The organism is Clostridium sulfidigenes, from assembly GCF_000732635.1.
GTDB lineage: Bacteria > Bacillota > Clostridia > Clostridiales > Clostridiaceae > Clostridium_J > Clostridium_J sulfidigenes.
This window is the reverse complement of the sequence record NZ_JPMD01000005.1, coordinates 1-57,671: the sequence shown is the minus strand read 5'-3', so window position 1 is coordinate 57,671 and position 57,671 is coordinate 1. Positions and strand designations below refer to the sequence as shown.

The following is a 57,671-nucleotide window of genomic DNA, read 5'->3' as shown; positions in this document are numbered from 1 at the left end:
AGTAGTAAGGCATTATGATGCTAGTAGAAAGAATTGTCCTTCTCCATGGAGCAAGAATAATTGGAGTAGGTGGAATGATTTTAAAAAGAAACTAACTGATAATAAGCCTAACAAACCTATTTCTAAAGAACTGTATAGGGTTAGAAAGTCGTGGAAAGATGTTTCAAGTCAAAAGGGCGCATATTCAATTAAAGAAAATGCTATAGATGAATGTAAAAAATATAGTGGTTATGATGTATATGATAGCCATGGTAATTCTGTATATTCAAGTGGACGTACACAATCAATACCAGGGCCTACACCTTCACAAAATCCTTCTAAAGAAAAAATTGATTTATTTAGTAGAGTAGCTGTAAAAGGGAGAGGTTTAAATTATTATGATTGGGTTAAGAATTTAGAGGACTATACTGGAGATATGAAAAATCCTTGTTGTATATTTATGGCTTACCCAAGTAAAGGAGAGGTTCGCTTTAGGGTATCTCCTATAAGCGAGGGAAGATATTATTCAGAGATACAAAACTATTATTTTTCAAAAGGAAACTATGATGAAGCAGGACTTCCAAACGTACCATTTGATAAAATTCAAATGAGATTTGATTTACCAGGTTACAAAATCAGATATCGTGCAATGTGCAATGGTCACTGGCTAGATTGGGTTGAGAATGGTAATTCATATATGGAAGGTCATAATGGATACGCAGGATTAGGAGATGGAACACCTATAACTGCAATAGAATGTGAGATTGTGCTAGATAATTAATAGGCTAGAGAGAAATCATTAGCCTTATTTTATATTAAAAACTAATTTAGTCCCATTAATATATCTTTTTGTCCCAGTATATGATATAATTAATTTAGAGAGAAATGGAGGTGTATTTTTGTGAAAAAGCAAAATGTATTGAATTTAATAAAATATCATGTTGAGAAAAATGAAAATTCGTTTAGAAATGAAGCAATAAGTATAGCCAGATACTTTGATAGTATAGGAGACTATCAGTTGGCAGAATACATTATGGGATTAATTGCGGAATCGAATTTATACACACCTCAAGCAAGTGACTTTGAAAGTGAATTTTTGAAACAACTTGATACAAGGGGCATGGATCCACTTAATTTGCCAATCGAAATTTCAGATGATATTAAAGGGATTATAAATGCTGTTAATCATAATATAGGAATAAATAAGTTTTTATTTGAAGGGTTGCCAGGGAGTGGGAAAACGGAGGCAGCTAAACATGTAGCTCGATTACTCAAACGAACACTATATTATGTAGATTTTGATAATATTATTGATAGCAAATTAGGTCAAACAAATAAAAATATCGCAAATGTATTCTCGGAGATAACTATGATTCCACATCAGAATAAAATTGTGATTCTATTTGATGAAATTGATGTTATAGCTATGGATAGAGTTAATAGTAATGATGTGCGTGAAATGGGAAGAGTTACTTCTACTATTTTAAGGGAGTTGGATAGATTAGTAGATTTAAATAAGGAAATAGTTATTATTGCAACTACAAACTTATATTCAAACTTTGATAAGGCATTAATAAGAAGATTTGATGCAGTGATTAATTTTAATCGTTACAGTAAAGATGATTTAATAGAAGTTGCAGAATATTACTTTTCATCTTTTGTAAAAAACTTTAAGGGAATTTCAAAGGATACTAGACTGTTCAAAAAGATATTAAAAACTGCACTTGAATTGCCTTATCCTGGAGAATTGAAAAATATTATCAAAACAGCATTAGCTTTTAGTGATGTAAATGCTGAATATGATTATTTAAGAAGATTATACAATAGTCTGATTGGTAATATTGAGCAAACTAATATAGATAATCTGCATTTGCAGGGGTTTACTGTAAGAGAAATAGAAAAATTAAAAGGTGAATCAAAGAGTGCTGTATCTAGAAAATTGAATAAGGAGGAAAGTGATAATGAATAATATACTAGAATTAAAAGGCAAACGTTTTGTTCAGGCTCCGAAGCAAGGGAATGGCGGTGGTGCTGCAATGAATAGTAAGAAAATAGTCACTGACACTCACTTAGATAAATTGCAATCTCAAATAGATCAAATAAAGCAGTTTTGGAAGACAGAAAAAAAGCCTTTTCCGGGCATTTTGATTAGTGTACATTACAATAAAATAGTTGCAAAAAGCAACAGGATTTCAGGGCTATTTAAAGGTGACAAGTCTAATTTGGCGATTGTAGGTGCAAAATTTAATGCAGATATGAATAAACACATTATCACTTATTTTCTAGATATTTCTGATTTAGATAATAGTATTAATCTTATTTCTAAAGTGAAAAAAGTGTTGAATACTCATTTTAGTGGAAGTATTGATAAAACTGTTTTTGATGATAATAATGTATTGGGGAAAATTCCATTTAATAGTTTTTCAATCAGTAAATCGAGTTTTAAACAAGTGATTGCGGATACTTCATACATTGATGATTTTGAAATAGAACAAGCAAATCAGCAATTAAAGCAAAGCATTATCACTTTATATGATACTCGTATTGATGCAAAAACATTGCTCAAAAATATAGGCATAGATGTTTTGAGTAGTCGAATATTAGACAATCAAACAGTATTTCTAGATGAAAATCAATCAAAATATTTATTTGAAAAAGCCCCATATCTTGTTGCAATGGCAACAGAAGATTTAGCAGAGTTAACACCAGATGACTTTATTAAAGAATATCAACAAAATACAATGGGCATACCATCTCCAACTATTGAGCCAACAATAGGAGTAATAGATACATTGTTTGATAATCGAGTTTATTTCAATGAATGGGTAGAATATCATGATATGGTGGATGAAAACTTACCAAAAGATTCAGATGATTATCGCCATGGTACAGCAGTATCTTCTATTATTGTTGATGGTTCAAAATTAAATCCATGGTTGGATGATGGATGTGGTAGATTCAAGGTGAGACATTTCGGTGTTGCAATTGGTTCACGTTTCTCTTCATTTACCATAGCCAAGCAGATTAAAGAAATTGTGGCATCAAATAGGGACATTAAAGTGTGGAACATTTCTCTTGGTAGCAATCAAGAGATTAATGATAATTTCATATCTGCTGAAGCTTCAATACTGGATCAAATCCAATATGAAAATGATGTGATTTTTGTTGTTGCAGGAACTAATAAACCTAGTATAGATGTTTCAAAAATAGGATCACCAGCAGATTCGATAAATAGTATGGTAGTAAATGCTGTTACCCAAAGTGGATTATCACCTAAATATGCAAGAAAGGGATTGGCTCTATCATTTTTTGCTAAGCCAGATATAAGTTATTATGGTGGAAGTGAAGAACAGTATATTAGAGTCTGTGAACCATTAGGTGTAGCATATGTTGCAGGAACTTCTTTTGCAGCACCATGGATTGCTCGAAAACTATCCTATTTAATAGATGTCTTAGGATTAAATAGAGAAATAGCAAAAGCACTGATTATAGATGCAGCTAGAGATTGGAATGAAAAGCCTGATCCAGAAGAGGTGGCATTATATGGTCATGGTATTGTTCCTATTAAAATAACTGATATTATACAAACGAGAGAGGATGAAATCAAGTTTTTAGTATCTGATGTAAGTGAAAAATGGAATACTTATAATTATAATTTTCCTATTCCATTAAAAGATGATAAATACCCTTATATCGCAAAGGCTACAATGTGTTATTTCCCAATATGTGATAGAACACAGGGTGTTGACTATACCAATACAGAACTTAATCTTCATTTTGGCAGAATAAAAGATGATGGAAAAATGAATGAAATAAACAATGATAAACAAAATCAAGAAGAAATCATGAATACTGAGAAAAACTACTTGTTAGAAGGTGAAGCAAGAGATAGGTTTAGAAAGTGGGATAACGTAAAATATGTTGCAGAGAAACCTAAAGATAGAATGAAACCCAAAAAATCATATACTAACAAAAATTGGGGGATGGAGATAAAAACAAATAACCGACTAGATCCTAAGGACGGTGTTGGAATTCGCTTTGGTGTTATAGTTACAATAAGAGAAATTAATGGCATCAATCGAATTGATGAATTTATTAAAAATTGTACTTTAAATGGATGGCTAGTGAATACTGTAGATATTAAAACTAGAATTGATATTAATCAGAAAATCAACGAAGATATTGAATTTGAGTAATATCATTTTTAAATTTGGATAAAGTAGATTTTTGAAAATATCAAATTTTTATAGATGATATATAATAAAATTGCAAGTATTTCAAAATTGCAACTGAGAGAATAACGATTTAGACTGGTACCATTGCTTAGGTAGCATTAATGCTACCTTTTTTCTTTTCATAAGCACATATTTAGGATGAACCACAATAAATTATAAATCTTTAAAGTAAGTTGTATATGCATAATATAATAAAGGTAGAAATATAATATATACTTTACATACGAAAATATGTTCGCTATAATAAGAGTATATTTAATGTAAAGGTAGTGATAATATGTTAAAACCACCAATATGTAGGGTTGGAGGAAAGTCTAGATTGCGAAAAACAATAATAGAAATGATGCCAGATCATAAATGTTATATAGAGTTATTCTTTGGAGCCGGATGGGTTTATTTTGGAAAACAACCTAGTAAAACAGAAATAATAAATGATATAGATAAGGAGCTTATAAATCTATATAAGATGATTAAATATCATGCACCTGAAATAGAAAGACAGCTCGAATTTGAGTTTTCAGGAAGAGATATATTTGAAGAGTACAAGCATTTAAATTTAGAATATCTTACAGAAATAAATAGAGCAGTCAGATTTTTATATACTATAACTCAAAGTTTTGCAGGAAAAGGTTGTGTTTATGGATATTCTACAGTTGGAAAGCCATCTCAACACATATTTTATAAAAATGTATTAGATGAGCTATCAGAAAGATTAAAAAATACATATGCGGAAAACTTGGACTTTACAAGGATAATAGATAAATATGATAGAGAGTATAGTTTTTTCTTTTGTGATCCTCCTTACTTTGAGACTTGTGGATATGGAAATAAGTTTGAGGAAGAGGAACATATAATATTAAGAGATAAACTAAAAAATATTAAAGGCAAATTTTTATTAACCATTAATGATCATGTAAAGGTACGTGAATGGTATAATGGATTTAATATAAAAGAAGTACAGGTAAATTACTCTGTGGGTAAAGAGAAAAAATCTAGAGGTAAATATAAAGAATTAATAATAACAAACTATGATTAGAGGAGAGAGGATTATTTTATATAAGCACTAGTCATAGCTTTTATAATGTTTGTTTATGTAGAATAACAGACTAAGGAAGTTAAAACTTAGTCTGTTTGTTGGCTACATTGTTGCCAATTTGTTGCCCATACACAAATTACATTAAATAATTATAAAATATTATAAGTTTCAATAAAGGATTGAATTTCCTTAAATAGTACTGTTTATAATGTATGATAAGTGATTTAGGATTATTCTAAATTATAATATGAGATATTATTTTAAGATACTCCGCATGTGGAGTGCTGTGCGTTGATAAAAAAAGCTGAAAAATAAATGGATGACTCCGAGAATCTATAAAAGATTTTCGGAGTTCCATCTGCTTTAACTTCTATACGTTCCACAAATCTATTTAAGATTTCTGGAGTAAGTTCTTTTAAGTCAATAATTTTTTCTTTTAGTCCATCTAATTCATTTAAAAGGTTTGTGTCAAATTTTTCAGCAATAAGTGTTTTATATTCTTGTTCTTTTTTTGTAAGTTCCTTAATTTTAAAATCTATTGAAGATTTGAAGGTATCATAATCTTCTTTTGATATTTCATCATTTATGAACTTACTTAATGCTTTATTCTTTTTAATCGTTAAGCTCTCTATTTCTTTAGTATAATTTTTAAGCTCTTTTTCTAACTTCTTCTTTTGAGAAGTAACCTTCTTTTCTATTTCAGCAATAACTTTCTCATTCTTAATATTAGATAGCATGAATTTAATATCAGCTAATATTGCATTAGCAAGTTCAGTTTCTCTAATAATATGGTCGGTACAAGCCTTTTTACCATGTTTGTTGAAGCTCCCACATACATATCCCTTTCTATTTTTCTTAAAGTGCATACCATGTCCACAATCTGCACAAAATAGAATGTTAGTAAACAGGTGAATATTTTGCTTTGGTCTAATTTTTTTTCGAGAGTCGATTAGTTGTTGAACAGCTTTAAAATCGGTTCTTGTTATTATAGCTTCATGTGTATCTCTAACTATAATATACTCTTCTTTATCCTTTTGATTACGTCTGTTAGTAGTAACGCTTACTGTTTCACTTCTACCTTGAATTAAATCACCTGTATAGTGAGGGTTCTCTAAGATGGACCTCACAGATGAACCATGCCATTTACCAGTAGCGTCTGATTTCCCTGCTACTTGTCCAGGAGTTGGAATATCTTCCTCGTAAAGCTCTCTTGCTATTCTGTCAAAGCCTTTTCCAGATAAATAATCTTTAAATATTCTTTTTACTATACTTGGCGTGTTATCTTCACTGACATAGAGCTTTTTATCCTTTATATAGTAGCCATAAGGAGCAAAAGAGCCTTTGAAGCACCCATTTTGAGCTTTGGTTTTAAATGCAGACTTCATTCTAATGCTAATTCGTTGAGATTCTTGTTCATATAACCACGCATACATACCAAACATATTTGTATTACCATCAAGGGTATTTATTGCATTATCCAAGGTGATTATATGAACTTTATTGTTCTCTGCAATATTTTTAATTTGATATGAAAGTTCACCGTTACGGGCTAAACGTGAAAGTTCCTTTGCAAGAATAACATCAAATTTTTTAGACTTAGCGTCTTCAATTAATCTTTGAAGGTTTTCTCTTTTAGCTTTAGTTCCAGATTCTACGTCTACATAGAAGTCGTATATATCCCAACCTTTTTCTTGGACATACTTTTCAAATAAGTCTCTTTGATTAGTTAAGGAAGTTTTCTGTTCCTCTCTGTTAGTGGATACTCTTATATATATTGCACATCTCATAATTAAATATCTCCTTTTTCATTATGAGATGTAGTGAAGTTTACCTGTTTAGAATTGTAGTATTCTTCTATACAATTGTCAATATTTTCAGCAATTAAAGAATTAATTATATCTATAAGATTTACATTACTATTTTCATTAAATACTCTTTCTATGGTCATTAAATTATTTCCTTTCAACTTCTGTTTATTCAAATTGCAATTTGTGATTTTATATTATAAGTTTTAGGGATTTAAGTAAACAGATTAACTGTCGAACAGTGCTTTACCCCAGTAGAAGCATTGAAAATACTGGGTTTTATAATAAACGTTAGATATTGACATTAAGAATTGATATAGCTCTAAGATATATATTGATAATATAAAATAAGTAATTATAGAAATGGTTTTATATTGTTCGAGTATTTGAGGAATTGTTTAATGCTATTTAATTAAAGAGGCTTTTACAGTAAATTACGGTATTAGACTTAATAAGACTATTTAAAGTGAATATGTAAGATATTAACCATCTATCATGTAAGGTTAACTCGAAATGTGGAATTAAAAAACACATTTAATAATGAGAAACAGAAAGAAGATAGATTTGGTTAAATGTCCATATTGTAATGAAGAACAAAAGAAAATTACTGCAAATCATTTAAAGAAGCATAATGTTGCTTACATTGATTATTTGAAGGAATATAAAAAGGATAAATACTATGTGCAGGTTGTTACGGAGTTTATTTGGAACTTCTATAGACCATGTAGTAATAAATATATTGAACAGGTGCTACTAACTAATAGCAGGGAATACGGATGGATTACTAAATATGCTATGGGTAAGAATTGTTTAGATACTGAAATAGAAAAAGCTGAGAAACAAGCTATGCAGTGGAATAAGCTTATAAAACTTAACAATACAAGACCATTTCCTTTTTGTAAATCTGATATAATGAAACATTTAAGTCAGGAAACAACGGTAGGAATATATAGCCCAAGTGAAAAATCTTCTTTTCTAACATTTGATATTGATGAAGATAATTTGGATTATGTAGAGAGCATATATAATAATCTTAGGTGCCATGAAATTGAAGATAATGAAATATTGTTAAGTTACAGTGGTAATAAAGGCTACCATATAACTATATTTTTTAATTATCCAATATCAAAACAGAGATTAAAGAAATTATTTAACATAATACTTAGAGAATCTAATTTATTGAATATAAAAAGAGAAAATGGAGCAGATGTTATTGAAGCAAGAGGAATATCAGACCAAGGAGTTAAACTTCCTTTTTCTATAAATAGAAAGAATACAGTTGAATATAAAAAAATAAATACCTGGGAAGACTGGGAGAATAGACAAGAGAAAGGTAAAGGCAATTATTGTTTCTTAATAAACCAGTACGGGTGTGAAATTGACACCTTGGAAAAAATTCTAAGTATGCAGAAGATTGATAATAAAAAGGTATTAGAAATAATAAACGACTTTGAAGAAGATATAACTTTTAAACATGATATAGACAATAATACCTTTGAAGAATTTAAGGAATTAACACAAGAAATTAATGTACAGGCTTTTGCAAATAATATAGATGAAATAAATGCTTCTATTAAGACAAAGTTAGATAAACCTATTGAAGCTAAACAGAGGAATAAAACTTTGCTTCAAATAGCTGTACTGAATAAATCCGAGGGAATGACAGCAGAAGAAAATGAAAGGTTTTTAATAAATTTTTCATCCGACAAAAAACATAAATTTACCACAAGTATTGATGAAAATATAAAAGAAATAAAATCATTGATAAAAACAATTTATTATTCTGATACAGCCAATAAGTATAGAATTGCAACAGGACTCAAAGATTTAACATTTACAAAGGATGAAATTCTTGAAATCCTCACCGTAAAAGAAAAACCTCTTAGAAAGTTATATTTTGTTATGTTTGCTCATTTTAAGTTGTATGGGGACAAGAACACTAATCAATTCTTCATGAAATATGAAAGGATAAGAGGGCTATTAAATATTGATGGGAAGACGATAAATAAGGGATTACAAGAATTAGAAAAGTTAAATAAGATTATTTTTGTTAGAAAAGGTGAAAGAGATGAAGAGTCAATGGAATGTAGAAATTTACCTAATATTTACACCTTAGTTTATAAACTAAAGGTTAGTAAAGGTGATAAAAGTTATAAACTCTTATGTGGAAAAGATGAAAATAAAAATTGTAAAGTAACTTATGTCAATTTTGAAATGATGTGTGCCAAAGTTCTCAGTAAAGAAGAAATAAAGAAGTATTTTGTTAATCACAGCCAGGTATTAAAGTTCAAATACCAAAAATTACAAGAAATATCTTAGAAAAATCAAGGTTTTATGTATCGTAAAGCCTTGATTTTTCTACGTTATACGGTCTTTAGATTTGTAAATTATGCCTGAAGAAAATAATATATATTGTTACAGCCATTAGACGATTAGAATTTCTACAATTCAATATAGTGTTAAGCTTTTGCTTTATATAGAAACCAACGTGTCATAAATAATCATACTTGTCTTAATTTTAAATAATAGAACATTAAATATAGACCTTCCTATATAATAAGCACCTGAGTTAATTGTATAAGGACTTTTATTCAATAAAATCATTGTGATGTACCAATTTTGTAAGAAATAATAACATAAATTTATTGATGGCTAAGGTGATTTATTTAAAATCATTATACAGTCTATGGATGTTATATATTTTTTACTTTAATCTATAATATATTATTCTCTATAAACAATTAGGATTCTGTAATGAAGTATTAATCCTATATCAGCAATATTACAAAAGCCAGTTTATGTATTGCAGAACAATCGTAAATAGTACAGCTAAAACCTAAATGTTTATAGGGGGGAAGACCTTTAATCAATTGCACGAAAAATAAGATTGAAAATTCACAAGTTCATTTTCAACTATTTTTCTAAACATTGTTTTACAACAATGTTAGTAATTGAACGCTAAAAACTTAATTAAAAATTGCCCATTAGGGCAACCACAGAACATTTTCTCTAAGGAGAAAATAACCTGTTTTTTTAATTTAGTTTTCTTAACGCTATAAAGCTCTTCCCCCTGCTGATACCTACTGCAAAATAAAAACAAAGGAGAAAGTTAAATGAGAGGAAGAAAATCTGGAAACCCTATAAAAGCTATAACAAATAATGATAAGGAATTGTTAAAAGCTCTAAGTAGAACAGGATATGTTTCAAAGGAACAAGCTCAAAACCTTATTAATCTAAATGAAAGAAGATTAAAGAACTTAGAAAAAGACGGTTATATTAAAAGTACATCTGCAATAATAAAGGACAAGCAAATTAATGTTTATCAACTTAATGGTAAGGGAAAGCAGTATGTAGAAAATAATATTACATCTATTAACAACTTCTATAAGGCTACTTCACCACAGCATGATTTAGTATTAGCAGACAGGTATTTGAAATTGGATACTGAAAGCAGAGATTGTTGGAAAACGGAAGGAGATATAAGAGAAATATTTTCTTCACAAATAACTGAAAGTATGAGTATGCCAGACGCAATTATATTAAAACATTCCATTGAAATAGACACTGAAATTAATATTAGAGCTATAGAAGTTATAGAAGTAGTTACTAACAATTATGGAGCTGAGGAAATAGAAGCTAAAATAGAATTTATAACAGAAGTATTACAAATACCAAAGGAGGAAATAAGTTTTGAAAGAGCAAACTAATATTATAAAAAAATATGTACCTGAAAAACTAAAAAATAGTTCAATAGTTGTTCCATTAAGCCCACTTGACCCTGTTATTTTTGTATATGCAGACCTATACTATAAAGATTATTTAAATTTAATGTACTACTTGGGTAGAGGATATATGTTCGTGCAACATATAATTTACTATTCAAATAAGGAAAAGACTGCTGTAATGAAAGATTTAAGGGAAATGGAGAAACTTGACTTAATTATTATTACTAAAATAAATAAAAACTTATATGTTAGGTTAACTCGTAATGGGGTAATGTATATAACGCAAAATGAGAACGCACAAGCATATAAACCTGCTACTGATACAGTTCTAAGGAAATCAGCTTTCATATGTGAAGTACAAAAGGATATAATAGCTGACGAACTAATACTAAAGAAGGAATTAAATTATAAATACTTTTTATGGTTTTTATACGGAACTATAAAGAAGAGTGAAATTAAAAATAATATCTTTAATGAATTAAATAGAGTTGAAGACGGGGAATTTTATAATGGTCCTAAAGACTATAAAGATTTAATAGACCTTGAACAACACCTTAATACTTATTTAATATGCTATAAAGTTGAGAAAAAGAAGATAGTTCTTGATTTTGTTATACTTGATATATATTCCTCACTGAATGAAAAAGGCATATTAAGAGTAATTAAAGAAATAAATGATTTCTTAGGTGTAATAACAGGTATGGGAATACTCGCTAATAGAGCATTTGAAATTAATATACAAGTCTGTGTACCGAATAAGGATAGGGAAGGTGTGCTAAACAAGATATTAGAGTCATTAGAAAATATCGTTGTTAATATTGATAATTTAGGCTATCGCATATCAGACTTTCTCAATATAGGACAGTTAAAAGTGAAAAATCTAAATATTGATAGATTTTTTAGTTAATGGTTTGACATAGGTTATATTGCCTATAATATCAGAAAAGATAGGAGCTTACTGACGTGTAAGCTCTTGTTTTATAGTTAAATCGTATTATGATATGAATTAAGAATACAAGATTAACTATTTTTCAACATTTTGAGAATTGTTTTGAATTGCATATAACTAAGCAGTATAATTTATTTTAGGTGATAAGTCACGATTGTAAATAAATGCGTCAGAAACACTGTATTTCTTCTTATTGCATTTAGAATTAAGTTGTGATAATATAAACATATCAATAAATGTTGAAATGTTTATATGAAATAGGAGAATAGAGTATGAATGAAAAAATATTAGGTGTAGGTTCAATTATCGTATCTTTTCTTGCGTCCATATGTTGTGTAGGTATTCCACTACTTTCAGTTTTAGGCTTGAGTGGTTTAGGTCTTGCTTTTGTACCAATTATTTCTCGATATAAAAACATTTTTATGATACTAACAGCATTAATGCTTGGAATGGCTCACTACTTAATGGCAAAAAATAAGAATACATCAAAAAGTACAAGAATTATTCTATGGACTTCAACGATAATATCTGTTGGATTTATTACATATTCATACTTGTTAGAGAGGTAATTATGCAAATTAAAAACGAACAAATTGAAGCATATACAAAGTTTTTTCATGGATTGTCTAATCCTACAAGATACCAAATTATTATTTCATTATTAAACGGTAAAAAAAATGTAGGTGAACTGGCGGAAGATTTAGGGTACTCTCAAAGTTTAATATCAATGCAGTTAAAATGTTTGAAATGGTGTAATTTTGTAAACTTCATTAAGGATGGAAAGAATATCTACTATTATATTTCTGACGAAAGAATAAGAGAACTTATTCAACTTGGTCAATCAATAGCCGAAGGAAGTATAAATAATATTTGTACTTGCGAGGTTTTAGAGAATGAAAAAAATGAATTAAGGGAGGAAAAATAGATTATGGAAAAAGAAACTTTGAATAAATGTTGCTGTGGAAATTCAGAAAAATCTTCGTGTGACGCAGGAAAAAACAATTTGTGTCCTGTGTGTGAAAAACGAGGTGTTCTTGTGAAAAACATTACAGTAAAGCATATGGTACTTGACGAACTAACAGAACAGGTTGGCGACAACGATTATTTTTTATGTATGAGTGAGGAATGTGATATTACATATTACAATTCAGAATCAACCGTCAAATTTAATAAGCAACAAGTAAAAGAACCAATATGGTTTAAGAAAGACGCTAATCCTAAATATGCCTGTTATTGTAGTAAAGTAACAGAAGAACAAATTATAAATGCAGTAGTAAAAGATGGTGCTACTAATATGAAAGAAGTTTTAAAGATTACTGGAGCAATGAGTAACTCACAATGTCAGAAGAATAACCCATTAGGTAAGTGTTGTCATCAAATAATTCAGGACGCAATAGATAAGGGACTATCCATGAAATAACCAGAATTATATTATGTCACATTTTTCATATTTAGTGTTATAATTATTTAATGGAAAAATGGCTTACTTTTAATGGTAAGCCTAATTTTATGAATAACATTATTTTCTAAGGTAAATTTCACTACATCTTTTATATTTTAGATTGTCTACAGTCAGCACTCTACACATGTGGAGACGGTAGTTAAACTAAGTAGATAAATGTATAAGCACCCGCTAAATCACACCGATTCACACTAAACCTTGACGGAATCCCCGTAGGGAGCGGAATCATAGCTATTGTATTTTATCCGTTCTTTGGTTGTGTTGTTGTCTGCCATAGGAGTAATCCTTTCAAAAATTACATTTGGTTATTTTATTATTTTTGGTGACATGGTAAAATTATAAAAAATAATTTCATTCATTTGTTAGAGGGGAGGATGTTGAATGATAGAATATGCACTTCGTCAAAGTTACGAGGAAATGAAAACTACGCTGACCGATGCAAAATATGATCTCAATAATGATGAACTCAAAAAAGCGGTCAATTATAGAGTAGGTACATTTCTACATTGGCTTATTGATAGTTACGAGAGAGTGGAAAAATTTGCAGTTGTCAGCCAGGATGATAAGTCCTTTTTTAGCGGCTTGCGTTATGCTAACAATAAATTGAAACACGATACAAATACGATAAAAATTTATCAGCGGACTGGTGGTTTTAGTTTCCCCATAAGTTTTCCTCTGTCCATTCCTGCTATTGAGTTTAAATGGTGTGGGTATGAGAATGAAGCTAATGCAAAGTATAAAAATCAATTTGATAACTATGTTAGTTTTATCCAAGACACCGATATTATGGAAACATCTGAAAAAGCGCTTTTGATAATAGATGCACTTAGTACTAATGGAATGTAAACATTTTTATTAGCACAGCCACATCATAAAATGTTTATTTATTAGAAGAAGAATCAAAAAAATGTGTGAAAATACTATTTTGCAATATAAACTATCTGGGTTTGAGAATTTACGTTTGACTAAAAACCATCCTCAAGAAATTAACTCTGTCTTGATAAAGACAATCTTAATAAATGATGATTTGACAGCATTAACTGTAGTTCTTAATGATGGAGTTCATTACTCATCAAATAAAACAGATATTGAATTATATTTAGACCATATATGTTTTAATTTTATTGCAAGAAGTGATGCGGATTTGTTTTTTCCCATACGCGTATTAGAAGTGGTAAAAGAAAATAATACTATTAATGCTAGTGAACATGTAGAAATTAGAGAGTCTGTAACAATAACTCGAAGTATTCCAGCATCAACGATATATGATACAGTACTTAATTCGCAAACACTTATGAAAAAGAACGCAGTGCTTTATGAGCGCATTTTCAAGACCTTGCATAATCCTAATTTAATTGTGCAATTTATGAGCTTATATCAGTTGTTAATGGAATTGCTTTCAAAAGGCAGAGCTAAAATTGAACAAAAGAACGTTATGGAGTATTTAAGAAGCCATAAAACACAATACCCGTTTGTATCTTTTAAACCTACTCGACGAAAAAATGCAAATTTTGAAGAAGACAGCTTTACGTTTTTTCGCAATGAAATAGGACATAGTGAAGAAACAAATGATATGAATTTGTACAAAACTCTCGGTTCACAAATATCCTCGCAATATATTAAATCGTTAAATCAATAGTTACGAATTATGAGTGTGAAGATTGCAATGCCTGTCTACATAAGCCCAAATGTACAAAAGCTAAGGGAAATAAGAGGGTGTAGATTTCTAAAAACTTTAACACTAACAGGGAAATTTCCTATAAAAATATCCTATCGGATGAAGGTACCCTTTTAGAATGAATAGATCAATTCAAGTTGAAGGTGCCTTTGGAGTGTTAAAAAGTGATTATAATTTCACTCGTTTTTTTACACGAGATAAAAATAACATTATAACTGAATTTATCATGCTATGTTTTGGATATAACATAAATAAATTACACACAAAATACAATCTGAAAAATGCACTAGAAGACGTGAAAGGTGTAGCGGATGAAATATGCGCAAGTAATGAAGAAGATGGAACTGATAGGTGGCTAGACCAGAACTTTTTTAGATCAACATCATTAAAATTATATAAATTTATAAACAAAAGCCTGATACAGGTGATGATCATCACCACCTGTATCAGGCTTGCGCTAACCCCATTATATAAAATAATATAAGCACCACAAAATATAGACACACCCACAATTAATTATTAACTATAAACTCCACTGCCTTCAAAGTTTTTTCATCTAAATCTTCTGGGTACCAGTGACCAATTCCTTTATTAATATGGTATTTATGGGCAAGTCCAACTTCCTTAAATATCTTTAAGAGATACTGAACAACTGGGTCAGTGTCCTGGTCCCCTTCAAGAATAACTATTTTTGTTTTTCTTTCTGATAATTTCTTTGTATCTTCAAGTCCGATGATATCTAAGTAATCACCAGGGCATAATGCAATAACTCCTTTTATTGGAATAGTATTATGAAAAGCCATATCAATAGACGTAGTTGCACCACCAGAGAAACCTCCAAATAATACACAAGTTTCATCAATGGAATAGTCTAATAATAATTGTTCATAGCAATCTTTCAGTTCTTTTCTTGACATAGTGGGATCAGTAAGCCAGCCAAAGCTGTTATGGAAATACATTTGTGATGATTGAGGATATACAACTATGTATCCTTTTTCTAAAAGTGCATCAGGCTTCCAATACCAGCTAGTATTTTTTATATTGCAATGAAATCCATCACCATGTAAACAAAAGAATAATGGATATTTTTTTGTTGGATCATAAGATTTTGGAAGGTGAACTTCATATTCTAGTTTAGAATTTTCTTTAGCTTGGTGAAGTAGCTTTGTATTTAAATTATTAAGAGACTCATATTCAGGGTGGTTTCTTAATAAATCAAAGTTTGGCCAGTGTAAGGGAAGTGGATAACCTTTTTCAAGTGATTTTTTTATAAGATTAATACAACTCTCACTATTATTGGTTTCAGTATATATCCTAGATTCATCAATCATAAGTTCAAATAGATTATCTTCATATTCATCCTTTGGTAAAAGTTCATTTGCATGAAGGAGTATATTTAAAACTTCATCATACTTTTTTTCAGAGAAGAGTATTGAAAAGTATTCTTCAAATTCATAAAAATTTCTATATTTCATAGAGATCTCCTTTAATTAATATATATTTAAATTATTACCAATAGGTTAATTATAACAGATAAGGGATTACAGGTATATGGAAAGGTTGGTTATAAGTGTATCTTATTCATAAGTTATGCAGTTTGTGTAGATAAATAGAAATAACCTTAACATAAAAAACTAATGTAAGTAGCTTTATCCATGCCTGGATGGTAAAATAATAGAGAACTGAAGATGATTAGGGGGAATTTTTAAGAAATGAAGAAATTTTTGTCAAGCTTAATTGGAATACTATTTGCTGTTTTAATTTTTGGCATGACCATGATGCCAAAAGATACAAAAAATCAACAAAATATTGCAAGTAATAAAATTGAAGCTAAAGAAGAGAAGAAAATTGAAGAGACTTCAATAGATGAATCAACTGAAGCAGATAAGGAAACCGCAAGTAATTCAAAGAAAGAAACTTCAGCTGTTATCACGGAAGATATATTTTCAGGATATAAGCTGATAGTAGTGGATGGTGGAAATCTATCTGGACACAGAGAACCTAATGTTGTAGTTGACATAGGGTTTGGAGATAGAGAATATTATGCTTTTACCAATGAATACGGTCAGCTTGTTAAGGTAGTAGCAAAGGAGATAATCTTGCAAGATGATTCAACAGAGCCTGTTAATTCAAGTGGAAGATATTATCAAGATGAAGCGAAAGTGCCAGGAGTTGAAAGTAGGACCTTGGATGAGGGACATGTTATAGCAGATTCACTTGGTGGAGTTTCTAATGCATACAATATAACTCCTCAGAATAGTATCCTTAATAGGCATGGTGACCAAGCTTATATGGAAAAGGTTATTCGAGATGCTGGAGGTTGTACAGAGTTTGTTGCAATAATAACTTATCCAGATACAATTACGCAGATACCAAGTCACTATAGCTACACTTATACAATTAATGGCAATGTAATTAATGATGAATTTGATAATGTGAATCCTGATGAATATAATGCAAGTTTAGAAACGAATACTTCAACTAACAACTCAAATTCTAGTAATAATACAAATACTACTATCAATAATTCAGGTAGTACAAGCAGTCCAGGGAAAGTATATTGGACACCTAATGGAAATAGCTATCATACTACAAAGGGTTGTTCTACTTTATCTAGAAGTAAAACTATTTTAGAGGGAACAATACAAGAAAGTGGAAAGAATGACCCATGTGATAGATGTCATTAGTTTTATGTTATCAACTTATGTTATCAATTTATGTAAGCAGAGTTTGAAAATTTAAATAATAACCAAATAACAAACAAACCATAACTAGTCCGTATGTTCTACGGGGTAGCTATGGTTCTTTTTATGGAAGTAAATCTATTTATTTGGTACAATAACTATAGTAAATAGGAATTTGTAAGTAAGATGATTTATATTTTTCATTGGAGGTGTTAGAATGCCAGAACTTTGGGATATATTAGATGAAAGTGGTAATAATACAGGAAGGGTATGTCAGCGTGGTACTCCTATGTGTAAGGGTGAATACCATCTTGTTATTCAAGTTTGGATAAAAAATAGCAAAAATGAGTTTCTTATTTCACGCCGAACAAACAATGGAGGCTGGTGGAGTGGATTATGGCAAACAACAGGAGGAGCTGCCGTTACCGGTGACAATAGCCTTGAAACTGCACTAAAGGAAACAAGAGAAGAAATTGGAATAATCCTTGAACCGAAGAATGGACAACTCTTTAAGCATTACAGTGAACCACACAAAAATGATGACGGAAGTGTATTTATAGATGTTTGGATGTTTCAACAGGACTTTGATATTGAAGCGGTTGTCCTTCAGCCAGAGGAGACTTGTGATGCTATGTGGGCAAGTAAAGAAAAAATCAAGCAAATGATTGATGATGGACATTTTATTCCACCTCAAGAAGCATATCCCTACATAGACGAACTTTTTGAAATTTATAAATCTATTTTTTAGGGTATATTATAAGTATTAGCAACATTAAAGGATGGGGTTAAATATCAAATTACAGTAAATGCTATTAATGACTTTATTCATATATGTCCTAATTGTTATTTAGTAATACATATTAAAGAACCTGAATAATGGTATTAATTAAATTTATTATGTCTTGGTTAATACGTGGAAATAATTATAATTAAATGATAAACTATATATGATAAATAGTAGAGAATAATAGCAATATACCAGAATATCAGGAGGTGCTATATGAATTATGAAAGAATCCTAGATAAAAAGAATAGATATGAGGCGGGAAAAAATAAGATCGATGAAGTAACATTAACTTCTTATGATAAGGATTTTGAGCTAACTTTTACACATAACTCTACTGCAATTGAGGGCAATACTTTAACCCTTATGGAAACAAAGGTGTTATTAGAAGATGGAATCTCAATTGGTGGCAAGGAGCTTAGAGAAATTTATGAAGTTGTTAATCATAAAAAGGCATATGGCTATGTGAAAAAGTGTATTGAGGAGATAAAGCTATTAGATGAAACTATTGTGAAAGATATTCATGAAATATTAACTGCTGGTATAATTCAAGGTGGAATTTATCGAAATCAAGAGGTCAGAATTAGTGGAGCAGGTCATGTTCCTCCAGCAGGAAATGATATGTATTTTCAAATTAAGAATTTCTTTACAGATCTTCAATATAAACAAGATATGAATCCAATTGAGCTAGCAGCATGGACACATGCAGAATTTGTAAGAATTCACCCTTTTATTGATGGTAATGGAAGAACATCACGTCTAATAATGAATTATCAGCTAATGATACATGGATTTTTACCTATTTCAATTGCAAAGGAAGATCGTCTTAATTACTATAATGCTCTTGAGGAATATGCAGTAAATGGAAACTTAGATTTGTTTGTAGATTTAATTGCAGATTTAGAAGAAAACCAGCTCGATACGTACATTAAATTAATAAGAGAGTAAGTGTTTAAAAGAGGATCTAATGTAAGTTTGATTGAGTGGACTGAGATAGAAGTTGTAATTGAATAGATATTAAGGTTTGACCGCTAACTGAGTAATTTAATATTCTTAGTTAGCGGTCTTTTTAGCTTTTTAAGATCCAGTGGTTTCACAGCTTACTCTATAATGTCTATAGAATCATCTATTCTTACATATAATTCTTTAGGCATTCTTATATAAAAATCAGATGGCAGGTTATTCTCGTTTTGAGTATTGAGTGCATCATAAGGTCTAATTAATGGAGATGATCTAAGGTTTTCGAAAGAGCCTTGAAGATTTAATATGCCATAGCCCCATTGTGGATTAGGATATATATCACCAGACCTTTTACTAGTACCCCTTGTGAAATAAGAAATAGCTGTAGGGCCATATATGTTAGGGTCATTTCCAAGGATTATTCCCCATTCTAGCAGAAGAAGTGTGGCACCACATAGTACGGCACCAGCTACAGAGCCACCAGAAAGTAAGGTATTTTCATTATTCAGTCCTGTAGTTAAAGCCATAACTCCACCTGTAGTTAAGTTAGGTTTCACTCTATTATCAGCAGTAAATCCACGACCGGATTCTACAGCTATAGTATTATTATTTTGATTGTAAAAAGAGGTAGTTATAGACTTTTGGGCATTAGCTGGTGCTTGAAGTGTGATGTATGGGTTAGGATTTATTACTCTGGTAGTTAATTGTATAAGTGGCCTTTGAGGCAGCCACAGATTATATACTCCATTAACTATATAATCTCCTTTAAGTCTTAATTGCCAAAGTCCAGCTTTGGGATTTTTAATAGTTATATATATAGATTCATTTCCACTAGCAAATTCAGGGCTTAAAAAAGCGATGTTAATTATACTATTTTCAAGAATTAAATTAACTTGCTCAAACTTACTAGATACAAGGCCAGATTGTATAGGCTTTGCAATCTCACCACTAGGAGAAATTATTTCAATAGATATTACATCAGGTCTTTGAACCCAGAGCATGAGAACTAAATTATTTTCATTAGAACCTACAATAATTTCTAAATTTTGAATTGTATTACTTTTTAGAAATCTACCATAACCATGTGTTAAGCTAGCTCCTTGATTACCAGTATTAGTTACGAAGATAAGTCCCTTTCTTGTTGAAAAGAAGTTAATATCTTCTTCTATGGAGGTAATACCTTCATGTCCACCCCAATTTGTTCCTGCAGAGATCAGAATACTCATAGGTTTTGTCGAAGGTGATGGATTGTAATTTATTACAAACCTCATTGCAATATAAATATCAATACCTTCAAAAATCGGTGTGCTTCTTCTATCATTGATTCCCGCTAATTTAAGATTACTAGTTTTAAATTCCTTAAGTTTTACAATTAAAAATTCACATTCAGGAGCACTGCCTATAACATTATTTAATCCTCTTGCACCAACTAAACCAGCTATATTTGTACCATGTCCTAACTCATCTCTTGAAGGAACTATATCATAAGGATTCCCACCTTGATTTGATACTTGAATAGCTCTATTAATTTCATCCCGGCTATAAACAGTGCCAAAAAATGCTACAGGATCATCATTGTTATTACTTTCAATAGTTTGATCCCATATACCTATAATTCTTGTAGTTCCATCAGGGTTTTGAAATTGAGGATTTAAATAATCTATACCTGTATCTATAATTGCAGCTACTGTACCTTTCCCTGTAAGATTTAAAAAGGTTTCTCCGTGAAATTGGGTTATATTAGCAGCTTCTACTGGTTCTATAGCTGACAAGGTGTAAGGAAAACTAATATCTATGTTAAATATATTGTTAAATCTATTTATAAAGTCAGTATAATTAGCAGTTCTCACAGAAGCAATGTAGGCACCCTCAGATACTTTAACAGCACATACATAGTCTATTTCTTTAATCAGGCTATTAAAATCTCCTGTATATTTAATGAATACAGTTACATATTCTTCGCTAATGTAGGCCTCTCTACACAGATCAATTTCTCTGGATGTACTTAGAGTATTCATTTATAAAATTACAACTCCCCCAAATATCTATCTATTTATATTATTCAATGAGACTTAAAGTAGTTACAAATTAAATAGATATAGAGTTAATCACGTCAAACAGGTAATCTTTAATTCAGTTCGCCAATTATTCACCTTCTCTCATTGAAATAGGCATAATAAAAGAGTCGATTACCCGACTCTTTTATTATGAATATCACTTTAAATAAATTGCAGATGCTCTAATATTAGATTTAACCTTCAATAATATAAGCATTAACTATCTCACCACAATAGGCCATATGGGAATCGTTGCTTTACTCTTCAGCAGCGTCTGAATCAGCTTTAGTTATATGAACTGTATCACGAGGATGCTGAGGAGGAGCATAAATAGAGTACAATTTAATTGGTGTATTACCTGTATTGATTAGATTATGCCATTTACCAGCTGGTATGATGAAGGCAAAATCATCATAGACCTCTTTTTGAAAATCTAAGTTATCTCTTCTGTCGCCCATTTTAACAAGTCCTTCACCGTCTTCAATACGTATGAATTGATCAAGGTTAGGGTGACTCTCTAAACCTATTTCTCCTCCAACAGGGATACTCATCAAGGTAAGTTGCAAATGAGTTCCAGTCCATAAAGCAGTACGAAAAGTATCATTTTGCTTAGTAGCCTCATCAATATTTACTACAAAGGGTTCTGGTCCATAATCCTTCAATTCAATAAAACTATTAGCATATTCAGATCTTAAATAATTAAATCTTGATTCATAATCAATCTCATCAGTATAAGGGATATATTCATTAGGATACATATTTCTCTTCCTTTCATAGAACTATAACATTATAGTATTCTTTAAGTTTGGAAAATGTGCTTGATTCACAGGAATACTATATAATGAGGTCATATGTAGAATTTATTGATGAAGATCTGAACCTGTTTAAAGTAGATAGATTTGAACATTAAAATTTGTGCAACCCTATTGATGCAGAACTTGTAATAGATGTTGCACAAATTATTTGTATGAAAGAGAAGAATGTGTTATTGCTTGTTTGTATTATCCCAACTGTTGTAATAAATATGTTGTGAGATATCCTTTGGTGGATAATGTTCATCATCTTCATTGGTTTCACCAATTGGAGTCATTGCAACTACTTTGAACTTTTCAGGAATATTTAAAATCTTACGCACTGATTCTTCCTCAAAAGAACCTATCCAGCAAGTTCCATAACCTTCATTTGTTGCTGCCAATACCAGATGTTCCATAGCAATACCGCAATCCAACATAAAATATGATTTATTATCAACATCACCACTTTCCGATGGGTCTGCCACTATAACAGCAATGATTGGCGCTTGTTTAAGTGCATTTGATGTTTTGTCAGTTTTGTTTATAATTGTATTGGAGATTTGCTCTCTTAAATTTTGTTCATTGATAAAAATAAATCGATAACAAGTTTTATTTTTCCATGAAGGTGCCATTAAAGCAGCATTGATAATTTTATCTAATTTTTCTGTGGGTATAGGAGTTGACTTGTAGGTCTTATTACTTGTTCTGTTTTCAATTACCTTATAAAAGTCCATTATTATCCACCTTCCTTATCACAATAATTCTTAAATTTATAAAATGATAATTTAAAGCTCAAATTTATGAAAAGAGCCGTCCTTATGTATTTTAGTATGTGTGAATATGTGCTTTTTATACTTTCCGGCTATGGAATAAGTTTTTATGTCGTTTTTATTAATGAAAAAATTAAGTTAAAGTAACTTTATACCCAATTAGCACCTTGTCATGGGCATAAATCACAGCTTACTGTTAGTTTAAAATATTTACTAAATATTACCTTTATATAAAAATTGTATTGACATTGGAAAAATAATGAATTAATATTTTACTATAGCTTAATTTAATATGAAGTCGAAGGGAGTGTTATTATGACAGCAGTATTTGAGGTGGTTTTGAACTAATTAAATATAGAGCAAAAGGTTTTTAAAAATGGATGAAGATGCCATTTATTTGTGTTGCCTTTTGCTAATGTTATGAGTATAACCGTTCGGCCTAAATAATTTTGGTTGTTAACACGATGCAGGTTATCGTGTTTTTTTATGCCTATAAATTTATTATCCCGCAGGAGGTCTATTCTCTTTGCGGGATTTTTGTATCCTTTTTTAGAAGACGGATTAAACTAATTTGTTCTAACCCTTATAATAATGTTTTATATTATGGAATTAAAATAAATGAAGGTTCAATAAAGCCGTGATATTGCAATAATTTACGAATTAGGCTTAGTGATATAAGTTATTGTGATGAAAGGAAGGTTTTATGAATTTAGAAAAATTAGGTTGGAATAATTATTTTGAAGAAGAATTTAGAGTGTATTTTAATAAAGGTCTTATTGCTGGAAGAATAGTTTCACAGCAGAAAAATAACTATTTACTACATTATGAAAAAGGTGTAATAGCTGCAAAGCTTGCAGGTAAATTTAGATATAATGTAGCATACAGTAAAGACTTGCCAGCAATTGGTGATTGGGTAGCTGTTCAGTTAATAGAAGGTAGCACACAAGGAATAATTCAAGGTGTTTTGCCTAGAAAGAATTGTTTTGCAAGAAAACAGCCTATATCTGGTGGAAGAAAGATTAGAAATGGAATAATAGTAGGAGGGCACATTGAGGAGCAGGTTGTAGCTTCAAATATAGATACAGCTTTCATTGTAAGTGGGCTTGATGGAAACTTTAATATCACAAGAATAGAAAGATATATTACATTAGCATATAACAGTGGAGTAAATCCAGTAATCATTCTAAATAAAGCAGATGCATGTAATAACATTGATGAATATAAAACAAAAGTAAATGATATTGCAATAGGAATACCTATTTTCTGCATTAGTGCTATAAGTAATATAGGCATGGAGGTTTTTAAGGAGTACCTATCATATGGTAAAACAGTAGTATTCTTTGGTTCTTCAGGAGTAGGAAAATCAACTATTATTAATTATTTGCTTGGAGAAGAAATGCAGAAAACAGGCTCTGTTAGTTCAGCTAATGGAAAAGGTAGACATACAACAACTAGTAAGGAACTATTTTATCATGATTCTGGTGCAATGATAATTGATACTCCGGGGCTTAGAGAGCTTCAGCTTTGGGGTGATGAAAATGGAGTTGAAGAAAGTTTTAAGGATGTAGCTAGTTTAGCAGAAAATTGCAAGTTTAAGGATTGCAACCATGATAAAGAGCCAGGCTGTGCAATAAAACAAGCTATAGAAGATGGTATCATAGGTCAAGAAAGATTTGAAAGTTATATGAAGCAGTTAGGTGAGATAAAAAGGTTAAGTAAAGAAAAAAGGCAATATGAAATATTTAAAAGTAGGAAAAGTAAGAGGGGATGTATGTAGTATGGTAGTAGAACTTAATAGAGCTGATTTTAATAAGGTTACGGATTTATTTATAGATTTAGAATATAATTTATCAATTTTCAGTGTTATAAATAAAATCAATCCAGGAAGGATTTTTGTTAACAATGTGGACAATCCAACAACAGCATTAATAATAAGTCCCGAAGGTATGTATTTCGCAGGAAATGCAAAAGATGATGACTTTAATTGTGAGTTAAATAATATATTAAAAGATGATGTTTTTAAAAAAGCATTAGAAAAAAGTAAGGTAGATTATATAGTTTTTTATTCTTCAAAGGAGTGGGAAAAATCATTTAAAGATATATTTAATTCATTATATCCAATGGAAGATGATAGAAGATATCTAGAACTAGAAATAGATAAATTTAATAATGTGGAAGTATCGGAAAAGGTAAAAAAAATAGATAGAGAAATGTTGCTAGATAGTAATTTGAAAGAAATTGATGATGTAAGAGAAAGTATAATTGAAAACTGGTCTTCCATTGATAATTTTTTAGAAAAGGGATTTGGGTATGTATATATAATTGATGGTGGTGTTGTAAGCAGATGTATAGCTGACTGTGTAGTTGAAGATAGATGTGAACTAGGAGTAGAAACAGAAGAGGATTATAGAAAAAAAGGATATTGCACACAAGTGGTTATTGCTGCTTTAAATCATTGTAAAAATAACAATATAAAAAATGTAGGTTGGCACTGTTGGGATAATAATATTCCATCCTATAAATTAGCTGAAAAAGTTGGATTTGAGCAAAAAAAGAATATTAAAGTGTATTTTGGGTGGTATGATTTGTACGATAATTATTTAATAAATGGTAATTATTATCTCAAGAAAAATGTAAATTACAAGCTTTCAGCTGAATTTTATACTAGAGCCTTTGAAAATAACCATGGGTTTGTATGGCAATTTTATAACGCAGCATGTGCTTACTTTAAAATCAATAAGAGGGAAGAAGCTAAAAGATATTATCAAATTGCCTTGGAAAATGGATGGAAAGGTATTGAGCCATTAAAAGCAAGTCCACTATGTGAATATCTCTATGATTTAGAGGATAGCACAAGGATTGAAGCTGAATTAAAAATGTAGGAGGCTATTTTGAGTATTGCATTTGCTCTTTATATGATTTAGAATGATGTGGAAAATTAAGAAGTTAATTGAGCAATAAAGTTTGTTGTATGTCCCTTCACTCTCATAGTTTAATGTGAGCTTTGTTAAGAATATTAACATATTTTATAAATATTTCAGGTATAATTTTATTAAAAGGAAATTAAGTGGGGGTATGATTTATGAAATCGCTGATAATATATTGTTCTGATTATAAAAAAAACACTGAAGTAATTGCACAGATATTGGCTGACAAAATGGATTCGGAGTTAATTAATATAAGAGATGTTAGTGATTTAGACATAGAAAGTTATGATCTGATTGGATTTGGTTCTGGAGTATACAAGGAGAGTTTCTCACCAAAGCTTTTTAAGTTGGTTGATAAGTTGAATTTAGCAGGTAAAAATGTTTTTGTATTTTCAACCAGTGGAGTTGGGATGAAGTTCTATAATAGTAGGTTAATTAAAATTTTAGAGTCAAAAGGAGCAATAAACAAGGGTAGCTTTGCCTGTAAGGGTAGCTTTATAGCAAAGGATTTTACCAACAAAAAGCTTTTTAATATTATGGGCAGATTATCACAAGGGCATCCCAATCAAAGAGATTTTAAAGAAGCAGAAGGATTTATTATAAGGGTACTGGATTCACTTTAAACTTAGGTTATTAACTCAGGGTATTAATCTTCTTACTTAAGAACAAAAAAATATTTATTTATATTATAGTTGAGTAAAATCAGAAGATATTTATTATAGAAGGGAGAAACATCAATGAATATTAATTTTTCAATAGAAGAATCAGTAAAAAAACGATACAGCGTAAGAAATTATAAAGAACAAGAGGTTGAACTAGATAAAAGAAAGGCAATTGAATCCTTTGTTAATTCCTTGGATAATCCTTTTGGGAATAAAGTTAACTTTCACTATCTTGACAATAGGGAAATGATGAATGAAGAAAAGCTTGGAACTTATGGTGTTATTAAGGGGGCAATGCAATATATTGGAACAACTATTAAATTAGAACCAATGGCATTAGAAGCGCTAGGATATGAACTAGAAGCAGTTATTCTTTATTTAGCTCATCTTGAACTTGGGACCTGTTGGTTAGGGGGAACCTTTAATCGTAAAGGATTTGCAAAGGCTATGAAGATAGAAGAAGATGAAATATTTCCAATCATAACTCCCTATGGTTATGCTGCTACAAAGAAGCATATGAAAGAAATTGTAATGAGAAAAATGATAAAAGCAGATCAGCGTAAAGAATGGAATCAATTGTTTTATATAAATGATTTTCAGACAACTCTTACAAAAGAAAAAGCAGGAGATTTAGAGGTTCCTTTGGAAATGGTTCGCTTAGGCCCATCAGCATCAAATAAGCAGCCTTGGAGAATTCTAATAAAGGATAATGCATGCCACTTTTATGAGTATAAACAGCCGGGATATAGTGACAGTTTTCCATATGATATTCAAAGGGTGGATATGGGAATTGCTGCAGCTCACTTTGATTTTTCAGTTAAAGAAAAGGGGCTCAAAGGCTATTTTGATACAGAATGTGAACCAGAATTAGAATTGCCAGACCATATGGAATATGTGTTTTCTTGGATTAGAGAATAGGATAAGATATTATGTAATTTATTTATGCTTAAACTCCCCTTGGACTAAGGTCTGAGGGGAGTTTTTTATAGGGTATACCAAAATGCAAACTTAGTAAGTAGTGCTAAGAAACCTATAAATAACAATCCCAAAATGAACATTGAACTTCATTGTAAGATACTAACTTATATTATATAATATAGTAATAGTTGATAAATTTTGGTCTAAATATATAATACTAGGGGGGATTAAATGTCAAAATATAATTTGTTCTCGAAAAAGAAACTTGGGATCCTTGATATCATTGGAATTCCAGTTCATTACTGCCCCTTTTATACTATTTCAATTGCGGTTGTTAGTTTTTTTAGTGGTATAGTTCCAACACTTTCACTTTTAGCCACTTCACATTTCATCAATTCTTCAATATTATTTTTCACAGAAGGCTTGGGTGGAACTCATATCAAAATGTCAGTATTGGCAATTATTTTATGTACAGTGTATTTGAGTTTTTCACCTTTATTGATGGAGTATCTTAATAGGAAGCTTGAAAATAGTTTAATGGAGAATTTTTCTGTTTCTTTAATAGGTAGGATTGCATCACTAAAATATGAATATCTTGAGGATGACTCAAGCTTAGATTTAATATCTAGAGTTTCTAGACAACCTGAGACCCAATGTGTTAAGTCTTATGGACAAGCATTGGGAGCATTTAGTTTAATACTAAAAATCATAGGGATTATGAGCGTTCTTCTCTTTAACGTTGCCTGGGCTGCATTAGCAATTGCATTAATAGCAATACCAACATTTCGTATTGCTATAAGGGGTGGTAAAGAAAATTATGAAGCAAATAGAGAGTGTGAAAAACATATAAGAAAAGCGGGGTACCTATCAGAAATTCTAACTGGAAGAAATGCTGCTAAAGAAAGAACTCTTTTTAACTTCTCAAAGAAGGTTAATGATTGGTGGCATAAGCAATACGAAATTGCAAGAAATATTAAGTTTAAAGCCAGTTTAAAATGGTTAAAGGAGTCTGAAATTGGTGGAACTTTAACCTCCTTACTGATAGCAGTTATTATTTTAATTCTTGTATTTCCATTAAAAACAGATTTATTGTCTATAGGACTCTTTATTTCAATTGTTAATAGTATTCTGTCATTAATTCCAGATTTGGCTTGGCAATTACCAGAGTATACTGAAGCTATAGCTGAATCAAAAGAGTATTTGGAAGATTTTACGAAGCTATTGTCATTAAAGTATAAGAATGAGTACTTGTGTGTTCCATCAGAGAATCCAACTACATTGTATCGAATAGAATTTAGGAATGTAACATTTAGATATCCAGGAACTCAACGGGATGTATTGAAAAACCTTAACCTTATCATTGAAAGAGGTATGCACTATGCTCTTGTTGGTGCTAATGGTTCCGGAAAGACAACAATCACTAAACTACTAACGGGATTGTATGAGGAGTTTGAAGGAGATATTCTTATCAATGGCATTTCAATTAAGACGTACAGCCAACAAGAATTAAAATCCATGTTTGCTATAGTATATCAGGACTTTGCTAAATATGAGATTTCATTGAAGGATAATATAGCATTAGGAGATGTAAACAGTTATAGCACTCAACGCCTTGAAGAAGCAATTGAAGAAAGTGGATTAAAGGAGTTAGTACAAGAATTACCTAGAGGTATAGAGAGCTCTATTGGTAGAATTGTTAAAGAAAGTATTGATTTATCAGGTGGACAATGGCAGCGAGTTGCCATTGCAAGAACACTAGTAAGTAATGCTTCCTTAAGAATTTTAGATGAACCAACGGCAGCACTAGATCCAGTGAAAGAGAGTCAACTTTATGAGAACTTTGAAAAAATTAATCATGGGAAGACCACACTTCTCATTAGCCATCGCTTAGCTTCAACGAAACTTGCAGATGTTATATATGTAATTGAAGAGGGAACTGTAAGTGAACAAGGTAATTTTGATGAACTAATGAAAATCAATGGTTCTTATGCTGAAATGTTCCATAGTCAGAGGAGGTGGTATGAGAATGAAAACTAATAGAAAATCTGACTGCAGTATAATTGTTCAAGCATTTCAAAAGGTAATTGGTGCCTGTCCAATGTATTTTCTATTTATTTGTATCATTGACTTACTATTGGGTTTAACACTTGCTCTTAATACCTTGGCCCTTGACAACTTTTTTAGCCTTGTTGGTCAATATGTTGCTGGAAAAACAGTATTAAGTGGAGTATTGAGTTCTCTTATATTACTTATCCTTTGTATTTTGGCAAACCCAGTATTAAATGGGTTAAGTACAGTTTTTTGTTTAGACTATGAACGTAAGGTGATAGGAAAACTTGAAAAGATGTTCAATGATAAATGTGCCATGCAGCAAACAGCTAGTTTTGAGGAAACTTCTTTTTTAGATGGTATTAATAAGGCACAGAAAGGTGTAAAAAATAGTGTATCACTTATAACAGGAATTGTGGATGCTACACTAATCTATATCCCTTATTTTTTAATTATCGGTGTATACCTTTATAGCTTAAAACCAAACTTAATTATAATCATTTTTTTATTTTCCATTCCTATTATGTTCTCTCAAATGTTTAAAAGTAAATTATATGCTTCACTGGAAGATAAGGCTGCACCCTTGCGTAGAGAATGTGAGCATTATGGGGAATGCATCATTGGCAAAGAAAAATTTAAGGAAACAAGATTACTTGGAGCATACAATTTCTTTATTAAAAGATATAAGAACAGATTACAAACTCTAAATAATGTTACAATGAAGACTCAAGTTAAATCAATAAGGATTGAGTTGTTATTTAAAATTCCCGTGGTATTGGGACATGTAATTACCCTGCTATTGCTTGGTAGGTATCTTCTTGACGGTTCCATTTCAGTAGGAAACTTTGGTGCTGTTTTAGCTTCAACAGCAATGATTATGAATATGTTAGAACAGATGATTTGCTATATAATAGGAAACTCAATGAAGCAGATTGGGACTGTGGATAACTATCTTAAATTTATGAATATAAAAGAATCAGTAGGAAAGCAAACTAACTATGAAAAAGCTCCAGCCATTGAGCTTAAGGATGTTTCCTTTAGTTATCCAGAGAGTAAGAAAGATGTTATTTCAAAGGTATCTATAAAATTTCATAGTGAGGAAGTCATAGCTATTGTAGGAGAAAATGGTGCTGGGAAAAGTACATTAGTAAAGCTGATTTCTGGGATTTATTTACCTAATAAAGGTAGTGTATATTTTAACGGTGAAGATACTAGAGGATTAGATCCTAAAACCTTGATGAGTAATATTTCTAGTGTCTTTCAGGACTTCCAACGCTACAAGATGACACTGCAGGATAATATCATTATAAGTGATACATCAACAACTTTGATAAACCAATGTGCTCAGAACTCATTAAAAGAAGCTGATTTAAATGTGAATTCCAAGGTATTTCCACAGGGTATGAATACAATGCTTTCACGAGATTTTGATGGGGTGGATCTTTCAGGAGGACTTTGGCAAAGAGTAGCCATTGCAAGAGGATTTTATAAAAAACATAATATGATTCTTCTTGATGAGCCTACAGCTGCCATTGATCCAGTAGAAGAATCTAAATTATATATGAAATTTATTGAGTTATCAAAAGGAAAAACATCTTTTATTGTTACCCATCGCTTATCTCTAACTAAAATGGCAGATAGGGTAGTTGTAATGGATCAAGGTAAAGTTGTTCAAATAGGAACTCACAAAGAATTAATTAGTGTAAAAGGAAAGTATCAAGAACTGTATAGTTCTCAAAGTAAGTGGTATGTAGAAAACTAATATGATGAAAATAAAGATATTCAAAAGAGTTTGTTTAAAAGGAAACACATTTAGAACCTTGAGAAATCAGGGTTCTTTTTAAGTGCAAAAAGTTATATGTTTCCAAAGACATAGTAAGGAAACAATGAAAGTGATATAATAAAGCGAATGAGTATGACTTTTGAAGAAGAATACGTGAAAAAGCATAACAAGAAGAATTTAGATTGAATCTTTAAGAAGATAAATTAGAGGAGGATACATAATGAAAATTTCAAAAGAAGATGCGTTGATGTGGTTTGAGTTTTTTGCCATGCTGCCAGAGGATGAGGAGCTTATGACAAAACAGCAGGAAATCATATACGCTACCTTTGCACAAATAGAGGAGTCAATTGATCATAGAAATAATGCCTTAATGTCGGAAATTAAAGACTTAAAAACTCTAGGGAATAGAACTTATTTTGTGGGAAATGAAAGAAAGTTTGCAATGGGATGCCGTTCTTGTCTTATGGGAACTGGCTTAAGTGCAATTAGAAAAACCAACAAATGTAACATAGAGTGTAAGTTCTGCTATAACTATGGAGAATTAGAGGATCAGCCTCCTATAGGTGAAGGTATGTGGGAAATTGGAGGTACAAAGTTTTATGAGAAGGATATAGATTTACTTCTTTCAATCCATAAGAAGCCTACTGGGGTATGCTATGTTTATTTAGAGCCTTTTATGGAAATTGAAAAGTACTATCCTGTTATAAAGAAGTTTAGTGAGGCAGGTGTTCATCAACATTTATACACCAATGGTACTTTAGCTACGGAAGAAACTTTGAAGGCATTAGCAGAAGCTGGCCTTGACGAGATAAGATTCAACCTAGGGGCAACTAATTGTGCAGATAAAGTTATAAAAAATATTGGACTTGCTAAAAAATATATTAAAAATGTAGGTATTGAAACTCCAATGACTCCTGAGTTTTTTGAAGGATTTTTTGAGAAAAAAGAAGCAATTTTAGACACAAATCTGGATTTTATAAATTGTGCAGAGCTACATTTAAATGAGAATAACATACACAATTATGAAGGCGAAAATATGTATATTTCCAGACATGGCTATATTTCTCCAACTTGGAGCAGAGAATTAACTCTTAAATTCATGAAAATAGCTGAGGAGGAAAACTGGGATTTAGCAGTTCATGATTGCTCAAATCATACAAAATTTGCGAGAAATTTAAACTTGAGTAGCAAAGAAGGTAAGTGGTTCGGAGCTAGCAGCTATGGCTGTGAGTTTTCAAGGATACCATACGAAGTATTTTTACCAATACTGAAGGATGATAACTTCAAATTTTTATGTGAAGAAGAACTGCCTGAGGGCTATAAAGTAGGAGAGCTGTTTTTTTAATTAGATAAATGGAGTTTCTTTATATCTTCATCTGAAGTGACAATTATCATATCAGTATTCCTAGGAGCGATAAATATAAAAACTACAATTTCTTCTACATCTATAGAGAGGTAAAAACTAATGGAACTATTAATAAAAAATGTATTAAAACACTGGGGATTAGAAAATGCAACTATTGATAGTCGTTTCCATGAGGATTCGTCTAGACAAATATATTTGATTATAGCAAATGATAAACCTATGTTATTGAAAGGAATTCCTGATGCAAAATCAGAAGAAGTAATAAAAGGAAATGTTTTTGCCCATGAATATCTAGGAAATAAGAAGCATATAGCACCAGAACTTATATATACACAAGATGGAGAGAGATATGTTCATAAAGAAGGATATTTCTTCTATTTAATGGAGTTTATCCAGTGGCGAGGTTTAGAAGAAACTCCAGAAGATGAATATGCCCTTGGTAAGCTGGTGAAGACATTACATTCATATGATAACTATAAATATCCTTCTGGTTTAAATGAAGATAAAAATAGGTTTTATGAATGGTTTAAAGAGAAGCCTTTCAAGAAAGAGTTTGATAACATTTTGGATGAAATACCCAAATTCAGTAACTATAATCAGTGCTTTATTCATACTGATATAGGTCCACATAATGCTATGATGAAAACTACAGGAGAAGTTGTGCTTATTGATTTGGATGATGCTGGTATTGGTTGCAGATATCTAGATATGGGATGGCCGTTTATTATGCAGTTTGTAGATTATAATCACACAACTGAGGAAATGAAATATCGCTTTGACTTAGCTGAAGCTTTTCTGAAAGGTTATTACGGAGATGAAGATATATTAAGAGAAGAGTACGACTTGATATGGCAAGGAGCTATCTATATGCATATATCATATATGAAAACTTGGGGACCATATGCAGTAGACTCTCTTTGGGATATTTTAAAATTTGGAATGGATCATAAAGAAATTCTTTGGAATCATATAATACAAGCTTAGAAAAGTGAGAATCTAAATCTTTGATTTAGGCTTTTGAACTTACTGGTTAGAAGTATGTGAGAATGAGTTATATTAAAAAACTGATATCAATGGGTTTCGTGATTTAAAAGTGAATAATTGGATGTGTTTTTTCTCCTCTTGGACTACAGTCTGAGGGGATTTTTTTATGGTGGTATATAAATATACAAAAGTAGTAAGTATTTTCGATGGAAAATAATACAACCTTCGGAGCTTGTAGAGATTGTTAGGGGCAAGCTCTTGTTTTATAGTTAAGTTGCATAATTTATTTTAGGTAATAAGTACTAATTGTAAGATGTTGTTACTTGCTAAATTCATATTTTAAAGAGGCAATTTATATTATCTTAAAAACTTCACGTAGTCAATAGATATTTGGGAAAAGTGTGAAATTTAACCGATATTGAAGTTAATATATTCATGCGGTAGTTCAACGTACTTTTATCATTTGAAATTAAAATCCTTAATCTATATACTCGTTCTTATAATGAATTAAGTAAAATACAGGGGGTATAAAACAATTATGAAAAATGATTTTACAAGAGTGTTATTAGAAAATTGTTTAGATGTAGAGGATTTAGATATTAATCTTAATAAACTAAACTTTCAGTTTTCATCAAAGCCTTTATTGATAGGTGGAAAAGCTAAGGAATATTATCAGATAAGAGAATCAGGTAAAGATATTGATTTTGTCATAACACAAGAAGATTATGAATTACTATCATATAAGTATCCTAATAATGTAAAGGAAATATACGATGACTTCGGAGTATGTAAGTATGAATTTGAAATGTGGAAAAGCATTTGCTTGTTTGATTATAAGTTTCTTTCAGAGGAAGCAATTGAAAAAGATGAGTTCTTAATAATATCATTTGAAAAACTAATGTTTTTGAAAGTTTTAGGAATGAGACAACCTAAATACTTAAAGGATTTGGAACTAATGAGAGATAGGATGGCTGAAATGAATACTTTATTGCATGACTTCTATTGATATTAAAAACATATTTTATTAGGACATATTTTTCATAATTAACGTCCATAGTTATTTAATAGTAAAAAGGCTTACTTTTAATGGTGTACTTTGATGGTAAGGTAATAGTGATAGGGTAGGAAATTCGTAAGAGAAATGTGCCGGCTAGAAAATACTGGTCGGCTTTTTTGTCATTGTGTGGTATAATTTTTTTTTTGAAGTCAGAAATAAACGGGGAAAGATACTTTTTAAAGATATGATGTATATGGGGGATGATCATTTGAAAATTGAAGAACCAATAATGGGATTTGCAGAATATAAATCAATATATTATCCATTTATATATGAAAATGGAATTTTGCAATTAATGCCACCTTCATTAGAAGCCTGGTCTATAGAAAAAAGAAATTTGCTTATTAGTATGACAGATTTGAGAAAAGCAATCCATTCAAATGAGTGGATAGGATATTCCAACATTAGTGCAAAAGCACACAATGGAAATAATGTAATTTTTTACATTTCTAATGATTCTTCAAATAATAATGGGTTTTTGAGTTTTTCTGTTTTATATTTCTACGAGTATAGGCAGGATGAAATAAATGAAAAGAACATTGATGGTTTTAGTGTTACTGGAAGGGAAATAAACTATTTTTACAATCCAGCTAATGTATTTGAAACAGAAATACTTTTTGAGGATGAAAAAATATCTTCAACAAATGTTAAAATAGAACGAGAAAAAGAAATTGTACTAGGAAGTTATAAATATCAAGGAGTAGAAGTTACATTAATTATCAGTGCTGTTCCAACACTTCATTCTAATTCTGATATTCCATTATCAGCACAGAGTATAATAAAATTTATATTTTCCGAATCACGAGACATAGAGTTTACGGTTAATATTTTTGAACAGTGCAGAAAATTTTTCTTTTATATTTGTGGACGAACCAACATTCAATTTGATGATATTCAGGTATATAATATGAAAGATTCTATGCGTAGTAATGATGGAGTCATTAGGATGGTTTCGGAGCATGATGAAGAAGAGTTGGACTTAAAACGCACGAAAAAAGTGATTAAATATGAGTATATAAAAGAAAAAGCATGTTTACTATTTTCTGCAATAGCAGATGATAAAATATATTTTGAAAATTTATGTTCATCTATTAAAGCTACTCATTCATTTGGCATAGATAGAATAATTTTAAATTTTGTTGCCTTTGAAAGAGAGTTTAGAAATTTATACAGTGATGATATTGTTCGATCAGATGAGTATAATGAGATAAAAAATGAAATATTACATTATTTAGAAACGATGAAACAGGCTACTACTGGGAAAAAGAAAAAATATGTAAAATCATTTATGACTTCATTTGGAAAAACGGAAAATAAATATGCAGATAGAATGAGTAAGGCATTATCAGACTGTGAAGAAATACTGTTGCCGTTTTTACACTATAATTATGAAGGCTATAAAAATGAGATGATTGAAGAAATAAGTGACCGGATGAATAAGCTGAGGAATGATTCTGCACATGGGAATATTGATTTGCAAATTGAACCTATTAACATATCAGATTTTGCCACATTAGAAAATTTATTATATGCGATGCGCCTAAAAAATATCGGGGTTAACTTAATGGATATTAGAAAATCAATTAAAGATTTAAAGCATTATAATGTGATGATTAGTAAAACAGAATAACTTCTGCGAATTAGTATAAAATACTTCACAGTGTGGTAAATTCCGCTATATAGTATAAGTGGACATGTCAACCAGATGAATATACTTAGACTAAAATAGATGAGTAAGCAATATGAGATTACGTTATAAAGAGTAAGCAATTTATAGTGCAATCTCATATTTCATATAGCTATATAAAATAAATGATCTTAAAATTAAGAAAGTAATATTTGAGTAAGCACAATATAGGAAAGATTCGCTTATAGAAATGTTTTATACGTGAAGAGCGTAAATGACTTAATAAATAATAATTTAGAAAGTAAGTATTTTATATGCCAACATCTTCACTTATGCAAATTCCTAAAAGTAGATCAGCAGAAGAATTTGAGAGTGTATGTACAGATATTCTTACAAATATATATACTACTACATTTACACTTTATGGCAGAAGTGGTCAAAAGCAAAAGGGAATAAATATTTATGCTGAAATTGAAAAAGGTAAGTATATTGTAGAACAATGTAAAAATTACTTTTTATCAAATTCAGCTGATAACCTTTTTAAGCAAATAGAAAAAGATGTTAAAGCTGCAGAACAATCAAAGTTTAGAATATTCAAATTTATAGCAATGACATCAATGGATAGAGATAAAAATGTTCAAGATGCTATAATTAATATTGACAGTATCTTTGATATTGAAGTTTGGTTTTGCAAGGATATTCAAAAAAATATTTGCAATGACACTTCATTACTGTATAAATATTATCCTCAATTTTCTACTAATTCACAACTGACTATTAGCACATTAAACGATATTATTTTAAATCTAAATGCCTTGAAAAGTATAGCCCCAAAATTTAATTATGATTATAAGGATTATAGAGTGGCTTGTAATCAAAACAATGATACTGAAGTATATAATCAATGTGTATCAATGTTCAATGCTGCTTTTCAGATAAGTACTTTGAAAAATCAGTGGTACTTGCAAATTCAAAAACTTGGTATCCTTGACATTATAGAAGATGTTTTAAAGTCTATACCTAATTTTTATGATGCAAGTATAGACTGGACAGGGCAACTATGTGCTACACTTTAACTAATTATATTAATTATTTTTATTCTGATGGGGAGACTACAAAATTTATAAACAACTGTGAGTCGGTAGTTAAGCAACTCAAAGAATACAAATTTTAAGTAAAAATACAGATTGTTTACAAAACCCTTGATTTAAGTTTTTATATTTTTATAACTTAAGATTAGAGTTAGAAGGTTTATGTAGATAATTTAGGAACTACTTAAAGGAAAGGTATACTCAATGATATATATGTATAATCTTCCAGACAAAACATAACAAAAAAAGTCGGGAATAACTGCTTGAAAAGCAATATGATATAAATGTAGACAGGAGTGATGAATATGGGATGGATTGAATGTATTGGTGAAGCTATTAGTTACATTGAGGAAAATATTACCGAAGAACTTACAATAGAGGAAATTGCAACACAGGCTTTGGTGTCACCTTTTTATTTCCAAAAAGGATTTGCAATGCTTTGTGGTTTTACGGTTGGAGAGTATATTAGACAACGTAGGCTTACTCTTGCCGGCAGTGAGCTTGTATCTACTGATGAGAAAATTATTGATATTGCAGTGAAATATGGCTATAACTCACCAGATAGTTTCACAAAAGCCTTCACTCGTTTCCATGGTGTCACACCTACTGCAGTTCGAAAAGACGGAGCAATGATTAAATCTTTTGGGACCTTAAAAATCAAATTTTCATTGGAAGGCGGTTATATTATGGATTACAAAATTGTTGAAAAAGATTCATTTACGGTTATGGGAGTATCAAAGGTATTTAAATATGATAGTGCAACTAGAGAAATTCCACAGTTTTGGACAGAGCATTATCAAACAGGAAAGGGTAAAGTTGTGTGTGGAATGTACGGGGTATGCATTGATGAGAGTATGGGTTCAGATGAATTTGAATATTTGATTGCCGATAATTATATTCCATCCACAGTAACTCCAGATGGTTTTATTACAAAGATTATTCCTAAACACACTTGGGCTGTTTTTGCCTGCAAGGGTGCAATGCCAAAATCATTGCAAGATGTAAACCAAAAAATCTTCTCAGAATGGCTACCTAACTGTAAGGATTATGAAATTGCAGCTGGTTATAACATTGAAATGTATACAAATATAGCTGATTATCCAAAGGGTAATCAGGATGAAAATTATTACAGTGAAATTTGGATTCCTGTTAAGAAAAAATAATTAAAAGGTAAAAACCAATGCTTAGTGTTATTAAGTATTGGTTTTTTTATGTAATTAGCAAATATTCATGTGATATACTAAAAGAACACATATAATATAAATATTAAGCATATCTTTAAAGAAATATTTTTTCAAGAATATTGACAAACTTATGGCCAAATTAAAAGATGATATAATATAAAGGAGAAGATAAGAAATGTTTAGTTATAAAATATTAGGTAAAACAAGTATTGAAACACTTCATAAAACGTTTTTAGATGCATTTTCTGATTATCAGGTTAAGATGGATTTACCTATCTGGAAGTTTAAGCAAATGCTTCAAAGAAGGGGTTATGTCTCCGAAATGTCCATAGGTGCATTTAAAAGTGAAATGTTAGTAGGATTCGTTTTAAATGGATTTAGAAATTGGAATGGAAAATCAACAGTATATGATCTTGGGACAGGCGTTACAGTTGAATATAGAAGACAAGGTATCACAAGCAATATGCTTTTAAATATCAAAAAAGAGCTTAAAGAAAAGCAAGTAGAGCAATATTTGCTTGAAGTAATTAAATCTAATACATCTGCGGTTGAACTATATAAAAAACAAGGCTTCGAGATTCAAAGAGAGTTCCAATGTTTTCATCTAGATAAAAATAAATATAATCCAATAACAACCTATATGGTTGAACATGTTGACAAAATTAACTTAAGACAATTAACAGGATTTTGGGATTTTGAGCCATCTTGGCAGAATTCTATTGATTCTATAAGTGCTATACCAGAAGCATTTCAATATTCTATTGTGCGTTTTGATAACAACATTGTTGGCTATGGCATTATTGATAAAAAAACAGGAGATATTCCACAAATAGCAGTTAATAAGGATTATAGGGGTAAAGGAATTGCAAGAAGTATAATTACAGATATGATAAAAAATACAGAATCACATAAAATCAGCGTTCTTAACGTAGATGAACAATCTGAATCTACTAAAAACTTTTTACTCCAATTAGGGTTTGAATATAGTGTTAGTCAGTATGAAATGCTTTTGAAGATATGATTTAAATGATTAAGAAACAATTTTATAGATGAAGGGATAATAAGATAGGGATATTTTTGGAAGGATAGAGGGATTGTAGATTTGGTGTTATATTCTATTTTAAAAGCTGAATATATGGATGGATAGTATATCATGAGTATGATTTCCAAAACTAACATATAATGTTTACAAATATTTCAATTAGGTGTATAATTTTCATATGTAACAGTGTAATTTTGAAAGGTGGAGTGCCATTCGGTCAAATTAGTACTATGTAATCAAAAAGTATAATTTGGCACGGAGAAGTAAGATAGAATCATTTATTAAAATAGAGTGGTAAAACTGTTTGATGTGACAGTTTATTTGGTGAACCATTTTATTAGTATATGATTTTATTTTACTCTCTAGGCAATTGAACTATCTTTTTATGATAGAAGTCGTAGAGTAAAATCTACGGCTTTTTATTTTATTTAAATTATACTGTTACATCTATATTTTATATGAAAAAATTAATTTAAGAAGGAGATATTATTATGAAAAGACCATATGTGAACTTAAAAAGTGAAAATAAAATTAATGATTTTATGTTAGAATTAAAAAATAGTATAAAAAAGCTTAAATCTTTAGAAGGAGTAATTGGAATAACCCTAAATGGAGGGATGTCGCGAGGTTATGTAGATTATCTATCTGAAATTGACATAGTTATTTATTTAGATAAAGAAAATTATGAACTATGGAATAATGGAAAATCACCTATACCAATTGGGATTACAATGGCTCAAAAATATCTTTACGATATAAAGATATTAAATTTGGAGGAAGAAAAACAGAAATCGTGGGATAGTATTGCTTTATGGGATTTATCTTATGCAAAAATTTTATATGATCCCAATGGAGAAATAAAAAAATTTGTAAGAGATAAACTTATAAATAAACCAGAACCATTACAAGCTGAAGGATTACTTTTTGATTGTTGGTGGTATTTTAGATTAGCAGGTGATATATGGATTCATAGGGGGGATACAGTGCAAGGTCATTATATGATGAATAATGCTGTCACTAAGTTAATAGAAGCTCTATTTATAGTAAATGGTGAATACATTCCACATGAAAAATGGATTATTCATTTTAGTAGAACTCTTTCTTGGACACCAACACAATGGGAAACAAGAATTCTTGAAGTAATGAGTACAGGAGATTTGTCATTAGAAAGTTTAATTAATAGGCAAAGTGTTATTGAAAAGTTATGGGAAGAAATAGATTTATATATTGTTGAAAAAGAGTGTCCACATTTTAAGCTTAGAGTTATGCAAAAAAGCTTTTATGACTTACTTAAATTACTATTTGAAAATGATTTTGTAACAGTTGAAGAATGGAGTGAAAATGCCAGTTTATCCTTTTTATCAGGAGATCCTTTTTTTAGTTTTGTAACTATTGATGATGGAAAAATAATTGTTGATAAAGAAAAAGCTTTTTCAATAAAACCCAAGGATTTATATTATTGGCATTATGAAATTTTAGAAAAAGTATTATTAGAAATATAAGGTTTATTAATAAGTGGTATATTAGTAGAGTGATTAAGAGAAGAAAAATGCTCTTTTTTATTCGCAATGCAGGTCAAGAAATAGAGTTCTTTATGATATATACTTTAGATATTGGAGGTGGAAGAATGAGTGAGGCTGAAACTATTATGGCGGTACAACGTATGCAAGAGTACATTGATGTTAATATTTTAAGAAAGATTACGTTAAAAGAACTAGCTGTTGTGGCAGGATATTCACCATGGCATGCTGCAAAACTATTCAAAGAAGTTACTGGTAAGGCACCATTTGACTATATTCGTGCATTAAGGCTTACTAAAGCTGCGTTAATACTACGTGACAGTAATGAAAAGATTATAGATGTAGCGATGGATTTTGTCTTTGACTCACACGAGGGATTTACAAGAGCATTTTCAAAGGAATTTGGGATGCCGCCAAGAAAATATAGTCAATGTACACCACCAATAAAACTATTTATGCCTCAGAAAGTTTTCGATACCTACCGAGCATTTCATAAAGGAGGAAAAAAGATGAGTGATAACTTTAATACCAAATCTGTATTTGTACAGGTTATTCAGCGTCCTTCACGAAAAGTTTTGTTAAGGCGAGGGAAAAAAGCAACGGGTTATTTTGAATATTGTGAAGAGGTAGGGTGTGATGTATGGTCAGTACTTACAAGTGTAAAAGAAGCCATATATGAGCCAATTGGAATGTGGCTTCCAAAACATCTTATTAAAGAAGGAACATCACAATATGTGCAAGGTGTAGAAGTTCCCATTGACTACACAAATGATATTCCTAATGGGTATGAACTTATAGAATTGCCACCTTGCAAATTAATGATTTTTCAAGGTGAATCCTATAATGATGATGATTTTATGGATGCAATCTATGAAGTGTGGAATCATATTGAAAAATTTGACCCTACTGTTTACGGATATCAGTGGGCACCAGAAACTGCCCCAAGATTTCAGCTTGCACCAATGGGATACAGAGGATATATTGAAGCACGCCCTATTAAATCAATAAATTAAATACTGGATACAAAAACTTTTTTAAAGGCACTAAGGTAATAAAATCTTAGTGCTTTCTTTGTATGCATATTTGTTTATGGATATGGAAAAACAATCTACAGACATTCAGAAAATATGTGATGTGATATAATAGAATAAAGTTTAAAAGTTACTATATATGGAATATATAGTATGAGAAATATTATACTGCGAAAAATATTTAGATATTGATCAAAGGAGAATTAAGTATGAAATATAACAAGTATTGGGAATTCGAAGGTGAAATTACAACTCTTTATAACCAGAAAAAATACAGAGAAGCCTTAAATTTATTAGAATATGCATCAGAATATCTTCCTAAACAGGAATTTGATAAGTATTTATTTGAAATAATGATTTTAAAAGCTGAATTTTATTCTCATGAGGAAATGTATGAAGAGTCTATTAATGTGATATCATATCTTCTTAATGAAGGATGGGCATGTGATAAGGATATTTTTGATGAAGTTCATTTAAAAGCAGATATCAGGTATGTTGATCTTAAGAATAAAAATGATTCATTATTAACAAAGGCTAGAGAAAAGGCTAGATTTAAATATGCTGTCCATCTACCGATTAATTACATTGAAGGAAAGAGGTATCCATTATTTATTGCATTACATGGTGATCCTGGAAACATAGGTGAATTTAGTGAATACTGGAAGCCTGATGAATTTTTAAAGAAAGGTTTTATTGTTGTATATGTTCAATCTTCACAATTATATCGTCATAATGGTTTCAGTTGGACAATGAATCCACTTATTTCAAGGAATGATATCAAAGAATGTTATAATTTAATATTACAAGAATATTCCATTGATGAGGAGTGGGTAATAATTGGAGGATTCTCAGGGGGAGCAATAACAGCCTTAGACATTACATTTGCTAATGTGATTCCTATAAAAGGGTTTATTGCAATAGGTCCAGATTTTACAAAATCATTTACCAAGGTGAATGTTAAGCTTGCAGCTGAAAGAGGGGTTAGGGGCATATTTATGGAAGGAGAAATTATAATGCCATTGGAAGAGCAAGAAGAAATGATTAAAGTATTTGAAGAAGTTGATCTTCCCTATGAATTCTATGTAAATAAAGGTATAGGACATGCTATTCCACAAGATTTATCCGATAAATTAAATAAGGCATTAAGTTTTATATGTAATTGTTAATATTAAGTGTGCTACTTATTGTACTATAATCCTTTTGGTATTAGCACTATATACAAGCAATATTGTTAACCTTATAAAAATTATTTTAACTATACCACTTCTGTAATAAAAAACAATTTAAAAATCTAACTTTCATTAGGATGAAATCATAGTGATAGTAGTGCATAGCTGATAATAAAATATTATAATAAAGTAAAAGATAAATATGACTATTTCTCTATATAAATATTTACATAGGGAAATAGGTTTATAGAAAACTATTTTTATAGTTAACTAGGGATATATTTAACTATAAAACTATATAACTAGTTAACTAGTTGTTCTGTTCATGCGGGTTTGAGGGCTTTTGTTAATTTTATGGATATAATAAATAGGCAGGGGTATAGTGTAAAATTAAATGGTTATAAAGGTTATGATAGACAAAATAAAAAATACAAATATTATAGTGTTATGATAAGGGTGATTATGATGGTTTATTTAAGTGTTTTTACATTTCCAAATGATGATATAGAATTTGATTTTTTACTAGAGGAAAAAAGAACGTGCTACGACTCCTTTTATCCATTTAAGATATTATCAAAACATAGTTTTGAAAGAATTGATTTTGAACCAGTTACGATTTTATATGGTGGAAATGGTTCGGGAAAATCAACGGCATTAAATGTGATAGCAGAAAAAACAGGGATCAATCGAGATTCTATCTATAATAAATCTAATTTCTATCCTGACTATGTCAATATGTGTGAGATGCAACTTGAAGATGACATCCCTAAAAATAGCAGAATTATAACAAGTGATGATGTATTTGATTATATGTTGAATATCCGAAACCTTAACGAAGGAATTGATCAAAAACGGGAAAAACTTTTTGAAGAATACTTAGATGCAAAATATTCTCATTTCCAAATGAAGTCTATAGAAGAATATGAGCAACTAAAAAAAGTAAATACTGCTAGAAGTAAAACCCAGTCAAAGTTTGTGAGAAATGAAGTTATGGATAATGTAAGGGAGTATTCAAATGGGGAAAGTGCATTTCGATATTTTATTGAAAAAATTGGAGAAAATGGATTATACATATTGGATGAGCCTGAAAACAGCCTTTCTCCAAAACGTCAGATGGAATTAATGAAATTTATCGAGGACTCTGCACGGTTTTTAGGATGTCAATTTATCATATCAACACATTCCCCTTTTCTGCTTGCTATGGGTGGAGCAAAAATATATGATCTTGATGAAAATCCAGTTGATGTGAAAAAGTGGACAGAATTAGAGAATGTGCGTACATATTATGAATTTTTTAAGAGATATGAAAATGAGTTTAGATGATGTTGAGTATTCTATTTGCTCTATTTATGATATTTTCCTGTACACTCTACTATATCAAGCTCAATCACAGCTGTACCCTTAATCATTTTATCAGGAAACTCTTTTCCAGCAAACTGCGGAGTGTACTTTTCAACTAGCTTATTTAACACTTCATGTTTATAATCCAAGTCCTCAAGTAGCGAAGCGTTTCCAACAATTACGACGCTATTGTACTCTGCTTCGGTGTCACAGGCATTCTCGATATTGTCAGTCAAGAGACCAAACAATTCATCAACCTCAAAGCATACTTTGGGGTTTCTATTTATATTATCGATTTTTTGTCCCTTTGGTAGACCATGCATATAAATTTTGTTATTGTAATAAACAAAGTGCATGGCAACCACATATGGATAACCATCCTCATTGATAGTAGCGAATCGTCCGGTATCCGCACGGTGAAGGAGCTCATCAATCTGCTCCAACGTTAATTGAAACTTCTTCATTCTATATTGCATAACTTAATTATCCTCCTAATCATATAAATTTGATTTCTATTCAAGATATATATGTACTTGATATAGAATTAAACATATTGTAGCATAGAAGTGAACCTATTAAAAGTTACACTTATATGATATAATATAGGATACACTTTGGTATAAGGATGGTTATAATTATATGATTTATATTCAAGAGAATTCAAATGATCCAATGTATCTTCAAATTTATAATCAGGTGAAAAAAGATATTGAACAAGGAAATATTGCACATGGAGAACGGCTTCCAGGTATTCGTACACTAGCCCAAACATTAGGTATTGCACGCAATACTGTCAGTCAGGCTTATACCCAGCTTGCAGTGGAGGGATATATTCAAGCAAGACATGGGTCAGGATTTTTTGTTATGGATACTTCAAGTGAATTTACGGAGAAAAATTATGTTCCGCAGGATATAAAAGCCTTATCTACCCAAAAATCAGAGCTGAAGAAACCTGTGATTCTATATGATTTTCAGTACGGTACACTTCCTTATGAGCAATTTCCTTTCAAGTTATGGCGAAAATACACATCTCAAATTCTCCTATCATCGCAAAAGGAAGTAGTTAATCATTATCCAGATAAACAGGGTGATCTGTTTTTAAGAGAAGAAATCGTAAGACACCTGTACAAATCAAGAGGTATGGTTTGTAGTAAGGAACAAATTATCATCGGTTGTGGGCTACAATATTCCTTAAATATTTTGTGCACTCTTCTGCGTAAAGAAAATAACATCATTGCAATGGAGGAACCAGGATATAATGGAGCAAGGGATGTATTTATAAACAACAATTATAATGTGCATGCAATCCCAGCTAGTAAAGATGGACTTATCCTTTCATCAATTCACTGCTCTAACGCATGTGCTGCTTATGTAACACCTTCCCATCAATTCCCTTATGGAACTGTAATGTCAATTGTGCAGCGTAAGGAGCTCCTTAATTGGGCAAATGTTAACGATGCTTACATCATTGAGGATGATTATGACAGTGAACTCAGATATGATGCCAATCCAGTGCCAGCACTCCACTCTTTAGATGCCGAAGATCGTACTATTTATATCGGAACTTTTTCAAAGTCTCTTTCACCTTCTCTGAGGGTGAACTATATGGTGTTGCCAGTACGCTTACTAAAGAGGTATCATAGTTTATTCTGTTCTCATAGTTCTCCTGTATCATGGTTAACGCAACGTGTTTTAGCTGCATATATGAGAGAGGGAAATTATGAGCGTCATATTCGAAAAATGTGCATTACCTACAAAAGGTGTCACGATATATTTATACAGGAAGCGACGAAAATGTTTGACAAAAAAGTAATATTACATGGTCGCGGAGCAGGGGTGCATTTCGTTTTGGAGTTTCCGGGTGGTGAAGAACAAGATTGGCTTATTAAACAGGCAGAAAAAGTCGGAGTCAAAGTATATTCTATGATTCCATTTTGGAATGACAGGAATGAATGTCCCCGAAACATTATATTTATAGGATACAGTTTACTGAATGAACAACAGGTACGAGAAGGTATCGCATTGCTACACTCTGCATGGTTCAATGCATTAACATAATGAAAATTCAATGGTGAAACTTCGGAAGACATGGTAGGTAAAATAAAGGTACACTAAATATATAATATGGCAAGGCTGTTATTCATAAATAAATAGAAAAAGAAACTGAGGATTTATTTGATAAAAGATGGATAAAAATGCTTTTGATAAATTATATTGAATTATATTGACATAATAATAAACCAATGCTATTCTTATAAAGAATTTAAAAATATAATATAGTATCTTATCAAGAGAGGCAGAGGGACTGGCCCTATGAAGCCCGGCAACCAAAGGTAGTTATTTTAAACTTTATGGTGCTAAATCCAGCAGGATTAACCTGGAAGATAAGAATTGGAAGAACATAACTTCTTGCATTATCTTTTAGGTAAGGCAAGAAGTTTTTTATTTTCAGATGCCTAAGATCACTAAATCTTATACAAAAAATTAAAACATTAATTAACTAAGGAGGAAAAAATGAAAGATAACTTGAAAAAGGGCAGTGCTATTGCTTTGTTACCATTATTTATTTTTATAGCAGTTTTTATGGGGATATCATTAGTTACAAAGGACTTTTATGCTATGCCTGTAACTGTACCATTTTTATTAGCAGCATTAGTAGCATTATTTATGAATAGAAAAGTATCACTAGATAAAAAGTTAGATGTATTTTGCAAGGGAGCAGGAGAACCAAACATCATTTTAATGTGTCTGATATTTATATTGGCAGGGGCTTTTGCAGAGGTTGCTAAAACTATGGGAGCTGTAGAATCTACTGTTAATTTAGGGCTAACATTTTTACCAAGTAACATACTAGTAGCTGGAGTTTTTATAATTGCATGTTTTATAGCAATATCTATAGGTACATCCATGGGAACAATAGTAGCCTTAGTTCCTATAGCTACTGGAATTGCGGCTAAGACAGGTATACCTATAGCTTTAGTGGTTGGAGCTGTTGTTGGTGGAGCAATGTTTGGGGACAACCTTTCTATGATTTCTGATACAACTATAGCAGCTACCAGGACTCAAGGCTGTGAGATGAGAGATAAATTTAGAATGAATTTTACAGTTGTATTGCCAGCAGCAATAATAACAACTTTAATATTTACTTTTATAACATTGGGGCAAGATTCTAAGGTAGTAGGGGATTATTCATATAGTTTAGTTAAAGTTTTACCTTATGTAGGAGTATTACTTGCGGCACTTTTAGGGGTTAATGTGCTATTGGTACTAGTTGGTGGAATCTTATTTGCAGGGAGTATAGGAATATTTACGGGAGCCTTTGATATAATAGGTCTATTGCAGGCCATAGGCAAAGGAATTGGTGGAATGTCTGAGCTTGTAATAATTTCAATGATAATTGGTGGAATGGTTGAAATTATAAAATTCAATGGAGGAATTGAGTTTATACTAGGATTTATTACAAAAAGAGTTAACAGTAAAATAGGAGCTGAATTTGGAATTGCCACATTAGTTAGTTTAGTTGATATATGTACAGCTAACAACACTATAGCTATAGTTACTGTAGGACCTATAGCTAAAGATATATCCAATCAATATGATATTGAACCTAAAAGAGTAGCGGGTATATTAGATATGTTTTCTTGTGTGTCTCAAGGAATTATTCCTTATGGTGCACAACTTTTATCAGCATCAGCATTAGCTAAATTGTCACCATTTATCATAATGAAATATCTCTATTATCCATATTTAATGGGGATAAGTGCCCTTATAGCAATTGTACTTGTACCTTATTTAAAACTAAAAATCAAAGAGAAACTATAAAAATATTCACTTAAAATCATATTTTATTATAAATACTTAGCAAAACAGGAACAGTTTTCTTTTAAGGTTGTTGTTATAATAAAATTAACTTGTTAGAACGGGGCAGTTAGAGGTGACATTGAATTATAGGAAAGAATCGAAAATATTATTAGTACAATGGCATTGTATAGTATGTCCCGAAATAAGTAATTATGATAAATCAAGGAAGAAAGGTGATAAATGATGTTAAGTTATTATGGTAGATTATCTTCAGAAGTATATGATATGGATAAGCCTATAGGGCATTCTTTTGGAGATGTAGAATTTTACATGAATAGATTAGAGTCTTGCAAAGGACCTATTCTTGAACCTGCAACAGGAACGGGGCGTATATTAATTCCGCTTTTAGAAAAAGGATTGAATGTGGATGCATTTGATATTTCAAAAGATATGTTAAATATATGTGAGCATAATTGTAAAGAAAGAGGTTTGAATCCTAAACTTTTTGAAGGTAAGATGGAGTCTTTTTCACAAGATACAAAATATGATGCTATTATAGTGCCAACGGGAACCTTCCTTCTACTACATAATAGAGAAGATTCAATAAAAGCATTACAAAACTTTTATAGGCATTTGTCTGATGGTGGTAGATTAATTGTTGATATATTTTTGCAAACAGATATTTCAACAGGTACAGTTTCCACAAAAACTTGGGACTGCTCTAATGGAGATATAATCACATTAGAAAATAAAATTGTAGAGGTTGACTATATAAATCAATATACCATTTCACATGGGAGATATGAAAAGTGGCGTGAAGGGGTACTTTTACAAACTGAATTGGAACGGTTCCCATTGAGATGGTATGGTGTAGAAGAGTTCAGACTAATACTTGAAAGTATAGGATTTAAAAATATTGTGATTTCTTCAGATTATAAATTTGGTCAGTATCCATCAAATTCTGAGCAAGTTGTTACCTTTGAAGCTGTTGCTATTAAATAGAAATATATTAATAATCCCTCAGACTACGGTTTGAGGGATTTTTCCTTTAGGGAGTGATCAAATACGAAAAAGTAATAGCTTTGTGTAGTAGATATAAAAAATTATATTTAAATTTTTGATTAATTATAAATGTTAACGTAGATAAAAAATTACAAATAATATAATATTAATATATAATATTCTCGTATGAAGGTGAAATTTATGAAATGGTTACTAGAAAAATATAATGTGAAAACTATAAAACCATATTTATGGATATTTTCCATAGGAATAAGTAGTATATGCTATTTTTTTATAAATAATTATCAAAATCCCAAATTACATTCCTTATATACAGATATAGATGATTTAATTCCTTTTGTAAGTGTATTCATTCTTCCATATATGATGTATATGCCAAATTTAATAATCTCACTTATAATAATGTGTTATTGTGATGAGGAAAGATATTTCATTTCACTTTTGACTTTAAATATAGTTAATTGTATTTGTCTTATAATTTATCTAAATTTTCAAACCTATGTTCCAAGGCCAATAATAATCCATGATGATTTTCTATGCAATTTTGTAAAGTTTATTTATGGTAGGGACAACCCCTATAATTGTTTTCCTAGTATTCATGTAGCAGCAACTTTTTCAGCTTTAAAGGGAATAAATAAGCTTAAAAATATGCCAACAAAATATAAGATTGGATTTAATATAGTTGGATGGTTAATTATAATCTCAACTCAATTTGTAAAACAACATGTAATTATAGATATGTTAGCTGGGTTAGTTTTAGTGGAGGCAGTTTATAAGTTTATAGAATACTTATTTTACAATAAAAATTACTTAAAGGGATTTATTAAAAATAAAAAGAAAGATGATGAAAAGGGTATGGCGCAATAACTATGAAGTTGTGATATTGTCCCCTCTCAGGCTTATGTTTGAGAGGGGGCTTTTTATGGTGTAATTTTTCTTGTTCTTTTGTAAACATATTTTTAATTTTGTACTGGGTAACTACAAAATATCAAAGAAATCCATGTAATTAATTATCATGTTAAAGTTGCAACTGAAGATATAATGAAATTTAATGTATAGGTAAATTCAATTAAATGGCAACTTTCTATTTAATATTCAAATTAGACTGCCTTAAGTGTAAAAGCTATAATTAAGAGTATTGATGTATGGAGGGGAATTATGGGTACTAACATAAATATTGTTTCGGGATTTTTAGGGTGTGGAAAGACAACATTTTTAAATAAAGTAATTCCAAATATACAAGGAAGCAATGCTTTAATTGAAAATGAATTTGGCAATATTGGCATTGATGGGGATTTAATACAGCATAGCCTTCCAATTAAAGAGATTTATTCTGGGTGTATTTGTTGTACAGTTAAAGAAAATTTTAATAAAGCCTTAGAGGAGTTAGTCTTAGAGTATAAACCAGATAATATATTTATTGAGCCTTCTGGTGTAGGTAGTTTATCAGATATACTAAAGGTTTGTAATAGGGTTTCATCAAATTCAACCCTAAATATAAAGATTAAGGATGTTATCACCATTGTAGATGTAGATTCCTTCAATGATTACAGTGAGAACTTTGGAAGTTTTTATTTAGATCAAATAGAAAATGCTCAGATGATTTTTTTAAGCCATTTTGAGAATCTAGTGGATAGTGAAATTGAAGAGATTATTGGAAAAATAAATTTAATTAATCCTAAGGCTACAATTTTTAAAGAGCCATGGATTTCTTTATCAGGGGAAGAAATTGTTGAAACAATAAACAGTATGGAATCCTATGAGATTGAGTTAAAGGATAGACCTGCCTTTCTGGCAGCTAATAAGATGTTCCAAACTTTTTCTATAGATAAGCTAAGGGCTTTTTCAGAGGAAGAAATAGATAAAATATTATTTTCTTTAAATCAACAGGAGTATGGTTTTATTGTAAGAGCTAAGGGAATTGTTCAGCTTTCTACAAAGAAACTGGTTTACTTTGATTATACCCCACACCATTATCATTGGGAGTATTTAGAAACGGTAAAAACTACAAAGGTAACTGTAATTGGCAGTAACTTAGATAAGAAAAAAATAGTAGGAATTTTTTATTAATAAATTAGGGGGGTACCATGGGAAAAATAATTGATTATAAATGTACATATGGTAATGAACAGGGAATCAGTAAAGAAATTATTGAAAAAACCAATTTGAAATTTCCTGATGCTTATAAAAATTGGGATAGTATGGTGACACTTGCCAAGGAGCTTAAGAAATACTATAAGGACAATGTTTGTACACTACCCTTCTGTCATACTGTGGAAGGGGAGGCACTAGGGGGAAAAGTTAATCTTGGGGATGAGAATATAGGACCAAGAGCCAAGGAGTATATTTGCACAACTACGGAAGAACTGTTGGATTTACCTAAAATTGATTTTTCAAAGGGAAGAATTTCTGAAGTTTTAAAAGCTTGTAAGTCTTTGAGAGAACAAGGAGAAAATGTGGTTTTAAATGTTTCGGGACCATTTACAATAATGAATGTTTTAATTGAACCAAGGGTTGTTTTCAAAACCTTTAGAAAGAATCCAGAGTTAATTAGGGAAATTTTTAATAAACTTCAATATGAAATAATTGAATTTATAGAAGAAGCACAAAAAGTAGGGGTAAACATCATTAGCTATGCAGACTCTTCTGGGGGAGTTAATATTCTTGGACCTAAGTTTGCAGAACAAGTAGTGGAAATGTTTACTTATCCTTTATTAAAAAAAATGGATAAAATCATAAATGAAGAAATTATAATAGTACTTTGTCCGAAAACTACTTTTTCATTACTAGGAACAGATAAAGCAGTGTGGAAGGATGTTTCCTTAGGAGGACCTTTAAACTATGAAGAAGGCTTCATAAAGGCAATTGGACTAGCAAAGTTTGTTGGACAAACATGCATGAAAAATAAAGATTTTCAGTTAAAAGATGGGGTTATTAAAACCCTTGAATTACTATAAATAAATAACACCTTAAAAAAGGAGATGGTTGTATATGCACAAGGATGATAAAATGACCCCAATTGAAAGGTTAAATGCCTTCATGACAGGAAAACCTATGGACAGAATACTTGCAATGCCTGTAGCTTGTTCTATGTCTGGACTAGCATTAGGAATGACCCACAAAGAGAAAAGAAGTAGTGCGTTAAATGAAGCTAAAGCACAGATAGCTTGTTATGAAAGGTTTGGAAACGATTTATTAGTGGTTGAATATGGGTTACATGGGATAGGTATTGCATTAGGGAGTAAGATGAATGATCCAGAGGAATCTGTACCAGCAATTATGAGTTATGTTTTAGAGGATTTAAATGATATAGATAAACTTGATATGTCAAAGTTAGAACTAAAAAATGATAAACTTTTCCAATTACATATTGAGGCTGCAGAAATATTAATTGATAAGTTAGGAAAAGAGGTTCCAACAGGAGTTTTAATATCTGGACCTTTTACTGCAGCAGCAAGTATTTATAAAACAGAAAATTTTTTAAGAGCAACTAGAAAAAATCCGGAAAAAGTACATGAGTTAGTTAAGTTTTGCACAGAAGCATTAAAGATGATATGTAGAGAATTTATAAAACGAGGTGTTCTTATATTGCTATGTGACCCAATTGCATCAGGAACAATTCTTAATAGAAAACAATATTTAGAATTTGTATTACCTTATACTATAGACTTAATGCAGGATATTCATGAGGGAAAGGGCTTAGTTTGTTACCATATTTGTGGAGACACAACATCAATAGTAGGGGACATGGTAAAGTCGGGTTGCGATATGTTAAGTATAGATAATAGAGTTGATTTAGCTTACACAAAACAAGTAGCAGGGGATAAAGTTCCAATTCTAGGTAATGTAGACCCAGTAGAAGTTCTAATATTAGGAAGTACACAGGAGGTAGATTCTGCAGTAAAAACTTGCATGCAAAAGGCTTATGATAGTCCTTGTGGCTATATTTTAGCATCAGGTTGTGACCTTTCAGGAAATGTTCCTTTAGAGAATATTGATCAATTTATGGCCTCTGCAAGAAAATATGGAAAGTGGCCAATAGATCCGAAAAATTTCATGTAAAAATATATGTTTAGAAAATTTTGTAATTAAAATGGAGGAATAATAATGACAGCATCTAAAGAACAATTATTAAAAAGATTATCCGATGGCGTATTAGAGATGGAAGAAGAAGAGGTAATAGAAGCCTGTGAGGAATATGTAGAGGCAAAGTATAAAGCCTTTGATGGTATTATGGAAGGGCTTGTAGATGGTATGAATCGTGCAAGTCAATTATATGAAGAGGAAGAATATTTCGTAACAGATGTATTACTATGCTCAGATGCAATGTATGAAGGGCTATCAATATTAAGACCTCATCTTCCTATAGAAGAAGAAGGAAACAGCAAACCAAAGGGAGTTATTGGAGTTGTGGAGGGAGATACCCATGACATAGGAAAGAATCTAGTAAAAATTATGATGGAAACTGCTGGTTTTGAAATGATTGATTTAGGAAGGGATGTTTCACTTAAAAGTTTTGTAGACAAAGCTAAAGAAGTTAACGCTTCTTTTGTATGCATGTCAACCTTAATGACGACAACTATGTCAGGAATGGGAAAAGTTATTGAATTATTAAAAGAAGCAGGAATTAGAGATCAAGTTAAAGTTCTTATAGGTGGAGGACCAATTTCTCAAAAATTTGCAGATACCATTGGTGCAGATGGGTACAGTTCCAATGCTGTGGAGGCAGTAAAATTAGCAAAAAAAATGCTTAATATAGCTTAGAAAGAAGGATGTAATATGATATCTCCAAGAGAACGATTAAATATGGTTTTCAACAGAGAACAGGTTGATAGAGTTCCATGTATTTGTCCTGGTGGCATGATGAACATGGTTACAACAGAAGTAATTGAAGACCTTGGAATAGATTTTTCAAAGGCTCATAGTAATGCGCAAACTATGGCTGATTTAGCTACTTCAGTATATGAAAAGGGCTGTTTTGAAAATTATGGAGTTCCTTTTTGTATGACCATTGAATCTGAGGAGTTTGGAGCAACGGTGAATATGGGGTCAAACATATATGAACCTCATGTTGTGGAGTATGCAATAGATTCAGTAAAGGAATGGACGAAACTCCATGAAATTAACTTTAATCAGGGAAGAGCTAAAGTAGTTATTGATGCAATTAAGTTATTAAAAGCAAAGGGAAGTAATGTTCCTATAATAGGGAATTTAACAGGGCCAATAAGCACTGCTAGTTCTGTTATGGAACCTGTAGTATTTTATAAACAGCTGAGAAAAAACAATGAAGAAGCTCACAAATATGTTGATTATGTTACTAATCAATTAATTTTATTTGCAAAGAAGCAAATAGAAGCAGGGGCAGATATAATTGCTATTTCTGACCCTAGTGGAACTGGTGAAATTTTAGGACCAAAGTTATTTGAAGAATTTGCTGTGAAATATATTAATAAGCTAGTGGATGCTATTCAAGAAGTACAGGGAAAAACTATTGTGCACATATGTGGCCAAATGAAAAATGTATATAAAGAGGTAAATAAAATAAAAAGTGATGTTCTAAGCTTTGACTCTATTGTTAGTATGAGTGAGGCACGAAAGAATTTAGGAGATAGATTACTTATGGGTAATGTGAGTACCTATACAATTGAATTTGGAGAGCCTAAGAAAGTTTCAGATTTGACTAAGAAATGTGTTAAAGATGGAGTGAACATAATTTCACCTGCCTGTGGACTTGGAATGAAATCTCCTCTTACAAATGTTAAAGCAATCCTTGAGACTTTAAAAAAGGAGATGCTATAAGAAATGCCTAAGATTTTTATTAAACAGTTAGGTAAGGACTTTGAGTATGTTCCAAAGAAAAACTTACTACAGCTATTATTAGAAAATGATATTTTTGTAGATAATCCTTGTAATGGAAATGGTTCTTGTGGGAAATGTAAGGTCAGGGTGTTGGAAGGAAATCTTCCGCCACTTTCGCCAACGGAAAGAAAGCTATTGAAAGAAGATGAAATAAACGCAGACATAAGACTTTCCTGCTTGGTAGTACCAAAAGAAGATATTACAATTGAAATTCTGCAAAAGGAAAGAAAGCATAAAATACTTACTACTGGGTATGTACCTGAATTTGAGTTTAATCCTACAATTTCTAAAAAAATCTTTGAAATAAAAATGCCTACTTTAGAAACCCAAAGTCCTTTTGAAGATTCTTTATGTGAGGCCCTTGGATCTAAAAAGGTCAACTGGAAGCTACTAAGGGACTATGAAAGCAGCTATGGAACTGTAACTGGAGTATTTAATGACAGCGAGTTAATTGCCCTTGAAGCAGGGGATACTACTGAGTTTCTTTATGGTGTTGCCATTGATATCGGAACTACAACGGTGGTTGCAGCATTAATTGATATGAACAATGGTGAGGATTTGGCTACAGCTTCAAGAATTAATCCCCAAAAGAAGTTTGGGCTAGATGTTTTAACTAGAATAACCTATGAATTAGAACATCCAGAGGGTTCAAAAGAAGAGTTACAGAAAACTATTGTAGAGGCTATTAATGAAATGGTTGAAGAGTTATGTAGTGAGGGAAAAGTAAAGAAAGAAAATATTTATGAAATTTCTATTGCTGCAAACTGTACCATGATGCATTTTCTTTTAGGTGTTGATGCAACATCAATTGGAAAATCTCCCTACGCTCCTGTATTTACAAAGGCAAAAAACATATCAGCAAGTGACCTTGGTATAAAGGCTGCTAAGTGTGCAAGAGTATATTGCCTTCCTTCTGTATCCTCTTACATTGGAGCTGATATAGTGGCAGGTGCCTATGTTTGTGAATTACATAAAGCTGAGGAAAATATACTATTTATAGATATTGGAACCAATGGAGAGATAGTTTTATCTAAGGGTGGAAGATTACTTTCCTGTTCCTGTGCAGCAGGGCCAGCATTAGAAGGAATGAATATAAGTTCAGGGATGAGAGCAGCAGAGGGCGCTGTTGAAGATGTGGAAATCACTGAAAAAGGAGTAGATCTTAAGGTTATAGGAGAGGAAGACCCTATAGGGATATGTGGAAGTGGGATACTAGCAGCAGTGAAAGAGCTTCTAAGAACAGGAATTGTAAAAAACAATGGAGCATTTATAAAAAAAGAACAACTAGAGGGATCTGATTATCGATATAAGATGATACAATTAAATGGGAATAAAAGAGAATTTATTTTAAAAAGTACTCCAGAACAGCTACTAATAACTCAAGGGGATGTTCGTCAGGTACAATTAGCAAAAGGAGCTCTGCTTTCAGGATTTTATGCCTTGTTAAAACAGGCTAAGATTGATATGGGCGAATTAGATAAGGTGATGATAGCTGGACAATTTGGCGCTCACCTACCAGCAGATAGCCTTGTAGGTACAGGGATTTTGCCAAAAGAGGTAAAGGATAAACTAGTATATATAGGGAATTCTTCTAAAACTGGAGCATATATGGCACTTATGTCTGTTAAAGTTAAGAAAGAAATTGAAGATTTAGCAGGTGAAATGGAGTACATGGAACTTGGAGCCTCAGAGGGATATGAAAAATTATTTTCACAGTGTCTTATATTTGGAGATAAATAATAGATTTTATAAAACATATAAATAAAAGGCATATGGCATAGAACATAGGTCATAAAATAAAAATATATGAATTACCTTTGGAAAAGCATAGGTAATTCATATATTTTTTATTCTCATTTAAGTAGAGAACCCAAATCTATGATTTGGTGTGAATCACTTACTCAGCGAACGCAGTGAGTCGAGTTTCAATTATTAAGTTGCTAGCCCTCTATTTGCTGTGAAATAAATTGCTTAATTTTAGATAAGCCTCCATGTTTAAATTTTAAAGTATAGTAATCCTTTGAAATATTAATAAGTTCAATATCAATAATATCTAAATTTAACAGTGCTTCCTCTATTTTTTCTAAAGTTGCATCTTGGGAATTTTCAATAAATGCTTGCTTTGTTTTTAATCTTATCCATTCCATAAGCAGAGTATTATAGTTGTTTTTTATAAAATCCATATCCAGGCCTCCTTAAAGTAAAATTATAAAATATAAGAATGATCTATATTACTCCTTATATTTTATAAATCTGTGTTTTATACCTTTGGGAATAAATTTAATTGTATTTGGGTATAAATATAATTAAATATAATCA

General features: G+C 30.8%; 49 protein-coding genes, 2 pseudogenes and 1 riboswitch (1 of these 52 running past the window's edge). Of the genes and pseudogenes, 43 read left to right on the top strand and 8 right to left on the bottom strand.

Features of this window, described 5'->3' with window-relative positions; genetic code table 11:
- The 4 genes from IO99_RS18635 to IO99_RS03555 form a co-directional block, all read left to right on the top strand.
- Positions 1–760: the 3' portion of a peptidoglycan recognition protein family protein gene (locus IO99_RS18635; RefSeq protein WP_084178059.1), read on the top strand. 374 nt of this gene lie to the left of the window's left edge; 760 of the gene's 1,134 nt are visible here — the last part of the coding sequence; the start codon falls outside the window, past its left edge; it ends in the stop codon at positions 758–760.
- 120 nt (positions 761–880) lie between these two features.
- Positions 881–1,948, top strand: a complete 1,068-nt coding sequence (locus tag IO99_RS03565) for an ATP-binding protein (RefSeq protein WP_035130384.1) — start codon at positions 881–883, stop codon at positions 1,946–1,948.
- On the top strand, positions 1,941–4,175 hold the full coding sequence (locus IO99_RS03560) for a S8 family peptidase (protein WP_035130381.1): 2,235 nt from the start codon (positions 1,941–1,943) through the stop codon (positions 4,173–4,175). Before IO99_RS03565 ends, IO99_RS03560 begins: the two co-directional genes overlap by 8 nt.
- A gap of 316 nt (positions 4,176–4,491) precedes the next feature.
- Positions 4,492–5,250: a DNA adenine methylase gene (locus IO99_RS03555; protein ID WP_035130378.1), complete on the top strand. Its 759-nt coding sequence runs from the start codon at positions 4,492–4,494 to the stop codon at positions 5,248–5,250.
- 260 nt (positions 5,251–5,510) lie between these two features.
- Here the strand turns inward: IO99_RS03555 and IO99_RS03550 are convergent, their stop codons facing one another.
- Together IO99_RS03550 and IO99_RS18960 are read right to left on the bottom strand one after the other, a co-directional pair.
- Positions 5,511–7,037 (bottom strand): recombinase family protein, encoded by a 1,527-nt coding sequence (locus IO99_RS03550; protein WP_084178058.1) that lies wholly within the window; start codon positions 7,035–7,037, stop codon positions 5,511–5,513.
- Between the two features lie 2 nt (positions 7,038–7,039).
- Positions 7,040–7,198, bottom strand: a complete 159-nt coding sequence (locus IO99_RS18960; protein ID WP_156964281.1) for a hypothetical protein — start codon at positions 7,196–7,198, stop codon at positions 7,040–7,042.
- Positions 7,199–7,619: 421 nt separating this feature from the next.
- On the opposite strand from IO99_RS18960, the gene IO99_RS03545 reads away from it, so the two are divergent.
- From IO99_RS03545 to IO99_RS19785, 9 genes and pseudogenes are all read left to right on the top strand, one after another.
- A complete protein-coding gene (locus IO99_RS03545; RefSeq protein WP_035130376.1) occupies positions 7,620–9,374 on the top strand; it encodes a TOTE conflict system archaeo-eukaryotic primase domain-containing protein in 1,755 nt (584 codons plus the stop codon).
- 794 nt (positions 9,375–10,168) lie between these two features.
- Positions 10,169–10,762, top strand: a complete 594-nt coding sequence (locus IO99_RS03540) for a hypothetical protein (RefSeq protein ID WP_035130373.1) — start codon at positions 10,169–10,171, stop codon at positions 10,760–10,762.
- Positions 10,746–11,687, top strand: a complete 942-nt coding sequence (locus IO99_RS19405; protein ID WP_035130370.1) for a hypothetical protein — start codon at positions 10,746–10,748, stop codon at positions 11,685–11,687. The genes IO99_RS03540 and IO99_RS19405 overlap by 17 nt, the downstream gene beginning before the upstream one ends.
- A gap of 314 nt (positions 11,688–12,001) precedes the next feature.
- Positions 12,002–12,298: a hypothetical protein gene (locus IO99_RS03530; RefSeq protein ID WP_035130367.1), complete on the top strand. Its 297-nt coding sequence runs from the start codon at positions 12,002–12,004 to the stop codon at positions 12,296–12,298.
- A 2-nt stretch (positions 12,299–12,300) separates the two neighbouring features.
- The gene (locus IO99_RS03525; protein ID WP_035130364.1) at positions 12,301–12,654 is read left to right on the top strand and encodes an ArsR/SmtB family transcription factor; all 354 of its coding nucleotides are present in this window, start codon (positions 12,301–12,303) and stop codon (positions 12,652–12,654) included.
- 3 nt (positions 12,655–12,657) lie between these two features.
- Entirely contained in the window at positions 12,658–13,149 is a 492-nt protein-coding gene (locus tag IO99_RS03520) for a Csac_0668 family 2Fe-2S cluster-binding (seleno)protein (protein WP_035130361.1), read from the top strand.
- Positions 13,150–13,572: 423 nt separating this feature from the next.
- Positions 13,573–14,037: a hypothetical protein gene (locus IO99_RS03515; protein WP_035130358.1), complete on the top strand. Its 465-nt coding sequence runs from the start codon at positions 13,573–13,575 to the stop codon at positions 14,035–14,037.
- A gap of 61 nt (positions 14,038–14,098) precedes the next feature.
- On the top strand, positions 14,099–14,830 hold the full coding sequence (locus IO99_RS03510; RefSeq protein ID WP_035130355.1) for a hypothetical protein: 732 nt from the start codon (positions 14,099–14,101) through the stop codon (positions 14,828–14,830).
- Positions 14,821–15,137, top strand: a pseudogene (locus tag IO99_RS19785) (transposase); the annotation flags it as partial. The gene IO99_RS03510 and the pseudogene IO99_RS19785, both read left to right, overlap by 10 nt.
- A gap of 244 nt (positions 15,138–15,381) precedes the next feature.
- Here IO99_RS19785 and IO99_RS03500 read toward each other — a convergent pair.
- The gene (locus IO99_RS03500) at positions 15,382–16,344 is read right to left on the bottom strand and encodes an alpha/beta hydrolase (RefSeq protein ID WP_035130352.1); all 963 of its coding nucleotides are present in this window, start codon (positions 16,342–16,344) and stop codon (positions 15,382–15,384) included.
- 237 nt (positions 16,345–16,581) lie between these two features.
- Between IO99_RS03500 and IO99_RS18630 the strand changes: the two genes are divergently transcribed.
- The 3 genes from IO99_RS18630 to IO99_RS03485 all read left to right on the top strand — a co-directional run bounded on the left by IO99_RS18630 (position 16,582) and on the right by IO99_RS03485 (position 19,285).
- Positions 16,582–17,556, top strand: coding sequence for a DNA/RNA non-specific endonuclease (locus IO99_RS18630; protein WP_051823897.1), 975 nt, complete (start codon positions 16,582–16,584; stop codon positions 17,554–17,556).
- Positions 17,557–17,770: 214 nt separating this feature from the next.
- Entirely contained in the window at positions 17,771–18,301 is a 531-nt protein-coding gene (locus IO99_RS03490) for an NUDIX hydrolase (RefSeq protein ID WP_035130349.1), read from the top strand.
- 252 nt (positions 18,302–18,553) lie between these two features.
- Positions 18,554–19,285, top strand: a complete 732-nt coding sequence (locus IO99_RS03485; RefSeq protein ID WP_035130346.1) for a Fic family protein — start codon at positions 18,554–18,556, stop codon at positions 19,283–19,285.
- Positions 19,286–19,437: 152 nt separating this feature from the next.
- Here IO99_RS03485 and IO99_RS03480 read toward each other — a convergent pair whose 3' ends face one another.
- The 3 genes and pseudogenes from IO99_RS03480 to IO99_RS03470 form a co-directional block, all read right to left on the bottom strand.
- Entirely contained in the window at positions 19,438–21,315 is a 1,878-nt protein-coding gene (locus IO99_RS03480) for a S8 family peptidase (RefSeq protein ID WP_051823896.1), read from the bottom strand.
- A 296-nt stretch (positions 21,316–21,611) separates the two neighbouring features.
- Positions 21,612–22,103: pseudogene (locus tag IO99_RS03475) on the bottom strand (cupin domain-containing protein); the annotation flags it as partial.
- A gap of 236 nt (positions 22,104–22,339) precedes the next feature.
- Positions 22,340–22,882, bottom strand: coding sequence for a nitroreductase family protein (locus tag IO99_RS03470; RefSeq protein WP_035130343.1), 543 nt, complete (start codon positions 22,880–22,882; stop codon positions 22,340–22,342).
- 739 nt (positions 22,883–23,621) lie between these two features.
- On the opposite strand from IO99_RS03470, the gene rsgA reads away from it, so the two are divergent.
- From rsgA to IO99_RS03385, 17 genes are all read left to right on the top strand, one after another.
- Complete coding sequence (rsgA, locus tag IO99_RS03465; RefSeq protein ID WP_035130340.1) at positions 23,622–24,695, top strand: ribosome small subunit-dependent GTPase A; 1,074 nt, start codon at positions 23,622–23,624, stop codon at positions 24,693–24,695.
- Position 24,696: 1 nt separating this feature from the next.
- Positions 24,697–25,800 (top strand): GNAT family N-acetyltransferase, encoded by a 1,104-nt coding sequence (locus IO99_RS03460; protein WP_198028552.1) that lies wholly within the window; start codon positions 24,697–24,699, stop codon positions 25,798–25,800.
- Positions 25,801–26,000: 200 nt separating this feature from the next.
- Complete coding sequence (locus tag IO99_RS03455) at positions 26,001–26,468, top strand: flavodoxin domain-containing protein (protein WP_035130335.1); 468 nt, start codon at positions 26,001–26,003, stop codon at positions 26,466–26,468.
- Positions 26,469–26,582: 114 nt separating this feature from the next.
- Positions 26,583–27,425, top strand: a complete 843-nt coding sequence (locus IO99_RS03450) for a nitroreductase family protein (RefSeq protein WP_035130332.1) — start codon at positions 26,583–26,585, stop codon at positions 27,423–27,425.
- 231 nt (positions 27,426–27,656) lie between these two features.
- A complete protein-coding gene (locus IO99_RS03445; protein WP_035130329.1) occupies positions 27,657–29,462 on the top strand; it encodes an ABC transporter ATP-binding protein in 1,806 nt (601 codons plus the stop codon).
- Positions 29,452–31,236, top strand: coding sequence for an ABC transporter ATP-binding protein (locus IO99_RS03440; RefSeq protein WP_198028551.1), 1,785 nt, complete (start codon positions 29,452–29,454; stop codon positions 31,234–31,236). Before IO99_RS03445 ends, IO99_RS03440 begins: the two co-directional genes overlap by 11 nt.
- A 241-nt stretch (positions 31,237–31,477) precedes the next feature.
- Positions 31,478–32,602: a radical SAM protein gene (locus tag IO99_RS03435; protein WP_035130326.1), complete on the top strand. Its 1,125-nt coding sequence runs from the start codon at positions 31,478–31,480 to the stop codon at positions 32,600–32,602.
- A gap of 120 nt (positions 32,603–32,722) precedes the next feature.
- On the top strand, positions 32,723–33,607 hold the full coding sequence (locus tag IO99_RS03430) for an aminoglycoside phosphotransferase family protein (protein ID WP_035130323.1): 885 nt from the start codon (positions 32,723–32,725) through the stop codon (positions 33,605–33,607).
- A gap of 538 nt (positions 33,608–34,145) precedes the next feature.
- Complete coding sequence (locus tag IO99_RS03425) at positions 34,146–34,613, top strand: hypothetical protein (protein ID WP_051823894.1); 468 nt, start codon at positions 34,146–34,148, stop codon at positions 34,611–34,613.
- Between the two features lie 259 nt (positions 34,614–34,872).
- Positions 34,873–36,294 (top strand): hypothetical protein, encoded by a 1,422-nt coding sequence (locus tag IO99_RS03420; protein WP_035130320.1) that lies wholly within the window; start codon positions 34,873–34,875, stop codon positions 36,292–36,294.
- A gap of 311 nt (positions 36,295–36,605) precedes the next feature.
- Complete coding sequence (locus IO99_RS03415) at positions 36,606–37,367, top strand: hypothetical protein (protein WP_035130317.1); 762 nt, start codon at positions 36,606–36,608, stop codon at positions 37,365–37,367.
- A gap of 320 nt (positions 37,368–37,687) precedes the next feature.
- A complete protein-coding gene (locus tag IO99_RS03410; RefSeq protein ID WP_035130314.1) occupies positions 37,688–38,545 on the top strand; it encodes an AraC family transcriptional regulator in 858 nt (285 codons plus the stop codon).
- 196 nt (positions 38,546–38,741) lie between these two features.
- Entirely contained in the window at positions 38,742–39,587 is an 846-nt protein-coding gene (locus tag IO99_RS03405) for a GNAT family N-acetyltransferase (RefSeq protein ID WP_035130311.1), read from the top strand.
- A gap of 512 nt (positions 39,588–40,099) precedes the next feature.
- Positions 40,100–41,110, top strand: coding sequence for a DUF4037 domain-containing protein (locus IO99_RS03400; protein WP_035130309.1), 1,011 nt, complete (start codon positions 40,100–40,102; stop codon positions 41,108–41,110).
- A 125-nt stretch (positions 41,111–41,235) separates the two neighbouring features.
- Positions 41,236–42,141 (top strand): helix-turn-helix transcriptional regulator, encoded by a 906-nt coding sequence (locus IO99_RS03395; RefSeq protein ID WP_035130397.1) that lies wholly within the window; start codon positions 41,236–41,238, stop codon positions 42,139–42,141.
- A gap of 227 nt (positions 42,142–42,368) precedes the next feature.
- Entirely contained in the window at positions 42,369–43,325 is a 957-nt protein-coding gene (locus IO99_RS03390) for an alpha/beta hydrolase (protein WP_035130307.1), read from the top strand.
- A gap of 468 nt (positions 43,326–43,793) precedes the next feature.
- The gene (locus IO99_RS03385; protein WP_035130394.1) at positions 43,794–44,651 is read left to right on the top strand and encodes an AAA family ATPase; all 858 of its coding nucleotides are present in this window, start codon (positions 43,794–43,796) and stop codon (positions 44,649–44,651) included.
- A gap of 20 nt (positions 44,652–44,671) precedes the next feature.
- Here IO99_RS03385 and IO99_RS03380 read toward each other — a convergent pair whose 3' ends face one another.
- Complete coding sequence (locus IO99_RS03380; RefSeq protein ID WP_035130305.1) at positions 44,672–45,145, bottom strand: pyridoxamine 5'-phosphate oxidase family protein; 474 nt, start codon at positions 45,143–45,145, stop codon at positions 44,672–44,674.
- Positions 45,146–45,308: 163 nt separating this feature from the next.
- On the opposite strand from IO99_RS03380, the gene pdxR reads away from it, so the two are divergent.
- The 10 genes from pdxR to IO99_RS03330 all read left to right on the top strand — a co-directional run bounded on the left by pdxR (position 45,309) and on the right by IO99_RS03330 (position 57,092).
- Positions 45,309–46,727: a MocR-like pyridoxine biosynthesis transcription factor PdxR gene (gene pdxR / locus IO99_RS03375; protein WP_035130303.1), complete on the top strand. Its 1,419-nt coding sequence runs from the start codon at positions 45,309–45,311 to the stop codon at positions 46,725–46,727.
- A gap of 223 nt (positions 46,728–46,950) precedes the next feature.
- A riboswitch (SAM riboswitch) is annotated at positions 46,951–47,060 on the top strand.
- 123 nt (positions 47,061–47,183) lie between these two features.
- Positions 47,184–48,491: a Na+/H+ antiporter NhaC family protein gene (locus IO99_RS03370; RefSeq protein WP_035130301.1), complete on the top strand. Its 1,308-nt coding sequence runs from the start codon at positions 47,184–47,186 to the stop codon at positions 48,489–48,491.
- A 219-nt stretch (positions 48,492–48,710) separates the two neighbouring features.
- A complete protein-coding gene (locus IO99_RS03365; protein WP_242844075.1) occupies positions 48,711–49,472 on the top strand; it encodes a class I SAM-dependent methyltransferase in 762 nt (253 codons plus the stop codon).
- 201 nt (positions 49,473–49,673) lie between these two features.
- The gene (locus tag IO99_RS03360; RefSeq protein WP_051823893.1) at positions 49,674–50,360 is read left to right on the top strand and encodes a phosphatase PAP2 family protein; all 687 of its coding nucleotides are present in this window, start codon (positions 49,674–49,676) and stop codon (positions 50,358–50,360) included.
- A gap of 291 nt (positions 50,361–50,651) precedes the next feature.
- A complete protein-coding gene (locus IO99_RS03355) occupies positions 50,652–51,563 on the top strand; it encodes a CobW family GTP-binding protein (protein ID WP_035130297.1) in 912 nt (303 codons plus the stop codon).
- A gap of 17 nt (positions 51,564–51,580) precedes the next feature.
- Positions 51,581–52,450: a methylcobamide--CoM methyltransferase gene (locus IO99_RS03350; RefSeq protein WP_035130294.1), complete on the top strand. Its 870-nt coding sequence runs from the start codon at positions 51,581–51,583 to the stop codon at positions 52,448–52,450.
- A gap of 34 nt (positions 52,451–52,484) precedes the next feature.
- On the top strand, positions 52,485–53,555 hold the full coding sequence (locus IO99_RS03345) for a uroporphyrinogen decarboxylase family protein (protein WP_035130291.1): 1,071 nt from the start codon (positions 52,485–52,487) through the stop codon (positions 53,553–53,555).
- A gap of 45 nt (positions 53,556–53,600) precedes the next feature.
- The gene (locus IO99_RS03340; RefSeq protein WP_035130288.1) at positions 53,601–54,257 is read left to right on the top strand and encodes a corrinoid protein; all 657 of its coding nucleotides are present in this window, start codon (positions 53,601–53,603) and stop codon (positions 54,255–54,257) included.
- 15 nt (positions 54,258–54,272) lie between these two features.
- The gene (locus IO99_RS03335) at positions 54,273–55,292 is read left to right on the top strand and encodes a methylcobamide:CoM methyltransferase MtbA (RefSeq protein WP_035130285.1); all 1,020 of its coding nucleotides are present in this window, start codon (positions 54,273–54,275) and stop codon (positions 55,290–55,292) included.
- A gap of 3 nt (positions 55,293–55,295) precedes the next feature.
- Complete coding sequence (locus IO99_RS03330) at positions 55,296–57,092, top strand: ASKHA domain-containing protein (protein WP_035130282.1); 1,797 nt, start codon at positions 55,296–55,298, stop codon at positions 57,090–57,092.
- Between the two features lie 200 nt (positions 57,093–57,292).
- Here IO99_RS03330 and IO99_RS03325 read toward each other — a convergent pair whose 3' ends face one another.
- Positions 57,293–57,535, bottom strand: a complete 243-nt coding sequence (locus IO99_RS03325) for a hypothetical protein (RefSeq protein WP_035130279.1) — start codon at positions 57,533–57,535, stop codon at positions 57,293–57,295.
- Positions 57,536–57,671 lie beyond the last annotated feature (136 nt).

Bases quoted from the DNA above. Each gene is read 5' to 3' on its own strand.
- IO99_RS03445 (WP_035130329.1), top strand. From the start codon at position 27,657: ATGTCAAAATATAATTTGTTCTCGAAAAAGAAACTTGGGATCCTTGAT.
- IO99_RS03440 (WP_198028551.1), top strand. From the start codon at position 29,452: ATGAAAACTAATAGAAAATCTGACTGCAGTATAATTGTTCAAGCATTT.
- IO99_RS03470 (WP_035130343.1), bottom strand. From the start codon at position 22,882: ATGGACTTTTATAAGGTAATTGAAAACAGAACAAGTAATAAGACCTAC.
- IO99_RS03405 (WP_035130311.1), top strand. From the start codon at position 38,742: ATGTTTAGTTATAAAATATTAGGTAAAACAAGTATTGAAACACTTCAT.
- IO99_RS03390 (WP_035130307.1), top strand. From the start codon at position 42,369: ATGAAATATAACAAGTATTGGGAATTCGAAGGTGAAATTACAACTCTT.
- IO99_RS03550 (WP_084178058.1), bottom strand. From the start codon at position 7,037: ATGAGATGTGCAATATATATAAGAGTATCCACTAACAGAGAGGAACAG.
- IO99_RS03380 (WP_035130305.1), bottom strand. From the start codon at position 45,145: ATGCAATATAGAATGAAGAAGTTTCAATTAACGTTGGAGCAGATTGAT.
- IO99_RS03335 (WP_035130285.1), top strand. From the start codon at position 54,273: ATGATATCTCCAAGAGAACGATTAAATATGGTTTTCAACAGAGAACAG.
- IO99_RS03325 (WP_035130279.1), bottom strand. From the start codon at position 57,535: ATGGATTTTATAAAAAACAACTATAATACTCTGCTTATGGAATGGATA.
- IO99_RS03400 (WP_035130309.1), top strand. From the start codon at position 40,100: ATGAAAAGACCATATGTGAACTTAAAAAGTGAAAATAAAATTAATGAT.
- IO99_RS03490 (WP_035130349.1), top strand. From the start codon at position 17,771: ATGCCAGAACTTTGGGATATATTAGATGAAAGTGGTAATAATACAGGA.
- IO99_RS03430 (WP_035130323.1), top strand. From the start codon at position 32,723: ATGGAACTATTAATAAAAAATGTATTAAAACACTGGGGATTAGAAAAT.
- IO99_RS03330 (WP_035130282.1), top strand. From the start codon at position 55,296: ATGCCTAAGATTTTTATTAAACAGTTAGGTAAGGACTTTGAGTATGTT.
- IO99_RS03455 (WP_035130335.1), top strand. From the start codon at position 26,001: ATGAAATCGCTGATAATATATTGTTCTGATTATAAAAAAAACACTGAA.
- IO99_RS03525 (WP_035130364.1), top strand. From the start codon at position 12,301: ATGCAAATTAAAAACGAACAAATTGAAGCATATACAAAGTTTTTTCAT.
- IO99_RS03415 (WP_035130317.1), top strand. From the start codon at position 36,606: ATGCCAACATCTTCACTTATGCAAATTCCTAAAAGTAGATCAGCAGAA.
- IO99_RS03560 (WP_035130381.1), top strand. From the start codon at position 1,941: ATGAATAATATACTAGAATTAAAAGGCAAACGTTTTGTTCAGGCTCCG.
- IO99_RS03360 (WP_051823893.1), top strand. From the start codon at position 49,674: ATGAAATGGTTACTAGAAAAATATAATGTGAAAACTATAAAACCATAT.
- IO99_RS03385 (WP_035130394.1), top strand. From the start codon at position 43,794: ATGGTTTATTTAAGTGTTTTTACATTTCCAAATGATGATATAGAATTT.
- pdxR (WP_035130303.1), top strand. From the start codon at position 45,309: ATGATTTATATTCAAGAGAATTCAAATGATCCAATGTATCTTCAAATT.
- IO99_RS03555 (WP_035130378.1), top strand. From the start codon at position 4,492: ATGTTAAAACCACCAATATGTAGGGTTGGAGGAAAGTCTAGATTGCGA.
- IO99_RS03370 (WP_035130301.1), top strand. From the start codon at position 47,184: ATGAAAGATAACTTGAAAAAGGGCAGTGCTATTGCTTTGTTACCATTA.
- IO99_RS03480 (WP_051823896.1), bottom strand. From the start codon at position 21,315: ATGAATACTCTAAGTACATCCAGAGAAATTGATCTGTGTAGAGAGGCC.
- IO99_RS03410 (WP_035130314.1), top strand. From the start codon at position 37,688: ATGGGATGGATTGAATGTATTGGTGAAGCTATTAGTTACATTGAGGAA.
- IO99_RS03425 (WP_051823894.1), top strand. From the start codon at position 34,146: ATGAAAAATGATTTTACAAGAGTGTTATTAGAAAATTGTTTAGATGTA.
- IO99_RS03450 (WP_035130332.1), top strand. From the start codon at position 26,583: ATGAATATTAATTTTTCAATAGAAGAATCAGTAAAAAAACGATACAGC.
- IO99_RS03345 (WP_035130291.1), top strand. From the start codon at position 52,485: ATGCACAAGGATGATAAAATGACCCCAATTGAAAGGTTAAATGCCTTC.
- IO99_RS18630 (WP_051823897.1), top strand. From the start codon at position 16,582: ATGAAGAAATTTTTGTCAAGCTTAATTGGAATACTATTTGCTGTTTTA.
- IO99_RS03355 (WP_035130297.1), top strand. From the start codon at position 50,652: ATGGGTACTAACATAAATATTGTTTCGGGATTTTTAGGGTGTGGAAAG.
- IO99_RS03340 (WP_035130288.1), top strand. From the start codon at position 53,601: ATGACAGCATCTAAAGAACAATTATTAAAAAGATTATCCGATGGCGTA.
- IO99_RS03540 (WP_035130373.1), top strand. From the start codon at position 10,169: ATGAGAGGAAGAAAATCTGGAAACCCTATAAAAGCTATAACAAATAAT.
- IO99_RS18960 (WP_156964281.1), bottom strand. From the start codon at position 7,198: ATGACCATAGAAAGAGTATTTAATGAAAATAGTAATGTAAATCTTATA.
- IO99_RS03435 (WP_035130326.1), top strand. From the start codon at position 31,478: ATGAAAATTTCAAAAGAAGATGCGTTGATGTGGTTTGAGTTTTTTGCC.
- rsgA (WP_035130340.1), top strand. From the start codon at position 23,622: ATGAATTTAGAAAAATTAGGTTGGAATAATTATTTTGAAGAAGAATTT.
- IO99_RS03510 (WP_035130355.1), top strand. From the start codon at position 14,099: ATGTGTGAAAATACTATTTTGCAATATAAACTATCTGGGTTTGAGAAT.
- IO99_RS03395 (WP_035130397.1), top strand. From the start codon at position 41,236: ATGAGTGAGGCTGAAACTATTATGGCGGTACAACGTATGCAAGAGTAC.
- IO99_RS03500 (WP_035130352.1), bottom strand. From the start codon at position 16,344: ATGAAATATAGAAATTTTTATGAATTTGAAGAATACTTTTCAATACTC.
- IO99_RS03520 (WP_035130361.1), top strand. From the start codon at position 12,658: ATGGAAAAAGAAACTTTGAATAAATGTTGCTGTGGAAATTCAGAAAAA.
- IO99_RS03460 (WP_198028552.1), top strand. From the start codon at position 24,697: ATGGTAGTAGAACTTAATAGAGCTGATTTTAATAAGGTTACGGATTTA.
- IO99_RS03530 (WP_035130367.1), top strand. From the start codon at position 12,002: ATGAATGAAAAAATATTAGGTGTAGGTTCAATTATCGTATCTTTTCTT.
- IO99_RS03350 (WP_035130294.1), top strand. From the start codon at position 51,581: ATGGGAAAAATAATTGATTATAAATGTACATATGGTAATGAACAGGGA.
- IO99_RS03515 (WP_035130358.1), top strand. From the start codon at position 13,573: ATGATAGAATATGCACTTCGTCAAAGTTACGAGGAAATGAAAACTACG.
- IO99_RS03365 (WP_242844075.1), top strand. From the start codon at position 48,711: ATGATGTTAAGTTATTATGGTAGATTATCTTCAGAAGTATATGATATG.
- IO99_RS03485 (WP_035130346.1), top strand. From the start codon at position 18,554: ATGAATTATGAAAGAATCCTAGATAAAAAGAATAGATATGAGGCGGGA.